Raw genomic sequence first — 57,671 nt, forward strand, 5'->3', positions numbered from 1 at the left:
CGCTTGCTGTACTAGCTTTTTTCAGTCCTCTTTTAGAAGATTGAAAGCATGATCTAGCCGTTTGCAACCGAGGCAGTTCTTACAACTGGTGCAACATGTAAGATCAAATAAGCAGAAAGGGTAGATTTACAATAATGACGCTTTGTACCATTTTGCACTTTCATTGTGGTGTAATTTTAGTTTGCCCAATTTTGACTAAATAGATAACTCTAGGATCTACCAAAAAATTTAATTAGGTAGTACTACAATCACCATAGAGTTCTAAGAACTCAGTAATGAGTCTGGAGTTTTGAATATCAATAAGGTTTTCAGGGACGACATGAAGCCGTGCTGGGCAGATTTTATAAGCTCCAAACCCTCATATCTTGTAAATAATGCTCTAGCTTATTAGGATTTATGACTGTTGTTTTAACGTAAATTCGACGGCTCATATAGCAATACGGTTCAGTTAGCGCCAAAAACCTTTCAGGACTTACGCAAAAACTCTCTGAAACTCTTATTCCTTTGTGTCCTTTGCGCCCTTTGTGGTTCGTTTTTTCTTAATTTTGGATAAGTCTTGTCCTTAACCCAAGCGTATTGGCTCATATAGTGTCAGCCTAATTAGCCTTGCTCAAAAGACCTCCAAGTTTTACTACCCAAACCCAAAACCGTCCCTCTCTCACTGGGATAGGGACGACTTAAAGTAAAATTCAAGGCAGGAAGAGGTTCGTCACACTCAGGTTATTTTAGTGAGCAGTAGTCTACAAAAACTAAAGTTTTGCTTAATTTAGTACTTTCATCCTACCTCCAGCAAGGCTATACTCTGCGTTTATTTTGTAAGTAGGGATAATTAAACATACTTATTACCTTAGTAGGTTTTTGACCTTCAGGCTGATTTTGACTACATAAGGATGGATTATTTATTGAGAAAAATATGATAATACTAATTGCTAGTTTTTCGTTCTCTCTGTATGTTATAAGAAATGTCAAAAACTGATTTATTACCCATTACATAGTATTGAATTCGACGTTCGATAATATTGTTCAATCGGGAAATGAAATCATAAAAGAAGTACGGATTTTTACCCATTTCTGTCAATGCTTTTAACCATTTACCTTCCTTGAGAGGCTCTACAACTTGAAGGTAAGCTAAATTTTTTTTATAGACTGAATTATTATAAGACATAGCACGCATTAAAGCTGGATTTTTTTTCACAACTTCTTGTTGCATGAAAGAATTACTAGCATTCAAATATTGATTTAGACGTGACAATTGGCTTTTATGTACAAGAGAGCCGGGGCGTGAGCGGTAGTAATAATAGGGTTTTGGCTCCAGAAAAAAGCGAGCTCCTTTGATTAAGCATTTCATATCAATCCAAAAATCTTGACCCATCCTGATAGCATCATCGTACTCGATGCCGTGCTTAACCATAAATTCTCGTTTGAATAAAGGCTTGCTTATCCCTAGATGCAATCCTGGTTGTCCATAGACATCAGTTTCTACAAAATAAACGATATCAATTTGGAAAATTTTATCTATACGTTCTTCACTTTCTTGAATCAATGTACTCCAAGGAGATGTTTCGCCATCGTTGATTAAATAAAGATCGTCAGCAATCATGTCTGCATTTTTTTCGTTTGCCAGTGACACAAGCTTTTCCAATCTTTCAGGAGCATACCAATCATCTGAATCAAGCACAGCAATCCATTCTCCTTGGGCTGCTCTTAGGGCACGATTACGTGCAGCAGCAGCCCCAAGGTTTTGTTGATTAACTATTACTTTGAGACGTGGGTCAGTAAAACTTTTAGCGACTTCTACAGTTTTATCATTTGAAGCATCATCGACTATGATAACTTCAATATCTGTGAGCGTTTGCTCTAAGACTGACTCTATTGCCTTCGCAAGATAAGCTTCAGTATTGTAAGCAGGGATAATTACAGAGACTTTAGGATTCATGAAACTGGACTCCAGACTACACGGTTCGGTAAAAATATTAAAAGTCTAAAGATAATTTGATAATTCTTATTTAGTATACAACTCAGTAGGTCAGTGAGAATAAATGATGACTCCTTAGGGTCAGGCATGAGATATTAGGTTTTGAAGAAGCAGAAGCATTACATTAGCATTGTTTAAGCGGTAGGCTTCCAGCCTAGACGGACAACAAACAGCGCTACCTTTAGGTTAACTGACGCTCTAGGCTAGCTTCCATCGTGTTAGCTAAAAAATGACCAGCCAAAATACCACTACTGAGGTAATATTTATCTTCGGAAATTCGGTGCAGGGTTTCAAAGCCACTACGACGCTGACGATCGCCTATTACCCAATAACGCTGCACAATGGTATCTAAACCAATCCAGCCTTCACCTTCAATCTGCCCTAAAATATTATGCTGGAGTAAAAAAGTATACTGACGCTCTCCCTCATGCAGGCGCCCCTTGTATTGCAGAGAGATTTCTGAGCGATCGCTACCAGGAAATATCAGTTTTGTAGCCATAGTGAACCAGTTATCTCGATTCCAAGCTACCAAGGTCATACCCTTGACACTGATTGGCATACCATTACGTTCCAGCCAATTTCCTTGCATTGTCCAGCGTCCTGGTTCCAATAAAAAAGTATGAGCCACCTTCTATATTCCCTGTCTTGATCGAGTGCCGCCAAGACTACAGTTATAGCAGTGCTAAGTTGTGTTAGCGATAGCGAGGCGTTTAGCCTATGCTCAATAAAGAAATTTTTTATTGTTCGTCTCTCAGCACTGAGTACTGACTTTGGTGAATTTCTCCCAAAAGCACTTCTTGAGGTGCCCCAGTCGCAGTAGGCAGGTTGCCAGGAATACCCAAATGTCGCCAGTAGGCTAAAACTGCAAAGGCGATCGCTTCTTTAAAATCTGCACTTAAACCAACTTCATCCGTAGTCAAGACTGGTATTGATGGCAACAACAACTCTAATCGACGTTTCAAATAGAGATTGCGACTACCACCGCCACATAATAGTACCCTTTGTGGCATTTCTGGCAAAAAAGTGCGGTAACTATGAACAATTGAAGTAGCTGTAAGTTCCGTAAGAGTTGCCAGTAAATCAGCAGCATTGAGTTGATATGCTTGGGCATCTTCCAAACACTGATGCAGGTAAGCTACACCAAATAACTCTCGACCAGTGGATTTAGGCGGCGGTAGATGAAAGTAGTCTTGGTTGAGCCATTGTTTTACCAATGGATCGCAAGGAGTACCACTCGCTGCCCAATTGCCATCTTCATCGTAAGTTTTAGCACCAGCGCTTAAATGCTCCACCGCCAGATCCAACAGACTATTTCCTGGGCCAGTATCCCAAGCGCGAATTTTTGAGAGCCAGTGGCCATGCTGAGGCGGAATATAAGCTACATTACCAATACCACCAATGTTTTGAATACAACGCCCTTCTTCAGGATGACTGAGTAAATAGGCATCTACTCTAGGCACGAGAGGCGCACCATGACCACCAATAGCGATATCAGCAACGCGAAAGTTGCTCACAGTGGTAATTCCCGTAAGATGGGCAATTAATGCACCGCGCCCTAGTTGGAGGCTGTAACCTAGTGGGGAGTGGGGAGTGGTTTTGTTTCCGATTCTCCTATCCGCAGGTGGTCGGTGATAAACTGTTTGACCGTGGGAGCCAATGAGAGTGGCTGGCTGATGACCAATTTGAATATTTTGGGCAGCTTGGGCAAAGACTTGAGCGATCGCATCATCTATTTCTGCCAATTCTGCCATTGAGATGGCAACGCCTGCACCAACTGCCAAGATTCTTTGTCTGAGTTCGGCTGGATAAGGATATGTTGCCCCGGCTAGCAACTCAATTTTGAGATCCAATTCTGTACCGAAAATCTCTACCAACGCAGCGTCTATGCCATCTACGGATGTGCCACTAATTAAACCGATAACGCGAGTAGGGACAACAGCTTCTTCGGTTGGATACATTGATCAAGACTCTTTTGTTGCAAGAGGTAGTTTAAATCATGTTACTACCGATGTCAAAAAAACTCAGGTAGCATAGTTGACTGGAGAAAGACAAATTATCAGGGAAAGGGTGAGAGGCAGCCGATACCTACCTGTCAAAGAAAGTGGTATTCCTTTGAAGCATAAAGAAGAATTAAATTTGAAATTACAGCAATTCCAGAGTCATAAAAGGTATTAGAACTATCCTGGATGTCATTGTGATTGATGCAATCGTTTTTTAGAAAGAGATTGTGCCGTTAATGAATCTCGAATTATGCAGATTATGTAATTACTTTAAATAAAAACCAAGATAATCTCGATAGTGAGGTTGAAAAACTATTCAGCCAAGGGATAAGCACTGGTTTTCAATAAATTGGCATAGCATAATGCCTCATGCCTTCTTGACCTAGAACCCTAAAATATGAACTGCCTGCGAATCACAAAATGACACTTTTTATAAATAAAGCTTGTTTACAATTTAACACTGATAACTTTGCGCTTTCTACATAAAGCAATAAACATCACAGAAAATAACTTTAGTTATTATACTTAGAAATCAGTCGAATAACTTACATTTTGATCTAAGTATTCTCAAAGAGAAAAAGTAGTAATCCTTCTGATGTTGGAATTTAGAAGCACATCGGACAATGAGGCATGAACACGAAAGATTTTAAAAAAGAGAAGGATTTGTAAAATGAAAAGTCTTTTAATTAAGTCCGCGATCGCTTCTGGTGTAGTTTTGTCTTTGGCTACTTTTACCCGTCCTGTAATGGCTACGTCTTTTACAATATCAATAGAAGACCCAACCGTACAAAATGCACAGTCATCAAACCTTGCTAATGCTCATGTACAAAATTTTGATGGACAAACACAAGGTTATAATGCAACAGGCTTTACATGGACTGATGCAGGAACAACTATTGGTAGCTATAAGAATACTCTGATCGAGAATGCAGACCAATATGGTGGTGCTGGTGGAACAGGCAAATATTTTGATGTCAATACGAATAGAGGTAGTAAAGAAACGGTTTCCACCCTCAATTTGACAACCGCACAAAAGTACTTTGGACTTTGGTGGTCTGCGGGAGATGCTAATAATGTAATGACATTTCTTTCACAAGGTAAAGTTGTACAAACTATGACCACTGCTAATGTGGTTAGTTATATCGCAAACCTATCAAATAAAGCCAGCTACTATAGTAATCCTAATTCGCCATTCAAAGGCCAAAATTCTGGAGAACCCTATGCGTTCATCAACTTCTATGATGTTGACGGAACTTTTGATCAGGTTCAATTCACCAATGTCGGCGGAACTGGTTTTGAATCAGATAATCACACAGTCGCCACTGACTACAAGAATATCACCGGTAATGTAGTTATTAAAGCAGTTCCTGAGTCTTCTTCTGTATTAGGAGTTTTTGTAATTGGTTTTGTGGGTGCTACTTCAGTTCTGACTCGTCGAGCCAAGAAAAACTTAGTCTTGGAATTGTCATAAGTAGATGCCTAAGCCAGGAAGTCTCCCTTCTGACTCGGCTACAAAACCAGGCTTCACGTTCGCGTAGCGCTGTAGGCAGGATTTCAAAACTTCCGATAACTATTCAGTTAAATACAGGTTAGGGCGAGCTTACTTACGGTAGGTTCGCCCTAATCCTTTGTTTAAGTCCGGTTATATAAATGCATTGGTAGGGGTAGAACAATACTTATCGGTGTCAACTTGAGCAATAACAAATGGAATTTGCGGAATTTACGGACATACAAACAAAGGCCACTTCTGAAGAATCGATATGATAGAAAAGTAGATAAAACTTAAAAAATATTTATCGAATGGTGCTTCAATCATCTGGCTTGTCCAAGGTCAAAGACTCATTAACACAAAAAATCTTCTTGGGTAATGAACCTAATGCAGAGTTAATTGCAATTCTCACCGTTTATTTTGTCCAAGGAATTTTAGGATTATCGCGTCTAGCCGTTAGCTTTTTCCTCAAAGATGAACTGCTGCTGAGTCCCGTTCAGGTGTCGGCACTGTTGGGAATCGTCTTCCTACCTTGGATGATCAAGCCGGTGTTTGGTTTCATCTCTGATGGCTTGCCTATATTTGGCTATCGTCGGCGTCCTTATTTGATTTTATCGGGGATACTGGGAACTGCTTCTTGGGCGAGTCTGGCCACAATAGTTCATACTAGCTGGGCAGCTACATTAGCGATCGCTCTTGGTTCTCTTAGTGTCGCCATGAGTGATGTCATAGTTGACTCGCTGGTTGTGGAACGAGCTAGAGGCGAATCCCAAGCAAAAGCCGGTTCATTACAATCTTTGTGCTGGGGTGCTTCTGCGATCGGAGGTTTAATAACAGCATACTTTAGCGGTCTGCTGCTGCAATACTTTACTACCCGTACTGTCTTTGGAATTACCGCCTTATTCCCTCTTATCGTCTCAGGGGTAGCTTGGTTAATTGCTGAGTCCCCCGTTAGCAAAGATGCTCAAGATAGTAATCACACCAACCCTTTACCAATCAAACATCAACTGAGGCAGCTACGCCAAGCCATTAGCCAAAAAACAATTTGGCTACCAACGGCGTTTATCTTCATCTGGCAAGCTACCCCAAATGCTGACTCAGCCTTTTTCTATTTCTCTACCAACGAACTCCACTTTGAACCAGAATTTCTGGGGCGGGTGCATTTGGTAACAAGTTTCGCTTCTCTAGCAGGTGTTTGGATTTTTCAACGTTTCCTCAAAAACATCCCTTTTCGCGTAATTTTTGCTTGGAGTACTGTTCTTTCCTCAATTTTGGGGATGACGATGCTGTTGTTAGTGACTCACACAAATAGGCGGTTAGGTATAGATGACCACTGGTTTAGTTTGGGTGATAGCCTGATTCTCACTGTGATGGGGAAAATTGTCTTTATGCAAGTGATGGTGCTAGCAGCAAGGCTTTGTCCCTCTGGTGTGGAAGCGACATTATTTGCCTTGTTAATGTCCATCTTTAATTCAGCAGGAACGATTTCCCATGCATTTGGGGCACTAATCACCTATTGGTTGGGCATCACTGCAACGAACTTTGAATCACTTTGGCTATTGGTGCTAATTACTAACCTCAGCACGCTGTTACCCCTACCATTTATCAACTGGCTACCGGCTGCTGAGGAAGAAACTGAGACAGCTAAAAATGGGGAACAAGCGTTTTTGCCAGATTTGATGTCTGAGTTGGTACTGAGAGAACCAGAGTCGAAAATAGTCGAATAATGTAATAAATTTCACGCCAATTCGAGCTAGTGCGTGGGCTGTGTTCGCGTTGTAGTAACTAGCGTAGTAAAGCTGCAAAGAAATTATTTTGAGCGGCTACCAATTTTTGTGAAAAATAATCAGAAAAAACAAAGTATATGCATTTGAAAAGTCAAGAAAGCCTAGTTACAGAAAAATCCTACACCCGTGCAGACTGGCAAGGAGGATATCAATCTCTCACCGAAGAGTTTGATTATTGGATTGATGATATAGAAGGGAAAATTCCCAAAGAATTACAAGGTACGCTGTTTAGAAATGGCCCTGGTTTGCTCGATGTGAATGGGCAACCTCTTCATCACCCGTTTGATGGGGATGGCATGATTAGCAAAATTACCATTACCAATGGTCGCGCCCATTTTCGCAATCGCTTTGTCCGCACAACTGGCTATTTGGCAGAACAAAAGGCGGGAAAAATTCTCTATCGCGGTACTTTTGGCACTCAAAAACCTGGCGGTTGGCTAGCTAATATTTTTAACTTTAAACTCAAAAATATCGCCAATACAAATGTTATCTATTGGGGTGGTAAACTGCTAGCCCTCTGGGAAGCGGCGGAACCATATCGCCTCGATCCTTATACTCTTGAAACGCTGGAAAATGAATATTTTAATGGTGCTTTATCAGCAGGTGAAGCTTTCGCTGCACATCCCCGCGTGGAAAAAAATTGTTACCAAGATGGGGGCGCACCTTGCCTGGTCAACTTCTCAATTAAGCCGGGATTATCTACCACAATTACTATTTTTGAGCTAAACCCAACAGGTGAAATTATCAGACAGCACGCTCATAGTGTTCCAGGTTTCTGTTTCATTCACAATTTTCTTATTACTCCCAATTACTGCATCTTTTTTCAAAATCCTGTCACCTTTAATCCCATACCTTTCGCTTTGGGAATACGTGCGGCAGGAGAATGTATCAAATTTCAGCCAAATCAGCCAACTCAAATTCTAATTATTCCTCGCTTCCCCAAAGAAGGGCAAGAAGAGATAAAATTTCTGGAAACTCAGTCTGGTTTTGTGTTCCACCATGTTAATGCTTTTGAGGTAGGAGACGAACTTTTGATTGACTCTATTTGTTACCAAAATTTGCCAGAAGTGGAACCCAAAAGCGATTTTCGACAAGTTGATTTTGAGGCGCTTTCACCTGGGCAACTTTGGCGATTTTGTCTGAATCTAAAGGATGGGACAGTCGGGCAGGAATTGATTGAGAGCCGATGTTGTGAATTTCCCAGTATACACCCGGCGAATGTGGGACGCCCTTATCGATATCTATATATAGGTGCGGCTGATGCAGAAACTGGTAATGCTCCCTTACAAGCATTGTTGAAAATTGATTTAGAGTCTGGAGAAAGACAAATTTGGAGTGCTGCACCCCGTGGTTTTGTCGGTGAACCAATTTTTGTCCCGCGCCCAGATTCCGAAAAAGAAGATGATGGTTGGGTATTAGCTTTGGTTTATGATGCTGCCCATCACCGCTCAGATTTGGTAATTTTAGATGCTAGTGATTTCTCTAAAGCGATCGCTCGCCTACATCTCAAGCATCATATCCCCTATGGTTTGCATGGAAGCTTTACTTCTGAGGTTTTTGGGGAAATTTGATCGCCTATTTGGGTGAAATCATTTTTTCGCTAGCAATGATATGCAAATCTATATTTTTGAGCAAGCGGACTAATTTTTGCGTCAAAGATCCTTTCAGGAGCATTTGCCAGCGCGATCGCTGACTCTCTCCGATTACAATTTGGGTGATCCGATATTTCTCGGCGACTTCAGCGATCGCATTCGCTACGTTACTGTTAGTAACATGAAGAAAAGTACCTTCAAACTCTTTACAGAGTTTCTCACAAGTATAAATGTGTAAGCTTTCCTCCTTGGTGAGGAAGCGTTCTGGATCGGCGACAAATAAGCTATAAAGTGGCGCGTTCATGTAGTTAGCTATTCTTGCACCCCGGCGTAACAACTGCACTGAGTTGGGATAAGTGGATATACATACCAAAACCCGCTCGTGAATATTACAGGATTGCCCATTGGGGATAGTAGCGATCGCATTTCCTTCCACATTGTCTGCCACTTCCCGCAAAGCCAATTCCCGCAAAGCAATCAGGTTACGGCGTTGGAAAAAATTATCAAGGGATTGTTGGATTTTTTCTGGTGCGTAAATCTTGCCTTCTAATAACCTTTCTTGCAATGTTTCCGGTGTAACATCTATTACCACTATTTCATCTGCTTCATCCAGAATTTTGTCAGGAACACGCTCACGGACTACCACGCCTGTAATTCTGGCTACTAAGTCATTAAGACTTTCCAAATGTTGCACATTCATTGTGGAGTAGACATCAATACCTGCGGCCAAAACGACTTCTACATCTTCGTAGCGTTTTTCGCGTGGGGAACCAGGAACATTGGTATGGGCAAGTTCATCGATTAGGGCTAATTGGGGCGATCGCTTTAAAATTGCATCTGTATCCATATCCGTTAGCATCAACTCACCGCGAGGATATTCCTTACGGGGTAAAATTTCCAGCCCCTCTCCCTTCTCAGATGTATCCTTGCGTCCGTGGGTTTCCAAAAGCCCAACAACGACATCAAGCCCTTCATGTTTAAGTGCGTGTCCCTCTTCCAGCATCCTGTAGGTTTTGCCTACTCCTGGAGCCATGCCAATAAATATTTTATGCTTGCCCCGCCGCTGTTTTGGATAAAGCGAATAACTTGCAGAATTTAAAGGTACAGTGCCAGCTGAACCAGTATTACTTTTATCTGACATTTGAAAATAGGGAGTGGGGAGTGGGGAGTAGGGAATAGGGATTGGGGTAAATGAAGGGACAAAGAGAATAATCCATGCCCAATGACAAATGACAAATGACAAATGCCCATTTACTGATTTTGCTGACGATTAAAATCTTGCAAGTCAAGAGCATAATTCAATCGGAGAACATTGACTCCTGGCTCGCCAAAAATCCATAAAAACCTGCCATCAGTATACCTATTAATTAAACGTAGGATTTCCTCTTCTTTTACTCCCCGCGCACTGGCAATCCGCGTCAATTGTTGCCGTGCTGCTTTGAAGGAAATATGGGGATCTAAACCAGAGCCAGAGGTATAAATCATATCAGCGATCGGTTGAAGATTTTCGTCTCGCAACTGATTTGCCTGTTCTAGAATCCGCTTGAGTAGTTCTGGATTGCTAGCAGCGAGATTGCTGGCTCCAGAGATGCCAGTTGGCTTGGCTTTTTTGCCTTGGCTATATCTAACAGTACTGGGACGGGGATGGAAATATCGCTCAGATGTGAACAACTGACCAATCAAAGCCGAACCAATTGGTTCCTTATTTAGATTCAGCATAATGCTGCCATTAGCTTGGTAGGGCAAAAAAACTTGACCGACTACAAGGATTATCAGAGGATAGATGATTGCAGTCAACAACCAAAGCATTAGAGTTATAAAAATTGCTCTAATAGTTTCTCGAATAATAGCCATAAAAGTTTTCCAATTGCTGCTAATATTTTATTTTTTACTGTCTTTAAGCCAAGCCCACAATTGTAATCAGTAAATCTATCAACTTAATGGCGATAAACGGCGCAATCACCCCACCTAAGCCATAAATTAAGATATTGCGTTGCAGTAGCTGATTAGCTCTCAGCGGCCTAAACCGCACACCCTTCAATGCCAATGGAATCAAAGCGGGAATAATCAAAGCATTATAAATCAGTGCTGATAGAACAGCAGAATTAGGGCTAGTCAAATTCATAATATTTAAGCTTTGCAAATTAGCAGCGACAAATATCACTGGGATAATCGCAAAGTATTTAGCAATATCATTAGCGATAGAAAATGTGGTCAATGCCCCGCGAGTAATCAACAATTGTTTGCCAATGCTAATTATATCGATCAGTTTTGTGGGATCGGAGTCCAAATCTACCATGTTGGCGGCTTCTTTTGCAGCTTGCGTCCCTGTATTCATGGCAACGCCAACATTAGCTTGGGCTAATGCTGGGGCATCATTAGTCCCATCTCCTGTCATGGCAACAAATTTACCTGTTGCTTGTTCCTTCTTAATGAAGCTGATTTTGTCTTCTGGTGTGGCTTCGGCGATAAAGTCATCAACTCCAGCTTCTTTGGCAATGACAGAAGCTGTAATCTGGTTGTCTCCAGTTACCATGATGGTATCTACTCCCATCCGTCGCAGTTGCTCAAAGCGATCGCGGATACCAGGTTTAACTATATCTTTAAGATAAATAACCCCATAGATTTCGTTATCTAGGCTGACTGCTAGGGGTGTACCTCCCAAGCGAGAAACTCGTTCGTAGGTAGCATCCAATTCTGGTGTATCGCGTCCGTTGCGGGAACGGACAAATCCTTTGATGGCTTCTACTGCTCCCTTTCTCGCCTCATATCCACCAGGCAAGTTTGTACCACTCATCCGTGTTTTAGCAGAAAAATCAACTGCTTCTGCCTGGTTGAAGTCGAAATCAAACCTTGCGCCTAACTTTTCTGCCAGTCGCGCAATAGATTTACCTTCTGGTGTATTGTCAAAGACACTAGCCGCCCAGGCAACATTAGCAATTTCTGACATTGAATGACCGTTGATGGGAATAAATTCTTCCGCCAAACGGTTGCCAAGGGTAATTGTACCTGTTTTATCGAGAACTAAAGTGTTGACATCTCCACAAGCTTCGACTGCTCGTCCTGAGGTGGCAATGACGTTAAATTGGGCAACTCGATCCATCCCAGCAATACCGATGGTACTTAGCAAGCCGCCAATGGTTGTAGGAATTAATGCTATTAATAGGGCAATTAAAACTGGCACGCTAACTGGACTGTTGACATAGTAAGCAAGTGCGGGCAGAGTTACCACGACTAACAAAAATACTAAGCTGAGAACTGCCAGCAATACTGTCAGAGCAATTTCATTAGGTGTTTTGCTGCGTTCTGCCCCTTCTACTAAGGCAATCATCCGGTCAATAAAGCCTTTACCTGGGTCATTAGTGATGCGAATAATTAGCTCATCTGAGATAATCCGCGTTCCACCAGTGACGGAACTGGCAACGTCGGAACCTGATTCTTTTAATACTGGTGCGGATTCCCCAGTAATTGCCGATTCATCCACTGAGGCGACACCCATGATTACTTCACCATCGGCGGGAATGATATCGCCAGCAATGACGTAGATGTTATCGCCTTGTTTAAGGCTGGTGGATGAAACTTCACTAATTATGCCGTCGGCAGCAATTTTTTTAGCGATTGTCTCTGATCTTGTTAATCGCAAGGCATCGGCTTGGGCTTTACCCCGCCCTTCTGCAATTGCTTCGGCAAAATTGGCAAACCAAACTGTAAAGAATAAAATCCCCGATAACAAGCCATTGAAAACTTGCGGGTTCTTTTGGAGGGCTGGGCCAAATAGGTTGGGATCAATTGTTAGCAATAGGATGATGATTGTCCCCACCCAAACTACAAACATCACTGGATTTTTGATTGCATACTTAGGGTTGAGCTTGACAAAAGCATCTTTTATTGCCCTTAAGTACAGCCACTTATTACTTGTTTTGGCCTTTTTACGTGTTTGGCGGCGATCGCCAGAACGAGGATTTGGCCGTCTAGCTTTGAAGTTAGTTGCCACTTGATTTATGAATAAAGTTAGAGAAGTAGAGACGCGATTAATCGCGTCTGTACAAGAGTTAGGAGTATTGCTGTCAAGCTAAATCTTGTATTCATTACGAGCCTTTGAACTCGGAAATTGAGCCTTTGAACTCGGAAATTGAGCCTCTGAACTCGGAAATTGAGCCTCTGAACTCGGAAATTGAGCCTCTGAACTCGGCACTTGAGCCTCTGAACTCGGAAATTGAGCCTCTGAACTCGGCACTTGAGCCTCTGAACTCGGCACTTGAGCCTCTGAACTCGGCACTTGAGCCTCTGAACTCGGAAGTTGAGCCTTTGAACTCGGAAATTGAGCCTCTGAACTCGGCACTTGAGCCTCTGAACTCTGAAGTCGAGCCTTTGAACTCGGCACTTGAGCCTCTGAACTCGGAATTTTCAAAATTCTAAAAGAACAAGCGAAGATTTTGTTTGAGAGAATATGAAATTTAAGCTACATATCACCTTGACAGGGCTAGAGTTAGGAATTATTACAATACTGCTCGGTTAAGTTTAAAAAAGCACTACTTGGTAGGTTGGGTTGAGGAACGTAGCAAGATCCCACAGGGTAAACCAACATTTTTAGGGCTTTATTGGGTTTCTTTCAACCCAAACTAAAAATCTTCTTAACCGAGAAGTATTGGGAGTTATTAAGAACTTCCAATAAAAAACAGATCCAATCTGTAGAGTGCGTTACGCGATCGCTAACACACCATATGAAACCTACGAAACCAGATAATTTATTTTTTAGTATTCTCTTAATATTCCAAACTTATAACTCATAACTCCTGTACAGACGCGATTAATCGCGTCTCTTTTGTCATAAATTTTCTAACTGCCAGATGCTAGTTTCATACCCTCGGCTATGGGGCCTAAAGCCAGAACGGGAAAGAAAGTCAATACTCCCAAAACCAATGTCACTCCAGCAGTGATACCAGTAAATACTAGAGAATCCGTTCTTAGAGTACCAGGGGTTTCAGGAACTGGTTGTTTGCGAGACATGCCGTCAGCTAACAGGAGGATGGCAATTATCGGAATGTAACGTCCTCCGATTAAGCTAACTATTGTACTCAAGTTCCACCATAGGGTGTTATCCTTCAACCCTTCTAAGCCGGAGCCATTATGTGCTGCTGCTGAGGCGTATTCATAAACTACTTGAGAAATACCGTGATAGCCAGTGTTACTAATTCCAGATAGGGAGATGGGATAGGCCAAGGCGATCGCACTGGGAATTAAAATTAGAATTGGGTGAATCAACAGCACAACGCTGACGAGGACGATTTCCCGCTTTTCAATTTTGCGTCCCAAAAACTCTGGGGTGCGCCCTGCCATTAGTCCGGTTAGGAATACTGTGAGAATTAAATAAATAAATAAGTAAGCTGTTCCAGTTCCTTGGCCACCCCAGATAACCTGAATAAACAAGTTGAAGAGTGTTGCAAATATTCCTTGCGGCATTAAAGAATCGTGCATTCCATTCACTGCACCAGACATAGTAGCGGTAGTCATAACTGCCCAAAATGCCGTTTGTGCCCAGCCAAATCGAACTTCTTTACCCTCTAAATTGGGCTGATCTAATCCAAAGGCATTATTAACAAGGGGATTACCTTGCAGTTCTCCTATGGCTGCCACTCCCACCAGAACTACAAAAATCACAAACACCATCCAGAAAAGTAGCCAAGCTTGTCTGATGTTGTTAGCAAATATACCGTAACTGTAAATCAAGGCTGCTGGTATAGAAATCATGGCGATCATTTCTATCAAGTTAGAAGCACCATTGGGATTTTCAAAAGGATGCGCTGAGTTTACGCCAAAAAAGCCTCCGCCGTTCTCGCCCAAAAGTTTGATCATTTCAAAGGATGCCACTGGGCCTCTGGCAATATATTGCGTTCCACCTTCTAAGGTTCTTAGATCCAGAGTCTCTTTTAATGTCTGTGGTACACCTGTTACAAGTAAAGCGATCGCTCCAATAATCGAAATTGGCAGCAAAATTCGCGTAATTCCACGGACAAGATCGACGTAAAAGTTTCCCAACTTTCTACCCGTCAACCCGCGAATAAAAGCAATTCCCACGGCTAAACCGGTGGCTGCGGAGGTGAACATCAAAAAGCCTAAAGCCGCTACTTGGCTAAAATAGCTTAAAGTTGTCTCACCAGCATAGTGTTGCTGGTCGGTATTCGTCACAAAGGAAATGGTTGTGTGCAGTAATACATCCCATTTGATAGCACCAAAGCCGTTAGGATTCCAGGGCAAGAGTCTCTGAAAATATATCAGTAAATAGACTGAAATACCCATTATTAAGTTAGTAAAAATTACAGATCGAATATACTGCAAACCCGTCATATCATCTTTCCTGCGGACACCCGCTAGTACGAACATACTTCGCTCTATCGGGTTCATTAAAAAATCAAGCAGTGTTCTTTCTCCCAAAAAGACACGCGCTATGTATTTACCCAGAAACGGAGTGATTGCTATGACAATACACAGCGTTAAGCCAATTTGCAAAAAACCTTGTCCCATATATTTCGCGCTCAATTAAATTTAAGTGCTAGCAAGCGAATTCTTAGAAATAACAGATTAACTGTTGAGGTATTTGATTTCGAGGAATTTGGTGATATCTCATGTCACCGTCATTTTTAAATCTAGATTTAGTCTTTTCAGTTATTACTATCCAGATACTTATTAAATTTATTGTTAAGAATATTTAATTTTTTGTTCTTAATTCATCTATAGTTATCCGATTTGATTTTTGAACAAAATTAGGTATTTGTAGAGTGCATAGCTGCGGAAGTACGGCACCAAACCCTTAAGAATGGTGCTGTACTCTCACAGCTATAGACCCTACTAGTTAGGATTATTTGTTTATACAATAGATTATCGAAGTTTGCTACTTTCAAAGAATATAAATATCCCAGATAATTTTATTAAAGGGATTACGGATTGGGACGGTTGTGGTAAATACTCCACCCATTCTGGGTAACTACTTAGTACCGCAGAGCAGAAGTCAAAAGGAGCTAGTCGCCATTTTTGCATCTGGACAATATAGAATTTTCGGATTAATGCCCAAGTTAACATTTGCAGATATAGATTGCAGATAAATCATAATCGCTGAATTAATTAATTGTAAAGATTGTAGGATAACGATTTTTTAGTAAATGAGAAATGAAGATATTAAATCGATTAGTGGCTATGAAAGAAGCTATAAACGAGCGTGGGGAGACTTATGGGCTAATAGCGATCGCCTTTGCGATCGTGATAGTCTTGGAATATTTAACACCACCTGAGTACGTATTTGGCTACCTCTATACAGGGACGATTTTGTTAGCAGATTCACGATTGAATCGTGGTGCTGTATTGGGGATCACTCTTGCAGCTACAGGATTAACATTATTGAATTTGTTTATTCCTGGAAGAGAAATAGTTCATCTCCCAACGTTGGCAAATAGGCTGATTGCAGTTTTGGCTTTGGTGGTAACGGGTTGGTTAAGCGATCGCAACCACCGCAATGAAGAAGCGATCGCTTATACGCAAGCACAATTACTCTCCCAAGAACAACTAGCTACCATGCGGGAAGATTTTGTTTCTACCCTAACGCATGATTTGAAAACACCCCTATTAGGAGCAATTGAAACGCTGAAATATTTGCAAAATGAGCAATTTGGTGAAATCACGCCAATGCAAGCAAAAGTCTTACAAACAATGGCTCGTAGTCATCGGAGTACACTGCAATTAGTCCAAACGCTTTTAGATGTATACCGCAATGACACCGAAGGGCTGAAACTACAGTTATCACCTGTTAATTTGGCAACTGTGGCGGAGGAGGTAATCGCTACCTTGACTGAATTAGCGAAAACACGCCAGGTTTATATTTCTCTCCACTATGGCGAATCAGATTTTCGCAGCTTTCTTTGGGTCAACGGCGATCCTTTGCAACTGGGGCGAGTTTTCACTAATCTCCTGAGTAATGGTATAAACCATACCCCTCGTGGCGGTAAAGTAGAAATAGTACTTGAAAGTTATTCTAGCGATCAAGTAGTAAAAGTACTCGATACTGGTTCCGGCATTACCGAAGAAGAGTTACCCCACTTGTTTGAAAGGTTTTATCAAGGACATAGCGATCGTCACGTTTCAGGATCTGGACTAGGGCTTTATTTGACCAGGCAAATTATTACCGCTCATGGGGGTACAATTTGGGCAGAGAATCGCTCACCACGAGGCGCGCTGTTTGGTTTCCGCCTCCCAGCTTGTCCAACACCGGGGAGATGAGGGGCAGGGGGCAGGGGGCAGGGGGCAGGGGAGAATAAGAACTCCAAACTCCAAACTCCAAACTCCTAACTCCAAACTCCTAACTAATGACTAATGACCAATGACTAATAATAAATGACGAAAATCTTACTCGTTGAAGATGATGAATTATTTCGGCTTGGTCTGCGGATGCGGTTGCAACAAGAAACCACTTTGGAGATTGTCGCAGAGGCAGAAGATGGAGAACAAGCTGTAGAATTAGCAAATCGCTATCCCCTGGATTTGGTCTTGCTGGATATAGGTTTACCGGGGATTGGCGGGATTGAGGCTTGTCGCCAAATCAAGCAGAAGCACCCAACTTTACCAATTCTTGTTTTAACCTCTCGTTCTGAAAAACCCCTGATTTCGCGGCTAATTGCCGCCGGGGCCCAAGGTTACTGCCTCAAAGGTATTCCGGCTGAGTCTCTGATATTAGCAGTGCGATCGGTTGCAGCAGGGGCTTCTTGGTGGGATCAAACCGCAACAACAGAAATTAGAGCAGCTTTTGAGGGCAATTCTACTGTGGTGCTGCCTGCAAAAACTGAGGAATCCTTAGAAAATCCCCTAACCAAGCGGGAGCAAGAAATTTTGGCACTCGTGGCAACTGGCAAAAGTAATCAAGAAATTGCTGAAATTCTCTACATTGCCCCTGGTACAGTGCGGGTTCATGTCCATACTATTTTGCAGAAATTAGAAGTACGCGATCGCACTCAAGCCGCAGTTTTAGCTATCCAAAAAGGATTGGTAGCACCAGAACTGTTAATTAAATAGATTAAAATTCAATCTTAAATACGTTTGTAGTGTTCGCGTAGCGTCTCGTAGAGAGGACTTTAGTCCTCAAATATTCAAGCACACTTTGTGCTTACTACAAACCTATCAATGCCCTATTTTAGGTAAACCAGATTTCTCAATCTTTTAGCTTAAGAAAATCACATAATATTTAATGGGTCTACATCAATTGTCAAGCTAACAGACGAAGGACAAAGTGATCGCACTTCTTCCCAATCTGGCAATTGTGGTAATGCATCGGGAGCAAATTTAATCAATATCTGCCAGCGATAACGATTAGCTACCCGCAAAATACTTGCTGGTGCTGGGCCTAATATCTCGAATTCTTCCTCTGTACTCAAGGTTGTGGCAATTATTTGCGCGGTATTTTGTACCTGAATAGGATCGAGACTACTTAAGCGCAATAAAATCAACCGCCCGTAAGGAGGATAATTGAGGGCTTGGCGTTGTTCTAATTCAGCTTGACAGAAAGAGTGATAATCGTGCGATCGCACTGCTGCAATTACCTGATGCTCTGTAGTATAAGTTTGTACGATCACCCTCCCCGGATCATCGCCTCTACCAGCACGTCCAGCGACTTGAGTCAAGGTTTGAAATGCCCGTTCACTGGCGCGATAATCTGATAAATTTAGCAATCCATCGGCAGCAACAACGCCCACAAGTGTCACTTGGGGTAAATCCAATCCTTTGGTGAGCATTTGCGTACCTACTAATAAATCTGCTTCGCCGTTGGCAAATTGGGTGAGTAGGGTACGGTGTGAGCCTTTATTGCGGGTGGTATCGCTATCAAAACGAATCAAGCGTAACTCTGGGAATTGTCGCGCTAGTTCCTGCGTTACTCGCTGAGTACCGCTACCGAAAAATTTCAGGTAAGGGGAACTACAATCGGGGCAAAATTTGGGGTGCGATCGCGCATAATTACAATAATGGCAGCGCAATAATTCCGGTGCTTTTTCTTCGGTGTGGTGATACGCTAACGACACGTCACAGTAGGGACATTCCAATACATATCCACAACTGCGGCAAGATACAAAGGTACTGTGTCCCCGCCGATGAATAAATAAAATTCCCTGTTGTTTTCTCTCTTGCAACTCTTGCAAAGCTTCTTGCAGCGATCTACTAAATATAGAACGATTTCCCTGCTGCAACTCTTGCCGCATATCGACTATTTCCACCGGCGGTAGAGGCCGAGAGTTAATCCGTTCGGGCAAACTTAAGTAATAACTCCTGCCTTCTAACTTTTGATTTAGGAGTGATGAATTAAGATTTATTTCTTGTCCCCCCTCTCCGCAAGCAGAGAGGGGGCTAGGCGGTGAGGTTCCCACGCTTACCCAACTTTCCAACGAAGGGGTAGCGGAACCCAACACCAAGGGGCAATTTTCTAATTCGGCTCGCCACTGGGCGACAGTACGCGCATGGTAGGTGGGTATGGGAGAATCTTGCTTAAAGCTGCTGTCGTGTTCTTCATCTAAAATAATTAAACCCAGATTGGGCAAAGGGGCGAAAACGGCACTGCGCGTACCAATAACAACTTGGGGTTCTCCTGTAAGCATTTGCCGCCAAGTGTCGTAACGTTCACCATCGGAGAGGGCGCTGTGATAGACGCTGACTTTATTACCAAAACGGGCGCGAAAACGATCGGTTAGCTGGGGTGTTAGTCCAATTTCTGGGACTAAAACAAGGGCAGATTTGCCTTGGTTGAGTAAAGGGGCGATCGCTTGCAAATATACTTCTGTTTTTCCTGAACCTGTCACCCCATGCAATAAAACTTCAGCAAACCCATCTAGTGTCTGAATTGTTTCTAAGGCGCTAGCTTGAGCAACAGTTAAAGATTTAGCCCCATCGCTTACTAATGCTGGCCCCTGTTCGGTTCGCAATACTTCCCGTTCTTCGATGACGATGTAACCCTTTTGTGTCAACGTCTTGAGGATAGAAGAACTAGCATTACAAATTTGTAGTAATTCATTTTGCCACAACTCACCACCATGCCGCCGCAGCACTTCCAAAATCTCTCTTTGGCGAGTAGTTAAGTCGTGGTCAATTGTACCTGTAAGTGTGACTGCTTTTTGCAGCTTTGGTCGAGTTAGTCGTGGCGGTTCTAAATAGCTTTCTACTAAACCAAATCGCAGTAACTCCCGAATTCCCCGATAGGCAGATTTAACTTTTTGTTGGATGTAGACAAAACTGTAGTCTCCCGCCGGTTGCGTTTGTAAAAGTTCCCAAACTTGCCGCGCAGTTGGAGTCAAAAAAGCTAAAGGATCGGGAGATGCCAGTAAATAACGACTCCCCCCTGCCCCCTGCCCCCTGCCCCCTTCCTCCTTCCCCCTGCCTCCAACAAGACGGATACGACGCTGCGATCGCCCCAGTAACCCTGGTGGCAGAGCAACCCGGATTACTTGAATTAGGGGCGTATAGTAATATGCAGCGACTCGATTGAGTAATTCCCAATAAGCACTTGGGAAAAATCCCACGCTGACAATATCTTCTACTTCCCGGATTTTTTCTGGTGGTAAATCGACATTTGGTTGTGCCAGTAACCGAATTGCGATCGCTCCTAATTGTTGTGCCCCAAATGGCACGCTCAAAATATCCCCTGGTTTTATTTCTAACTGGGCTGGCAATCGATAAGTAAATAGTCCTGTACTTCCGGGACAGTCTACCAGTACTTCAACCCACCTATTAACAGTTATACCTGACTGGTATGATTGACTAGGTTCAGATACTAATAAAGGAGATAATTTTACGTCATTAATATACATATTTTCTGACTTTATAGTTAGATATTTACCTCACATAGCTGGTCAAAAATAACCTAGCTTAATTAAGTCTAATTTTTTATTTTGTTAGACTTAAATGGTATTTGCCAATACTGTTATCCTTCATAATACTTGATAAGTTTCCTCTTATGTAATCTACTAGACAAATTCGTATCAACTATACATGCAATAAATATTTGGTACCCACTATACAAATAAAAGCATGTCAGCCCTTCCTGCAACAGTTGCTCCATCTACTAAATAGGGAGTAGCCTTTTTCCGCCTATCGATAGATATTCAACCCTTTCTGTATATGAGATGCTTTTATACAAATAAGAATATCTTGAAATTAAACTACCATTATTATAATTTCTCTCATCTGGGTAAATTGAAATTAGGAATGCATAACTCCAACACCAAGGTTTTAATTTATCCAGTGATTTCCAACGAATAAACATTAAAAATATTTATAAAGATATATGAAAGTTTAAGATATTTGGAAGGTTAGCTGAGATTTCTATGTTTGTTAAGGTTGAGAAAGTTTGAGGGGGTTTGACATATTTGGTAATTAAGAAAAAAATGAAGAATATAATCAGTTGAGAGCCTGAGAAGAAAGTTTTGTTGGGTGCGAAGGCCAGTTTAGTTATAGGTTGTATCTAACTGTAACGTATATGTGTTAGGTAGATGCCGATTTTCATTCCTGAAGAAAAATTAGCATAAGCCTGAATTTAGCTATATAAACGGGTGCATTCGTCCCTTAGGGAAAACTACCAAGCCTCAAAGGAGTAGCTGTAACTAAATTATGTACCAAACAAAGCAACAATCCCTAAAGGAAACTATGAATATTGTTGAATTAGGAGAAATGGAAATACTGGAGAATACTGCTGATATTGAAGAACCATTACTCGATATTTTAGAAGCAGTGGCGGATGAAGAGCCTCCAATTGTAGTAGAAAATCTGGAATCAGACGAACGCGACGGGGATGATATGGCTGCGGCCCGTCCTTCGGGATACAATAAAACCGAGCATGATGATGCCGTCGGCGCGTTTTTTAAAGAGATGGCGCGTTATCCACTTCTAAAAGCTGATGAAGAGGTAGAGTTAGCGCGGCGAGTTAGGTTTCTAGAAGAAGTTAGGGAATTACAAGCAGCCTTAGAATTAAAACTCGGACAGGAACCTACTAAGGTAGAGGTGGCTTCCGAGCTAGAAATGACGGAAAAGCAATTAGAAAATCGCTTGTATCAAGGTAGAGTAGCGAAACGCAAAATGATTCGCTCGAATCTGAGATTGGTAGTTTCTATTGCTAAACGATACCTGAATCGGGGAGTGCCTTTCCTGGATTTAATTCAAGAAGGAGCAATGGGTTTAAATCGCGCTACAGAAAAGTTCGATCCAGATAAAGGATATAAGTTTTCTACTTACGCCTATTGGTGGATTAGACAAGCGATTACTAGAGCTATAGCTAACGATGCACGGACAATCCGGCTACCTATTCATATTGTTGAAAAGCTTAACAAGCTGAAAAAAGCACAACGAGAACTCAAGCAAAAACTTTGCCGCAATCCTACCGAAGGAGAAATGGCAGAAGCTTTAGAAATTACTGTGCAACAACTACGTCAGCTACAACAGCTACGCCGTCAAGCACTTTCTCTCAACCACCGTGTCGGTAAAGAAGAAGACACAGAATTGATGGATTTGCTAGAAGATGAAGATAACTTGTCTCCAGAAGCAAAAATGAATGAAAACATGATGCGTCAGGAGATTTGGGAAGTCTTGGGTGACGTGTTAACTCCACGGGAGAAAGATGTGATTTCTCTACGCTATGGTTTGACAACCAGCGAACCCTGTACGTTAGAAGAAGTTGGTAACATGTTCAATCTTTCTCGTGAGCGAGTGCGACAAATTCAAAGCAAAGCCATGCGAAAATTGCGCCGTCCCCACATAGCCAAACGTTTAAAAGGTTGGTTGATTTAATTGCATATACGAAGCTAGATTAGCTTCCTTAACGAACATGGATCAAATAAAGTGCAAAACTTTAAGTCTAGTAGGGTGCGTTGCGCTACGCGATTACGCACCATCCTAGATTTTAGGTGCGTTAGGACAAATGCCCGTAACACACCTTAAAAAACTTGCTCTTTATTAAATCCAGATGCGTAACGAATTAGTGTGAGCTTGTATCTCGCAAATTTCAAAAACAGGGCGTTTTGTACCTTTTTTCGGTTTTTATTTAATCATTAGTCAAAAAAACTTGCACAGTTGCCTATAAACTATGGACTATGAACTTATAGACCATAGACTAATGACTTTGCATAGCAATTTAATTGTGCGTTTTGCTGAACCAACTGATTACAGCGTACTGTTTAAATTAATTCAGGGGCTTGCTGAGTATGAAAAATTATCTCACGCTGTCACTGGCAATGCTCTAGAACTTAAAGAGCATTTATTTGGATCGCACAAATATATAGAAGCGATTTTAGCAGAATCTGCCGATCAAGCTGTTGGTTTTGCCTTATTTTTTCATAATTATTCAACATTTCTGACCAAGCCAGGAATTTATCTGGAAGACTTATTTGTTTTACCAGAATATCGCAGGCAAGGTATTGGTAAGGCTCTCCTGACTAAATTAGCTCAGATAGCTGTAGAACGTGATTGTGGGCGCTTAGAGTGGAGTGTGCTGGATTGGAACGAATCAGCCCAAGAATTCTATCGTAGTATGGGAGCATCTATATTAGATGATTGGCGAATTTGTCGTGTTACAGGGGATGCGCTTACTCAGTTAGGATCTGTCAACTAAAGAACAAAGCATGAAATATAAAGGATGAAGCTAGACAATTTTCATCTTGAATATTTCATTCTTAAACGCGTATCATGTATTAGTTATTAAAGATTAAAATTTATATAAATTTGCATTTTAATTATTAGTATAAATGCAAACCAGTTTGTTGCCAGGCATCTTTTTGTACTAACAACCCTAAATCTAAAACCCCGAATATTCAAAATTAAAAAACTTGATAGCGAAGTTTGACAGCTTGTCATTTGACTATAGCAGCACCTCAACTGACAATTATGGAGGATGTCACAGCGAATAAGCTGTTATTGGAGAGAGAGAACACGAAATGAAAAAAATTATTACAGTGATGCTGTTAGGCATAGCAATCTTCACTTTTGCCTTCAGCAGTCCAGCTTTGGCAGCAGATGCTGTTAGTGGAGCTAAAGTATTTAGTGCTAATTGTGCCTCTTGTCATGCGGGAGGTAAAAATTTGGTTCAAGCTCCGAAGAATCTGAAGAAAGAAGCTTTAGAAAAGTATGGTATGTACTCAGCAGAGGCGATTATTGCCCAAGTTACAAAAGGTAAAAATGCCATGCCTGCTTTCGGTAGCCGTTTAAAAGCTAACCAGATTGAAGATGTAACAGCTTATGTGCTTTCACAAGCAGATAAGGACTGGAAGTAGACTAAAATCTAACTTCAATAATTAAGAATTTGCGGGGCTTTTTGTCCCGCTAATTTTAAGGTTGCCGAAGTTATTAAATAGGATGCATATACCAATTTTGGATTTTAGATTTTGAATTTTGGATTAAGGTTTTTACAAAAAGACTGTTCCAAGAATATCGAACAATACTCCCTATCCTCATTTGGTATTATGAGTTATTTGTGGCGATTATTTCTCAGTGTAGTTATTGCTTTACCGCTTACTTTTCTGACTTTACCTGCACATTCAGCACCCATATCTATCACGCAAATTACAGGGGCTGATTTCTTGGAATTGGGTATAGATAAGATGCGGCAGGGTAATTACCAGGAAGCTATAGAGAATTTTAACCAGGCAATTGACGTTGAGAAAGATTTTGCTGTAGCTTATAGCGATCGCTGTCTGGCTTATCTCCAATTACAAGATTACCATCAAGCTGTTACAGATTGTACTCAAGCAATAAATTTTGCACCGGATAACTCTGAGGCTTATCTAAACCGGGGAGTAGCACACTACAGACAAAGAGATTATCAAGCTGCCATTGTCGATCTTAATCGAGCCGTTGCACTTAAACCATCAGATTTTCGAGCTTACTACAACCGAGGGTTAGCCCGTGCTGGGGATGGGAAAGACTCAGAGGCAATTCTTGACTTTAATTTAGCTTTAACTCAAATCCCCCGAATCAGCAGCTTAATGCTTGCAGATATCTATAATGACAGAGGTTTAACGCATTTTGTCTTGCAAGATACCCAAGCAGCTATGCTCGACTTTAATCTAGCAATTCGTCTCAATGCTAATGATTATAGAGCGTACTTTAACCGGGCTTGTGCTTGCACAAGAAATGGAGATAACTTTGGTGCAGTGCGTGATTTTTCTCAAGTCATCAGACTTAACCCCAGTAATGCCCAAGCTTATGTTAATCGGGGAATAGCTGAATATCGCTTAGGATATCATTTAGGAGCGATGTTTGATTTACAAAAAGCATCTGAGTACTATGAACAGCAAGGAAAAAAAGTTGCTTACGAAAAAACTCTAGATTTACTGAAGAGTTTGCGACAAAAAATTTCGTCTGTAACGGAAATTGCTCTTTTCTAAAACTGTCAGGATTATACAGGGTATCCACCAGCTTGAAAAATATGTTCGGGGGTTAAATTTAATTCGGGGAACAGAGGTGAGATAATGCGTTCCCCGGAGGGGTTGCCGCAGGCATCGCTACCTCGAAACTGGCTAACTTGGTATTCTCCATCACTTAAGGTGTAAAGCGAGACAGTTGCTTGTTTAGGGTTGCCAATAAATCGCCTACCGCCTAAAGCCGCATAGTCTACAATCCAGTATTCTGGAATACCTACAGCTTCATAGTCAGCAGCTTTTTTTAAATAATCATCACGCCAATTACTACTCACCCTTACGGGTTCGTCAGTTGCTTCAACGCGGGGAACCCGCGCAACGCACTGACTCACTACCTCAACTACTAAGGGTATTGATTCCGCTTGGCTTACAGTAGATTCTTTTTTCCACAGAGGTTCGTTTACTAAATTGGGGCGATTTAATATCAGCACATCTGGTGAGTAAGCCGATTCACTTTCAAGCAGTTTTACTAGTACTGTTTTCGGTATGCCATAGCGTAGGCTTATGCGACTATATTCTAGAATAAATTTCTGAACTAAAAATACGATAATCTCTTCATGATCGCCTGTTGGTTATGACTTTTCAACTATTACTCCATCATGCAATTCATAACGTTTTCCAGTGTTGTCAGGGTATTTAGCAACGAATTCATCGAATGTAACTAATTTGCGTAAGGTTTGAATCATAATTTATTGTCTTCTATTGTGTTTGCAAAGCTTCCAGTTTTCCCAATGATAACGTAATTCGTAATTGCTACTAAGAGACTTTGAGGCTTATTCCTTTTAGCTTTTTGAGGCTAGCTTGCTTATGAAGCGCAATATCTCTAGCCTTTGGAGACGAGATCGCACGTTTGGGAATTTGAGCGCTTGAGACAGAATAAAAGATATCTCAAGGCAGATTGAGATCATATTACCAGTAGAACCGAGATCACACTTAAATTAGTTCATCTCGGCTAAAGTCAATATTTATACTTCAATATAACAAATGCTCAGGAACTTAAACTATGACAATGAAGAGAGGAAGTCGCAGAGATTCTAATTATGACAATGTTGTTAATAATCCTCGCTCACGGCAGAAAAGACCAGCTTCTTATCATGAGCTTAAACTTTCATTGATAACTGTTCGCACCAATTTTGAGGAAGCTGCATCTCAACGCGATGAAGCAGAACAACTTGCAAAAGAAACTGCATCACAACTGGTTCATATTCAGCAAAAGATTCAAACTTACCAAATCGAGGCTAATGAGCTAAAAGAGCGTATCGCTCAAAATTATCGCTTTTATGCAGTAAATAGTCTTTACGTTGTAGCAGAGCGTATGGATCGGATTCAATCTCTAGTTGATTCGGTAGAAGAAGAAACAACTAACAATCCTATGGGTTTGGTACAAAAGTTTAAACGCATCTGGCTGGCTATTAAAGATATACTTTCTGAATAAATAAGCATACCATGAGCAAAAAATCACTCCCAGCGACGCAAAAACAAAATAAAGCGAGGTTGGGAGATCAAATTCGCAGTATTGCTGATCGTCTTAAACAAGAGACTGATGTACAGATAAAAGCAACTTCTAAGATTTTAGGGGCTGTTGATATTCTAAAGCAACAGTTTAAAACGTTACGGGATGCAAAGGCTCACTTTAACCTAAAAGTTAGTAGTTGAGAATCACTAGTTAATAAATTAAATGCTGCATCTTATGAAACAACTATAAAACAACATAAACCTCAATCAAATCAAGTTTATATAGATAATTATGTAAAAAAGGTTAAAAATGATTTCAATAATATTGAAAAGTTAATAGTTTTTTTAGAACCTGATGTTGCAGAAATGTTTCCCAATTCGGAAGCTGTAAATGAAGCTCTGTGTTTTCTCATTAGAGTTGCGAGTAAAAATTGTTTTTAAAACTGTAAATTTGTATACAGAAAAATTGTACATAATTCACGTAATTAAAAACTGCTATAGCCTACTTAATCATTTTTGAACAACAAAATTACCCGAACTCTCAGAGGTTTTTTGAAAAGTAGTATGTTGTGATTTTAATCGAATTATTACCTCCCTTAATCCCCTCTTATAAAGAGGGGAAACAATAAAATCCAGTTCCCTCCCCAATATATCGGGGAGGGTTAGGGTGGGGTAAAAAAATTTTATATATCAATCATGACTTTTCAAACATCCTCTCAGAGAAATCGAGAATCTAAGCCGTGGAAATATGACAGCGTGTCTTTTGACATGATTTTACTATTACAGCAACAATACTACGTGGTGACCGTTTTTAGTTGGTGTGAAAGAGAACGTGAAAAAGGATTTTTTGTTGCTAACAGTTGCTTTACCGAGTTTACTGATAGCGTCTCCTAGCTTTGCTGCTGAAAGTGAAATTGAGCAGAGAAATACTGATAAATCAACCGAAATCATTTTAGATATTCCGAGTTTGAGTGAAATCGAGCTACCCGTAACTAATGCCGAATTATTAACTCAACAATCTGCACCGAGTAAAGTTAATCCAGATCAGCCAGAAACAGAGCAAACTCCGAGCGATGATGCAGACATTTCTATAGAAGTAATTGCAGAACCAGACAACCTACCTCAATCTACTCCAACTTACGTAATTGATAAAGAAGAAATTCAAAAGCAGGGCGCTACAAGTTTGGCCGATATTTTGAAAAGAATGCCTGGGTTTGCGATCAATGATGTAGGTCATGGTGCAGATACTCACACAGGTACATACTATCGGGGAGCCTCAATTAATCAGTCTGTATTTCTAATTAATGGCAGACCAATTAATAATAATATCAACACTTATCATGGTGGAACTGACTTAAATAGCATTCCTGTAGAGGCTATTGAACGAGTGGAATTATATAGCGGCACAGCTTCCGCTTTGTATGGTTCCTCAGCCTTTGGGGGAGTGGTGAATATCATCACTAAGGAAGGTTATGGCAAACCTAAATTGAGCGCTAGTGCAGAATTTGGCTCATTAAGTTTAAATAATCAACAAGTAACTTATGGTGGTTCATCTAATAATGTCAAATATAACTTCAGCTTTGAAAGATTCTTTACAGATAACCGTTACCGCGTTCCTGTAGGTGCTGCAAATCGCGATCAACAAGGATTTTTATCAAATGCGGATACAGCGACAAGTACTTACTTTGGTAGCATCGGACTAGATTTAGATAAAAAAAATTCTTTGAATTTAGATGTTACTTCACTCAGCAGTCGTCGCGGCTTAATTTATTTTGGGTTCCCTCTCCAAAGAGATAGATTAGACCACGATGGTTTAAATGTTGGCTTATCTTGGAAAACTCGATTAGGTAATGGGGAAAGCTCTAATCTTACAACCTCAATTGGTTATAACCAGGATTATTTCAGTACCTATGGCCCTACAGGAGCATTTTACCGTACAGGAGCTTTAGATACACAACAACTTACAGCCAGGGTAGATCATGAGTGGAAAATTACTTCTAATAATAAATTGCGCTGGGGATTAGATTTGAAAAACACCGATTTAAACGGTGATGTTTTTAGTACAAATCCTAGTAGTATTGCTAAAAACGAAACGGAAGATAGGAGTTTGTTCAATACAGCTTTATTTGCTGTCGATACTTGGAATATTAGCGATAACTTTCTGATAGATTTAGGGCTAAGGCAAACCTTTGATAGCCAGTTTGGAAATTATCTCAACCCTAGTGTTGGGTTACGTTATACCGTCACACCAATAGTAGCAGTGCGTGGAAGTTGGGCAGGGGCACAACGCAATCCTGGGTTAGATCAGTTGTATGTTTATGATACAGTTCATGGTTGGGAACCTAACCCTGATTTAAGACCGGAAACTGGCTCTACTTGGAGTGCGGGAGTAGATGTAAATTTTTCTCAAAATCTGATTGGACAGTTTACTTACTTTGGTAGTAGTATAGGCGATCGCTTGGGAGTCATCGCCGGAAGATGGGCAAATATTGGATTAGTAGATACTAATGGTTTAGAGGCAGCTTTGCAATTTAAAATTGCGGCTAGCTGGTCAACTTTCCTCAACTATACTTATACAGATGCTCAAATAAAAACAGGTACAGACAGAGGTTTACAGTTAGGTTTAATTCCGTACTCTGTACTTCAAACTGGTGTAGGTTATGACAATGCAGGATGGCAGGCTAATTTGTATGTTACCTACAATAGTGGCGCTCGTAGATCCATCTTTGCTAACTCTACTGACAAGCCTACAGATTTTGCACCATCTTTCGTGAATTTAGATTTGAGCGGCCGTGTACCTTTAACTAACAATATAGGATTGACAGTTTATTTAGAAAATCTACTAGGTGAGCAATATGAGCGAGTTAATCGCATCTATAGCCCTGGATTCACTTTTCGTCTGGGTTTAAGCGCTAATTTTTAGGTATTAATTAAATGTAGAGATTTTGCAATGATAAAATCTCCACATTATTATGCAATACAATTCAGTTAGCGTCAAAAACCATAAACTGCGTAGATTGGGTTGAGGAACGAAACCCAACATTTTCGGTGATTTGTTGGGTTTCACTTCGTTCAACCCAACCTACGATTCTACGATTCTACGATTCTAAAATATAAAATTTACATGCGAGCCAGAATTGACAATCAAATACTTTTTATCCACCACGAAGATTTACCAGAGTTTAAGAAAGGTGGTTCGGTGGTGAGAAACTCTTATTTCTGGGCGTTACGTTCAATTGCTGGGAAAGCTTCGCGTTATCGGGATTGGGAATACGAACCGGAGGTTTGGCTAGCGCTTTCACGAATGCTTTTGTCGTTCGCTGAATCTGGATATTTGGGTCTTAGAGAAACATTGCTGGAGTTTCCTTTATCTCAAGGGGAAATTCCTAGTTTGCTGCGAGATGTCTCTACTTTTGAGTAGGGTTGCATAGCTTTTGCTTGCGGAAAACACCAAAATCAGTAAGTCAAATCAGGTTTTGAGTAAATCAAATGACCTTTTGCTTGCGGAAAAAACTGAAATGAGTAAGTCAAATCACCTTTTGTGAAAGCATTTAAGTATTTTGAGAAAATAATCAGGTCTTTTGAGAAAGCAATTAGGCATTTTGATAAAGTAATCAGCAAATATACCTGATAATTACAAATTACGCTTGCATAATGCTGTAATTAATATTACATTAGCAAAATAATGCTTGAACTCATCGGGCACTCAAATGAGGTTCAATCCGTCACAATTAGCCATCATGGCCAAACTTTGGTTAACAGTAGTGCTAAAGGTAGTTGTGAGAAGACAATTAAAATGCAGCAGTTAGTGGAAGAGAATAACGTGAAAATAACGTTTATTGCTAAAATATTAATTACATCCATCGGTTTGTTAGCTTTATTTACTCCAAGTCAAGCATCGGCTCAACTTATACCACAACCTTGGGTTTCAGTTGGTGGAAAAGATGGTGATGTAACTTATGCCGTAGGAGCTAGGGCTTTAAATTTTGGCGTTGAGCTAGGAACTGGCCCTGATGGTGCTACAGGAGTAGATGTTTTAAAATTTATCAGCTTGCCTGTAATTTCACCTTATGTAGGAGTTGGACTTTATTCAGAAGATAAAGGTGTTGCAGTTTCAGGTGGCGTTCAGGTAAGTGCTACTAATAACGTTTTTGTTGGTGCTGGTTACAATTCTATTCGTGGGTTTAACGGGCAACTGGGAATAAGATTTTAACAGTTACTAATTAATAATTTTAGAAGCAAGCGTTTATCTTATACCAATTCTCTCAAATCAGGCTACAGATGCAAGCCTCGAAACTCAGATTGAATCTGATTTTTTGAATTACGAATTACAAATTGCTATTAAGTAAGTTGGCGAGAAAAATTCTATCTATATGAAAAAATATAAAGTTGATGTAGGGTCTGTTATGCGGTAATAACGTACTTTGAATTGTCGATGGTGCGTTCCGATAAAAGAATAATACACCCTATAATTACTACAAATACAACTAATTTTCTTAACATCGTTGGAAATATTCTTGCCCACCTACTTAGTGGTATTCGATTTTAGCCTTTATACAAAGCACTCTGTTGCTTTTTGCACTTGGTGGCTGAAACACCAATGAAAGCAATGAAGGTCATTAGACCTAAGACAGAGGTTGGTTCAGGAACGGATTGGATTCCAAAACTATCATCAGAGTATGTGCGGAATGTGTAATCATAATATGGGAATGATTGAAATCCTCTGTTTGCATAGACTTGACCATTTGGATAAGGATTGTTAGTATCACCAGCGATCGCTAGATTACTGGGCGACTCAAATACGAGGAATAAAGTCTTATTGGGTGTAACAGCTACGGGGTTCCAGAATACTTCTGTCCACGCATCGGGAAACTGTCCAAGTGCTATACCAGTTCCTAAAACGTCTCCTCTAGCATTCCACAAGGATATTTTAACGTCACCAACTGTTCCAATATCCTTTGTAAGTTTGATGGCAGCACCTGCAACATTATTAGCTGTTGGTTTGAATGATTGTGCTAAGTCTGGCTGCGAAAAATATGCCATGTTTACATTATTGCTGGACTGTTCTTGATCTATAAACAGTGCAGCATTTGCCGACTTAGCTTCTAACCCAATAAAAGCAGCTGCCAATGCTGAACCAATAGCAGCAACTGACAATTTTTTTACACTTTTGAAAGTCAATACCATTGTTTTTACTTTGAAAGACAATTTTTTTGTCTTTTCGGTTATGTTACAGTATGCATATTAATATATTCATGTAATCTTTAAAAAACTATTGCGTTGATTTTACATAAACTTTATGAAAAAAGCTACTAGTATATAAAAGTTTGAGGATTCACATTTATATGTGATAAAAGTTACAAAAATATCTATAACGTCTATCAAAACTATTGTTATGTTTAAAGGAATGATGAAGTATATTATGATTTGGTTAAGAAATTAATTAAACATAGAGACAACAAAGAATACATCAGTATTTACGCAGGGGGAATAACTGAAGTTGACATCAGTTCTCTAACATGATCTGCGGAATCTTGTTGCAATGCTGATGCCACGATCGCTTCACTTTCAACTATACTAAACCGAGCGATCGCCTGTTTCACTCCAGGTATACTTTGAGGATTCACGCTCAACTCATCCAGCCCTAAACCTAATAAAATTGGTGTTGCTAAAGTATCTGCTGCCAATTCTCCACATAATCCTACCGAAATTCCTGCCGCATGAGCAGCTTGGATCGTTTGCTGCACCATTCGTAACACGGCTGGATTTAGCGCATCAACTAAATTTGCCACGCGGGGATTAGTGCGATCGCTAGCCATGACGTATTGACTTAGATCGTTAGTCCCTATACTAAAGAAGTCTACTTCAGCAGCTAATTGATCTGCGATCGCAACTGCTGCCGGAACCTCCACCATAATTCCTACTTTCATCGCTGCATCAAAGAAAATCCCAGCTTGATTTAGTTCAGTCTGCACTTCACCCAAAATTACTTTAGCTGCACGTACTTCAGTTACACTGGCAATCATTGGCAACATGATCTTAATTTGGTGTCCTACACTAGCTCTCAAAATTGCCCGTAACTGAGTTTTGAACAAATCCACACGATCTAAACAGAAACGAATTCCCCGCCAACCTAAGAAAGGGTTAGCTTCGGGAAAACCAACTCTCAGATAAGGAAGTGGCTTATCACCACCTACATCTAAGGTACGAATAATTAGCGGACGATTATCTAAAACTTGGGCGATCGCCTGATACACTTCTAATTGTTCTTCTTCAGTGGGGGCGCTTGTCCTATCTAAATAAAGAAACTCAGTGCGGAGTAATCCCACACCTTCTGCACCGTTAGCCACCGCAACTTGCACATCACTTATACTACCAATGTTGGCAAAGACGCTAACTTGCCGACCATCACGAGTAATTGCTGGCTGATGTGCTGTAGCTCGTGCTTCTTGTTGGGCAGTTTGCCAAGCTGACTGCTTTGCTGCCAGTAAATCTAGGATATGTGATTCTGGTTCTACCCAAGCTTTGCCACTTTCACCATCAAGTGCCATAAGTGTACCATCTGCCAAGTGCAACACCTGGGCATCCACTCCCAAAACTGCGGGAATACCCAATGTCCGGGCGATAATTGCGCTGTGAGAAATGGCACTACCTGAAGTTGTACAAATACCTAACACCTTTGTCGGGTCTAGTCTAGCGGTATCTGAAGGGGTTAAATCAGTCGCCACCAAAATTGCTGGTTGCTCAAGATGCAGGTTAACAGGGGCATTCCCAGATAATAATCGCAGCACTCTTTGCCCGACATCCACAACATCGTCAACTCGCTCTTGCAAGTAAGAATCTTCAAGTGTGCGGTAAGAAGTCGCTACTTCATCGACTACGGCTTGCCAAGCAGCTTCAGCATTTATATGGTGTTCAAAAATGCGCTCTTTAGCCGCTTCCAACAGTACTGGATCTTCTAAAAATAGTAATTGGGCATCGAAGATGGCAGCTTCAGCGTCACCAATTTGCAGAGATGCTTGGGAAAAAACTGCTTGGATTTCTTGTCTGGCAGTGTGGATTGCTGCTTGTACTCGTTGCCACTCTATATCAGGATCGTCTACGTGGTATTCCGTAATCGAAATGTGGGTGGGTTGATAATGAACAACAGGTGCGATCGCTACTCCAGCAGAAGCAGCAATTCCCGAAAGTTCGCCGTGAGTTGCTGGTGTAACTTCATGGTGCAATGCTGGTGGAGAATTTAAAGCAATATTATCTTCACCCTCCGGGTTCGGCAGTCCCTCTTTGTTGGAACAACAAGACAGGGCTGCCTCACCAAAATTATTTGCGAATAATCCTTGTAATGCCGTCAGTGCTTCATCTGCATCAGAACCGGTGGCAGTAATCAGCAATTCGTGTCCTTGACGCACCCCTAAAGTTGTAACTTGGTTAATACTGTCACCCCTGACTAGTTCAGTATTTTTCGTTAAATTCTGCACCAAAATTTGCGATTGAAACCGGGCTGCGGTTGTCACAAACTGCGCTGCGGGACGGGCGTGTAATCCTAAGCGATTGCTCACTATTACCCTGATTTCTCGCGTTGATGATTCTACATTAGTTGTTGGGGTGACAAGTGACAACGGCCTACTAACTACACCCAATTGAGTTGCTTTTGCTAAGAGTGCGCCGCGTGCTTCCGCCATGACTTGGTGAATATCTCTACCAGCCGCCGCAGCCACTACAGCAGCGATCGCACCTTCTACTAGAGGTGCTTCACACAAATGCACTTTTTGCTGCTGTGCTTCTGGCAAAAACTCTATTGCCATTTCTGCACTCAGCAAAGCACTACCCAAATCCATTAATACCAGGACACCATCATCAGAGAAAACAGAAGCGATCGCTTCATAAACCTGGATGGGATCTGTACCCAATGGGTTGTCCGGATCTTCAATACCTGCTGCAACAGCTATAGAGACTTGGCCCTGAACCATTTGTGCGGCGAGTTCCCGCACACCCAGAGCTAGTTGTTTACTGTGAGAAACGATAACAATTCCGATCACTGCCACACCGCCAAACTTGTTGAGAGGTTTGCGTTTAGCTAGTTATCCATTTCATTTTCCCATTCCGCACCGCTAAAAACAGTGTTTATTTTGATTACAGTTGCAACTGCCCAAAAATATTTCGGTCTTTCCAGCTAGAAATCCGAATAAAATAGCCTTCTTTTACAGAAATACGTGGTGTCCACTCATAAACTCCATCGCTAGCGGTACGGGAAGAAATGTTTTGGATAAGTTTGTTTCCATCGTACAACTTAATCGAGACATCGCCGTTAAGATTATCCCGCCACAATATTAAATAAGGCTGATCCTTTTTTGCAAGTACTTTATTCACTGGCTGACTGATCAATATTTTTGGTGCAACCTGATTTTTGGTTTTCTTCCGAAATCCTAAATAATGAGGTAAGTATCGGAAGGCAGGATTTTCTTGTAAATTAGACAGTTGTGGAATGATAATATTTCCACTCTGGGAATTGAATAAATAAGTTGATCTGCCCCCATCAACGGTAATAATATCCCCTTTAACTCCTAATTTCCGTAATAAATCGGCTGCCTCATCCAGAGTTGCTTGGTTCACCGTCATAATCAACAAAAGCTCGTCACCCTTAACACCATCTTTGTTCAGAGTACCCATGACTTGATACTTATTCGCTTGGTTTTGGGCTAATACTTTCGCTGGATGATCGCTGTATCGGTAAGTGACGATCGCATTCTTCACTACCTTTTGGTTGAGAGGCGAACCGCTAACCTGGTCGTAATCGGTAATGTATGCCTGCTTACTGTTCCAGACTAGAGCTTTCAAGTGAATATTACTATAGTATTTATCTTTTGGTTGCTTGATTGGGCCATAAGGGCTAGTGCCACCACTGATAACTACACCATTGAGTTTAATTGGAAAGGATAATTGAGTACTAGATTGGTATTGCTCAAAAAAAGAACAATTAATCATCGAAAAAACGTTGTCTGCGTAAAGTTTATTATATTCGTCTGTTACTTCCGAGAACAACTTAGTTTTGAAAAAAGGGCTGTAATGTCCACCTTCGCCTTTATAATATTTACCCTCATTTAGACCCATATTATCTACCTCTCCGGTAATTTGGTCTATTTGCATTTTGCGAAGATCAATAACTTGTAAATATGCTTTGTTCCCATTTGTTAATTCTTTTTTATATAAAGCTGCCCCGTCTATAGTTTGGAGAGGCTGATAAGAAGATAAAGGGTTGGAAATTTGAGCAATCAAAAGGCTACTCAGAATCGGCAGCAGAAAAAGCAATAAATTGATTACAACATTCATAGTCTCTTGACCACAATTGCACAAAAAGTTTTCGTTACCACTTTAAGGCTAATGAGTTGCGATCGCATTTACAAAACTTTAGTTAATTTCACTTAGAAAACTTTTTAGTTTGAGCTAGTAAACAGACTTATATAGGACTATGATTTGATTTCTGAAAAAATCTAAGTAGTAAGTAGGGTGTGTTAGGCTACGCCATAACACACCTAACCTTTGGGCGGTGCGTTAGCCTTTGGCGTAACGCACCCTACGTATATTTCAATAATCAAATATGAGTCCTATAAGTTCATTGCAATGATTGCTGCAAATGTTAAAGCGTTTCTTATACATAAAGCAACATTAGCTACTAACGTTAAAGGGTTTGCAACAACAGATTATACATTTCTTGCAAATACTTAATTTTTTCTTATATATGAAAGAGCAATTGTTGCAAATGTTTAAGCATTTGCTACAACTAATTATAGTTGACCTGCAAATACTTAAGCCTTTCTTATATATCAAGCAACATTAGCTGCTAACGTTTAAATTTTGACAACTAATGTTCAAATAATAGCGATGTGTACGACGGGATACGTCTACGCTGTTGGGTTAGTGGTTGTTAAGGAGGTAGAAGAAATCCCTACAAATAAATTGGAGCAGGCAACGCTTGCTGTAGCATAATTGTGGTTTTGTACTAATGGTATAAGAGATGACGCCTAAATTTGAATACAGCACTCTTGCCCATCCCCAGGATATCCAGCAGCTTGCGAGTATCTTTGAGCAGTGTTTCATCAGTGGACTTGGTGGCGAGGAAGCTTACATTAATCTGCTTGGCGTAGAAAACTTCCGCATTATTCGTGAGTCAGAACAATTAATTGGTGGATTGGCAACTCTGGATATGGGCCAATGGTGGGGTGGTGTGCGTGTACCAATGACAGGAATTGCGGTAGTGGGCATTGCTCCAGAGTATCGCGGTTCGGGAGCTGCGATCGCTCTTATGCAGCACACCCTCAAAGAACTTTATGCTAGAGGTATACCGCTCTCTACTCTTTATCCAGCAGCTCAAAGCTTATATCGAAAAGTCGGGTATGAGCAGGCGGGTAGCTGGTGTAATTGGGAAGTTCCGACTAAAAGTATCCAATTGCGGGAGCAACCCCTACCTTTGCAACCAATAGTGAGTATCAATCATCAAGTCTTTCACGAACTATATCAGCAGCAGGCAAGATTAACGCATGGATATTTAGATCGACATCCCGCAATCTGGGAGCGTTTAATTCAACCAGATGAGAAGGAAACATTTTACGCATATTTTATTGGTACAAAAGAGAAACCCGAAGGCTACATTCTTTTTAGCCAACATTCAACAGAGGATGGCGCAATCCTGCGGATAAAGGATTGGGTAATTCTCACAGTTGCGGCTGCACAAACGTTCTGGTCTTTTCTTGCCAGTCATCGCTCCCAAATTGAGCAGGTGCGATGGAGGAGTTCTGCAATTGATTCCTTGACATTGCTGCTACCAGAACAAACTGCCAAACTTAAGAATACAATGCGTTGGATGCTGCGGGTAGTAGATGTAGTCAAAGCGCTGGAGATGCGGGGTTATCCATCGGGAGTTGAAACTGAACTGCACTTAGAAATTCAAGATAATTTGTTAGATGCAAACAATGGTAAATTCATTCTTTCTGTCGCCAATGGACGCGGTGAAGTTACCAGAGGTGGAAAAGGTGAGTTGCAGCTAGATGTTCGAGAACTAGCACCAATATATACAAGCTTGTTCACTCCCTACCATTTGCAAATAGCCGGAAAACTATATGGGACAGAAACAGCTATTTCAGCAGCTACGCAAATATTTGCGGGTAGTTCTCCTTGGGTGGCTGATTTTTTTTAACATGAGTGGGGAATAAGGAGTGGTAGCGACTGTGCGTAACCTCGGCAGTCCAGTCTTCTCTACGAACCCGAACAGCGTGTCGCAGACAGACGCTACGCGAAGGGGATTTCCCCGCCATTAATAACAAACAACAAGTGGGAAAAATTTTAGTCTTTTGTATGAACCCTTGATTATCCTGTTGTAAGTTGATATATTCAATACACAGTTAATAGCTAAGTACACCAATTTTGGACAAATTTCAGTTTTGTGCTAGGTTATGACTTTTTGTTTTTATCCTTCACAAAAATAATTTTAAATCCTGAGTACTACATTTAAAAACAGCAGTGAGTATGAACAAAAAACAAGAAATTTTAGAAACCAGCCTTACTGACAATTTTCACTATCCAGAATTTTGTTTAAAAGCTAGTTTAGATTCTTCAATATTCAAAGATTTTCGGACTAATGCAATATACAATGCCGCATTAGAACATGACTCTTTCGAGCAAGGTCAGGAATATTTAGAAGCGATTAAAAGCTCTCACTCTAATGTGTTGACTAAGATTGACGAATTTCTGAAGAATGATAAGATTGGCAACCCTAGAGTTTTTGATTACGAGGGTATTGGTACAATAGCACCGCCTACTTTGCGTTACATAAAAATCCTCTCCGATTTGGAATCTGAGTTTGGCAGTCTAGATAACTTTAATATATGTGAAATTGGCGTTGGTTATGGAGGGCTATGTAGAATTATCAATAGTTATTTTAAAGTGAAAAGCTATCGTTTAATTGATCTAAAGCCAGTACTATTACTAGCTCAAAAATACTTAGAAAATTACATATTTAACACAACAATCAGCTATAAGACGATGCATGAATTGCCAAAAGAAAATTATGATCTTGTAATTAGTAATTATGCTTTTACAGAGATGAGGCGAGAAATCCAAGATGTTTACTTAGACAAGGTAGTTCTTTCTGCTAAAAAAGGCTATATTACATACAACGAAATCAATCCAGAAGATTTTAATTCTTATACAAAAGAAGAATTAATTAAAAGAATTCCTAACGTAAAAGTAATGCAAGAAGTTGGCATACTACACCATAAAGATTGTATTCTTGTTTGGTAATATCAATTATATGTGAAGCCGCACATAAACGTTCTCAGCCTGGAGAGTATTGAAGCAATAATTATGACAGCTATCACAACAACTTTGGTTCTTGCAATGTCGGCTGATGGAAAAATTAGTTCTATAGATTCTAAAGCACCTAGTGATTCTGACCCTATTGATTTTGCCCACTATGAATATCAAACTTCTCTAGCAGATTTAATCTTGGTGGGAGCTAGAACGATTCGGATTCATGGAGAGGCTTTTATAATTAATAATCCTGAATTGTTGGCAGCGCGGAAATTTCGAGGTCAGTCTCCCCAACCTATTACCTGTGTTGTTTCGCGTTCATTAGACCTATCACCAACTCTACCTTTTTTTACTCAAGAAATTGAGCGATGGATATTTACGATACAGAATAGTTTGGAGCAGAATTCTGATGCAACAAGCTTAAGTACAAAAGCTGAATTAATTGCCTTGGGAGATACAGATTTGGATTGGAATAAAGGCTATAGCTTGATAGCAGAGCGGGGTATCCGCAAGGTTGTTGCTTTGGGCGGTGGCTCTTTGACAGCTTCTTTAATAAAAGCAGGACGAATTGATGATTGGTGGTTGACTATTTGGCCTTTCATTTTTGGAGGTAAGGATTCACCTACTCCAGTAGAAGGAGAAGGTTTTCTTCCTTACGATGCTCCTCGCATGGAATTGATAGAAACGCGCCAGGTTGGAAATGACCTATTTTTGCATTATCGCACGCTTAAATAATTTTTATTTGGCGTTGCACAGTAGAAATATGAATTTGGATCACGCAGAGGAGCCAGTGCGTTGCGCTGGTTAAGAGTATTTTAGTAAACCCTTGCCCCACAGACGCTTTACCACACCCCCAATCCCCTTCCCGATGCTTTGGGGAGGGGAGGTTTTGCGTTAGCAAAGCCGGGGTGGGGTGACTCAGGATTGATTGGTAATTGAGTAATTTTGATATAACGTCATTACAAGGGTTTCACGTTAAGTTGACACCAATGTGGATTAGGGTTTTAGTGAATGGGTTTTACTTTCTCTCTCTACAAAACATAAGCTGGAAACATAATTAATCCTTCGCTCGTCCTTCGGCTAGATTAACAATTTCTGTTGTTGTCAACTCACACCACAAATAAAACTGTCAGCGATTTACTTTTGATAAGTAATGATGATTTATCGTGCTTATATAATCCCAACTATCATCTCAAAAAATAACTCAACGGTATTTATGACTTTTCCTCCGGAAGTTAAGCACAGTCATCAGAAAACAATCTAAGTAAACCTGATTAGTTTCTCCTTACTTGCACACCCACATTCACAACATGAAATCACATCTACTAGCGATTGGTTTAAGCAGTTTGGTTTTAGTTGCAGGACAAGCTAAAGCGTCACAATTACAGTCTTGGTACTATGATTCTAGCCAAAACCAATTAGACTTAACTACCACTTCGGGAATAGAACCAAAAGCCTTTTTATTAGATAATCCTAGCCGATTAGTAATTGACTTACCTGGAACTAATTTTAATTCTGATAGTGTCAAACAAAGTTTTGGCAAAGCGGTGAAAGAAATTCGCCTCGGCAAACCAGACCCTCAAACCACTCGTTTTGTCGTCGAGTTAGCTCCTGGTTATGATGTTACCTCCCAAAATATATCAATTAAAGGAGATTCTCCTTCTCATTGGATTTTCAAATTCAATTCATTTGACCACCAAAACAATCCCATTGTTGGGGAAAATCGAGAAGATATCGCCATCAAATCTACAGATGCATCTACATTTGCTGGAGTTGTAAATCTTGGTCAAGAGATGGTTGGTATCACTTCTCAAATTCGCACTTTGTTAGCAAGTTATAAAACATTAAATCCCGGAATCTTTTTCTTAGATTTAGCTACAGGAAACTATATAGATATTAATGGCGAAAAAAGATTTGCTGCTGCTAGTACAATCAAATTTCCCTTATTAGTGGCTCTTTTCCAAGAAATAGACGCAGGTAGAATTAAACTCACCGATAAATTAGTGATGCGGCGCGATTTAAAGGTTGGTGAATCTGGAACTATGCAATACAAACCCATCGGAACTAAATTTAGTGTCCTAGAAACTGCTACCTTGATGATGACAATCAGCGATAATACTGCCACAAATCTGATTCTAGATCGCTTGGGTGGTGCAGCAAAAGTTAGCCAACGTTTTCGTAGCTGGGGATTGCAAAATACAGCACTTCGGAATCTACTTCCAGACATCGCTGGCACAAATACAACCAGTTCTAAAGATTTGGTCAGATTGGCGGCGTTAGTTTATAACAATCGTTTGCTATCTCCAAACAGCCGCAATCAAGTTTTAGGTATTATGCACCGTGTCAAAACCAATAGTTTACTACCAGCTGGTATTGGTCCAGGAGCGACGATCGCACACAAAACTGGTACATTGAGATTTATCATTGGTGATGCGGGTATAATTCAAATGCCCAACGGCAAAAGTTATTTAGCAGGTGTTTTGGTGCAAAGACCAAACTACGATCCCAAAGCTGGAGATTTTGTTCGTGAACTTTCGAGAAGAGTCTATAATTACCTAGACAATACCAAAGTTAGCAATATACAACCGATACTTGGCGATGCCTCCGACGGGCTACGCCTACGCACTCCTTAATAAATGTAGGGGCGTACATTTGTGCGCCCCTACATATCTTATGTATCAGGTTTTTCGTGAAACGGTATTACTTCAAGAAATTTCGTATAGCATTACCACCATTCCTACCAACAGCAGGAATTTCCAGGAAGCTATCTGTAGCTTTGCCCGTACCATCGTCGGTAACGAATGTCTGGTTTCCCGGATGTCCATTGGGAACGAAAAGTTGCGGATGATCAAAAGGCGCTTTCTCGTACCTAACTCGGTCATCAGTCAGTCCCTTTAAAAAGGCGACCAATTGCTGTTTTTCTTCTGGTGACAGATTCAGGGGGGGAAGAACTCCAAAGTCACCACCTCGATTGTAAAAATCAACCACTTGCTCTAAAGTTGCTTGACCTCCATTGTGGAAGTAGGGGGCAGTGAGTTCTACATTGCGAAGTCCAGGTGCTTTGAAAGCTCCGTTTGCCGTCACTGTTTCACTAGAATTTAACGGTGGATTGAGGACGGGGGGATTTTCGCCGAGGAGAAGCTGAAATTTCCCTAACTGAGCCAATCGTGCTTCTGAAAGCGGATTATTCTGCACAGGGTCATTACCACCCAAACCAGGGTCGTCCGTAACAGGTCTAACGCCGATATTGAAGAAACCATTGTCTTCAGGGGATCTTGCACCGAATGGCGCACGTTTGATTCGTCCGTCTTTAGCCACACTGCTCACTGAAGCAGCTGTTAATTCTGAACCAACGTGACAACCAATACACAGAGCCTTACCCTGAAACAGTTGTTTACCTTGTTGTTGCTGAGGGGTTAGGGCTGTGGTGTTTCCTGCCAAGAAGCGATCAAAGGGCGTATCGTTGGCAATGAGTGTAGACTCGTACAACTGAATTGCAAGCCCAAAGAACAGCGAGAAGTTATACTCCAACAGCGTGTACTCATCGGTTTGAGAAGAGTTATCAGCGTTGTTGACAAAAGTCCGTTTACCTTCAGCATCAACTTGAATGAGTCGATTAGACTTCCACCACTCTGGCTTAAAGGCATCTTTAATCAGCTCATCGTAACTTTTCTCCTTCAGTCCGGGCTGAGGATATCTACTGTCTGCACCTAAAACGCTGTCTTGTGGATGCACAACCTGTTTGCCTAGCGGTCTGAGGGTAGATAACTTTTGCCCCAAGACTCTGGGGAGTTTTGTACCCCTAAGTGACAGAACATTTTGCAGCAGTGTGCTGAGAGATGTACTGCTGTTAATTTGCGCCAAATTACCAGTAAGTTCTTGAACGGAATTGAGTATCGGTCCAACCAGAGTATCAGCAAGATTATCTAGATTATCTAGATTATCTAGCGGCAGCTTGCTGAGAGATTTTTTGTTGTCAATTCGGCCGAACTTATCACCAATTTCTAGAAAAGTGCGACCATCAGCTGACAACTCGAAGGAACTAAGTGGCGGGCCAAGCGCCTGAGAAGCCAAAGACGAATTATTCAGGCTGACTTTGACAAATTTGAGTTGATTTGGGTTTTCTGCTTTTACCACAGAGGCGTTAGGATCTCTTAAACCGAAGGGATTCACTCCATTAAAGATGTTCTGTGCCCTTCCATCCCAAAAGTTGCGGAAGTTGAATACTGAATTAATCACGGTTGGGGTGTTACGCGCCTGGACGCGGCGCACATTTGTACCTCCCACATTAAACACCGGATCTGGCTCCGTTTTTACTTTGTCTGCCGCGCTACCAGGTATGACATCAACAAACTTAGCATTGAAGGCTCCCTGAGAGGAAGTGACATCATTTCGATCAGATATAACGGTTTTAGGATCATTCGGATTTGACAGCTTGTGGAAGGGAAAATCTCCCGGTTTAAGCTGGTAGTTTGGCGCACCACCTATATCAAAAACTGTATCCGGATTCACTGTACCATTAGCATTAATCCGCAAAAGCCCAGGAGAAATCTGATTTTTGGATCTATTGTCGGCTCCAGCATGAAAGTGACAACTAGCACAGGAGGTCTGTCCGTCGCTTCCAACCTGCATATCCCAAAAGAAAGTTTTTCCTAACTTGATTGCAGCTACTTTATCTTTTACAAAGTCTCCTAGATTGTTAGGCTCTGGAACCGATACGCTTTTGAGCGAAGTTAGAGGTGGCGGCGTAACCTGGGCTGATACAGTATTTCCAGCTATTACTGCTGCCAGAATAATGGCAGCAATTGTTATAGTCTTTGAAAATCTTGATCTCAGGTAGTTAATCTTGTTATTCCTGAATTTCCACCCTTGATGCTTTATTTTTGTCACCAAAGATTTGAGTAAAAACCGACCTCTTGAGGCCAGTAGCAAGTAAATTGATAAGCCAGTAATAAAGATTACTAAGCTTATTATGGGTATGATCCCCATAGATTTTTTGTAGTAAATTAACACCGAAAAAATTATACATCTGTAATCAAATTTCAAATGTAATATTCATGTAAAGCAATTACACAATTTACAAATTTTATGTGAGCAAAAAACGCTATAAGACTACAAATAAATTCAGTTGGGTAGGTAAACTATTCTACATTTAACTTGCATAAATCATGCTATTAACATGCTTTATCGGCAAGAGCTTGATAAAATGTAGGTATACAAATTAGATATGTTTTAATTTATCATCAGCCTCCTCTGGGTAAAATATTTGAATGTCACTACATCAAAGTTCTGGTCGCTGGCGCTTAGGGCTAGCGTTATCGCTATTGACGGTCTTATTGTGGGGAATTTTACCTATTGCTCTAGCGATCGCTCTGCAAGTGCTTGATGTCTATACCGTCATTTGGTTTCGCTTTTTGGTATCCTTTTTACTGCTTGGTGTGTATTTAGGAATACGCGGTAAATTACCAAAGTTAGAACAACTGCGTTCTGCTTCTTGGAAATTATTAGCGATCGCTACCCTATTTTTAGGGATTAATTACTTTCTATTTATGCAAGGTTTAGCACTAACATCGCCTGCCAACGCTGAAGTTCTCATTCAATTATCTACCCTTTTATTTGGTTTCGGAGGGTTAGTGGTTTTTAAAGAACGTTATCGGCTGTATCAATGGATTGGTGTCAGTGTAATGATTTGCGGTTATCTTTTATTTTTTCGAGAACAACTAGCAAATTTAATTATAGCGCATGACACATATATACTAGGTAGTGTCTTGATTGCGCTAGGAGCAACGTCATGGGCTATTTATGCTTTGGCACAAAAGCAGCTATTACAATCTTTATCTTCCCCTAGTATTATGCTGATTATTTATGGGGGCTGTGCTTTATTATTCACTCCCCTAGCCAAAATACAATCACTTTTTATACTTGATAGCTTCCATTTATTAATGCTGGTTTTTTGTGCTTTGAATACTTTAATTGCTTACGGTGCTTTTGCTGAATCATTAGAGCATTGGGAAGCATCACGAGTAAGTGCAGTAATAGCTATAGCTCCCATTGTGACATTAATATCAGTTGCAGTTGTATCAGTTATTGCACCTAATTTGATACCATCAGAAAACTTCACTTTTATAACCCTATTCGGAGCAGGTTTGGTAGTCACAGGTTCAGTAGCGATCGCCTTGGGAAAAGCTAGTTAACAAGAAGAATTTTCAGGATTAGTACTAGGTTTTTCATCTAGTAAAATCGTGCCATCTTCAAAGCTACAACATAAATACTGAGGCAGAGCATTTTTTATTTGTTATGATTTACTAGTGAAGGCAAACTACGGGGTCAGCTTCTTTTAAGATGGATACTTTAACCATCTGTGTGACTCTGTAGGATCTGATTATTAATTTGATAGCCAAGAGAAAATTCTTGAAGAAGAATTCAGAAATCAGAATTCAGGAGTCAGAATTAATTACTAGAAGATTCTAACTACTGACTCCTAAATTCTGTTTTGATAAAATTCAGGCTAATAACTTTAAGTAAACCAAGCAGGGCGCCAGAATAACTACCAAAGCCAACACCTGATAAAACCAGACTACCGAAACAGTTGAGCGATGAATAGTTTGTTTGGTAATTGGGCCAGCACCCTGAGAAAAAATTCTCTATTGCTGGTTCTTTCAATGGTGCTGCCAACGTTTGGAATTAGCAATTCTGTCTTGGCAGCAGAGCGGATTTATGCATCTTATTCAGCTTTAGAGCTTTCCATTTCAGTTACTACTTTAGAAAACTATGCCAAAACAGGTGTAATTAACGAAGACTTGGCAGCCTATCAGCAATATCTGCCTCTACAACAGCTTCAAGAATTGCGGCAGATTTTACTTAATCGTGTGAAAGTTAGTCCGGTAGTAGTTTCGCAACTTCTCTATACACCCCAAGGAGAGTTGTTATTGCATCGGTTGGCGCAAATTATTAAAACCAGTCACCCAGAACCAGGATTTGGTGCTTTGCGTTCGGCGCTAATTTTAGCCTCTGCTGAATCGGAAGGCTTGACACTATTGAATGTGTTACGTAAATATCCCACCAGCAGTATTCGCCTTGACGTAGCGCAGACTTTAGAAATAGCTACGGAATTAGAGAAACTTGTTAACCAAACCCATCGAGCGATCGCAGCAGTTTCGCAAGAGTCTAAAATAGAAGCTGCTACCATCAAACAAGCAAATTTATCGCAATTACCCGATTTAAAGGTTCCGGGAAAGTTTAAGTCGCAAAAATACACACAGAAGTTTTTCGACTCAACACGCAATCGGCTTTTATTAACTGATGTTTATATTCCCAATGTCCAGAATGCTGCACCCGTAATTGTGATTTCTCACGGGTTGGGTTTAGATAGCAGCAACTTTCAATATTTAGCCACGCACCTAGCTTCTTACGGATTTGCCGTCGTCGTTCCCAATCATCCTGGTAGTGATGCTAAACAATTACATTCTCTGTTGAATGGACACGCCAATGAAATAGCAGAACCAAGTGAATTTCAAGACCGACCAATGGACATAACATATATCCTGAATCAATTGGAAAAAGGTAATCAATCTGATTCACGGTTTAAAGGTCGGTTAAATCTGCAACAAGTCGGAGTATTTGGTCAATCTTTGGGAGGCTACACAGCCTTAGCCTTGGCAGGTGCTAAAATTAACTTTGAGCAGCTAAAACGAGACTGTCAACCAGCAGCACTGCAAAATACCTGGAATATGTCTTTAATGCTCCAGTGTCGCGCTTTAGAATTGAGCATCAGCAAGTCTGGCAAATATTATAACCTGCGGGATGAGAGAGTGAAAGCTGCGATCGCAGTTAATCCCATTACTAGTTCTATTTTCGGCAAAGCTGGCTTAAGTCAAATCAAAACTCCAGTCATGATTGTCAGCAGTAGTGATGATACAGTTGCACCAGCTTTATCCGAGCAAATTTTACCTTTCTCCTGGTTGGCGAATTCACAAAAGTATCTCGTCATGCTTGTAGGTGGCACTCACTTTTCCACCATTGGCAATGCCAACCCCGCAAATCAACAAGTAGCATTACCTGCGGATATGATTGGCGATGCTTCCCAAGCGCGTTGTTACATGAATGTTTTAAGTTTACCTTTCTTCCAAACATACATTGTAGGAAAACCGCAATACACCCCCTACCTTAACGCCGCCTACACTCAAAGCATTTCTAGTAAATCTCTTGGTTTGAGTCTCGTCAAGTCATTGAATACAACCGAATTAGCACAATTGCTGGATATTAAAGAAGCCAAACCTGCAAAAGAAAAAGTTCCCAACACCATAGTCAGCTTCGGATTTTGGATGTTGGATATTGGTGTTGCATTGCTGCATGTGATGATTTTTATTTGACTTTCTTATCGGCATATACTTTAAATAAATGTGACATTTAATTGCGCTATTGTAAAAATCAGCTTTACATAAGTTGATTTATGAGCCAGCCTAAAAATACTACTACCCAAGCTACTGCTCTGACTAACCACGATCGCAAACCTATTCACACTCCTGGCTCTATTCAACCTCATGGTGTTCTACTGGCACTCAGTACTCAGCTAGAGATACTGCAAGTTAGCAACAATACCCAAGAACACTTGGGCAAAGAGCCAAAAGATTTGTTTGGTAAACCATTGAGCTATTTGCTAGAAGCCCAACAAATAGAAACTGTAAAGCAGTGCTTGGTAAAAAAAATTGGCAGTCCTAATGCTTTTAAAGTATCAATAAGTACTTTGCATCGGCAACAAAATTTTGACGCTATTGCTCATCGCACAGAAGAGGCTGTGATTCTGGAGTTAGAACCGACAGACTCAAAATCTGAGGTGAGTTTCTTAGACTTTCATGCTTTGGCGAATGAAGCGATCGCCAAAATGCAAAGAACATCAAACCTGATAGAATTTTTGCATGTAGTGGCACAAGAAGTCCAAAAAATCATCGGTTTTGATCGGGTAATGGTCTATAAATTTGACCAGTCAGGAGCGGGTTCTGTTATTTCAGAAGTCAAACGAGAGGATTTATCACCTTATTTAGGACTCCACTATCCGGCTACAGATATTCCAGCGCAGGCTAGGGAGTTATACACGCGCTGCTTTCTCCGATTTCTCCCCGATTTAACTACCGAACCTGTTGAGCTAGTTCCAAGGGAAAATCCGACAACACATCAGCCTCTTGACTTAAGTTACTCTCTGCTACGAAGTTTTGATTGGTGTTGTGCTGAATATCATCAAAATATGGGAGTGAAGGCTCTTTTGGTGATTTCGCTTATTCAAGAACAGAAGCTTTGGGGATTAATATCTTGCCATCACTTAACACCAAAGTATATTTCTTACGAAGTGCTAAAGATGTGCGAATTTTTGGGACAGATTGTCTCTTCTGAATTAGCGCACAAAATTAGTTATTCAGAATGGAACTATAAGGTAAAGCTCAAATCGCTACAGGCTGATTTTTTAGAGTCTATTTCCCAAGCAGATAATTTTATCGATGCTCTAATTAAACCTGAAATCCGTTTACTCGATCTTGTCAGTGCTTCAGGAGCGGCGGTTTGTCTGGATAATGAAATTACCCTCGTGGGGGCAACACCGAATATTCATGAAGTTCGGGCGTTAATTGAATGGGCGGATATTCAAGTTAATGACAACCTGTTTTCCACCGATTCTCTGCCGAAGCTTTACCGAGAGGCGCTTATATTTAAAGATACTGCTAGTGGATTGCTGCTACTGCGGATTTCTAAAGTCCGGCGTTATTATATTCTTTGGTTTCGCCCCGAAGTTATCCAAACGGTAAACTGGGCAGGTAATCCCAACGAATCCATTCAAACTCAGGCAGATGGTAGCCTTAGCCTATCTCCCCGAAAATCCTTTGAACAATGGCAAGAAACGGTTAGATTAACTTCTCTACCTTGGGAAACTTGTGAATTTGAGAGTGCGATCGCTCTGAGTAATGCGATCGTTGGTATTGTACTATCTAAGGCGGATGAGTTAGCTAAAATTAACCTAGAGTTAGAGCGCAGCAACCGCGAATTAGCCTCTTTTGCCTACGCTGCTTCCCATGACCTGAAAGAGCCTTTGCGGGGAATCTATAACTTCTCAACGGTGTTGCTAGAAGACTATGCCCAAGTATTAGATGATGACGGAATTGAGTGCTTGCAAACAGTAGTTTCCTTATCTGTACGCATGGAAACTCTTATTAATGCTCTACTGCGACTCTCGCAGTTAGGACAAGCACAACTGCGAGAGCAAGCAACTGACCTCAACGAATTAGTTACCCAAGTGATTGAAGTCTTTCGTGCTAGTCGTCAAGACTCTGGGCTTGTAGATATTCGCATTCCTCGACCTTTACCAACAGTTCAGTGTGACCGAGTTCTCGTTAATGAAGTCTTCAGTAATCTGCTGGGCAATGCGTTCAAATACAACGATAAGCCAGAGCAATGGGTTGAGATTGGCTACTTTTCTCAAGAAGAGGAGCAGGGAGCAGGGAGCAAGGGAGAATTTTCCCCTCTGCCCCCCGCACCCCGCCCCTGTGCCTCTTTTCCATGCCCAATCCCCAATCCCCAATCCCCAATCTTCTATATCCGAGATAACGGTATTGGAATTCCACAGCATCATCTAGAAAGTATCTTTCGACTATTTAAGCGACTCCACTCTCAAGAGAAGTACGGTGGAGGAGCAGGTGCTGGACTAGCTATTGTTAAGAAGATTGTTGAACTTCATAACGGCCAAATTTGGATTGAATCTACCGTAGGCGTTGGCTCAATTTTCTATTTCACGCTGGAATAGTTTAAGATAATAACCAAATATATATTTTTGTTAAGCTCTTTTAAGACCACGAATGACAAAAAAACTTCATGAACCTCTGCTCGTTGTTGAGGACAGCAATGAAGATTTTCGGATGCTACAACGTCTGATGCGGCGCATGTCCGTCCAGAACCCCATACATCGTTGTACTAATGGGGATGAGGTTTTAGACTTCCTCTATCAACTAGGAAGCGAAGCCTTACGCAACTCTAAAGTAGCACTAAGACCTTCTGTTATCTTGCTCGATCTGAATTTGCCAGGTATTGATGGCCGTGACATTTTAGATAGGCTCAAGCAAGACAAGAGTTTCAAGGAAATCCCCATCGTTGTTTTTACCACATCATCTAACCCCAAGGATATTGAACTGTGCTACCAAAAGGGCGCAAATGGATATCTGGTAAAGCCGATGGATGCTCAGGAATTAAAAAAGACCATTCAAGCATTCGTGGACTATTGGCTTGAAGCCAATATGCCGCCAGCCTTGGATTAATTTGTTTATTCTCTGTTGATGAAGCAATAATAAGGAAAGGGTGACATGACTCCGACCTGAAGGTACGGAGCAACTAAAAAGTTACTTCTTAGATTTTCTGGTTTTGCCCAAAAGGGTTTTCGACTTTGACCTAGACTGAGATATCCCAGCCCCCGGCAAACCGTCTGCACAGACATTTTGGATTCCCGACTGTCCATCGGTACTAATTAATTTCAAGCCTCTATTTCTGATTACTAGTCCTGATGCCACGTCCCTATCGCACACAAAACCGCATTCTTGACAGTTATGCACTCTGATACTCAAGTCTTTTCCACTTAATGACCCACATTCAGGGCACTCCTGAGAAGTCCCCCTAGCGCTAACTTCTCCAAAATATTTACCCCGCTTCCAGCATACGTATTTGGTGATAGTTCGGAATTGTCCAAACCCAGAATCAAGCATGTGCTTACCAAGCATCCCCTTAGCCAAAACTCGGTAATCTAAATCCTCCATGAAGACCATATCACCAGCATCACAAAGAGCGTGAGCTTGTTTGAAGTGGAAATCTTTACGGGTATTTTCAATCGTGTGGTAAAGTTTAGCAACCTTAATGCGCTGTTTCTCGTAATTCTTAGAGCGCTTCTTTTTTCGAGAGAGTCTGCGTTGCAGCAATTTCAGCTTGCTTTGCATCACTTTCAAAAATTTGGGCGACTTGACAAGAACCCCCTCACTGGTTGCCAAAAACTTTTCAAGTCCCACGTCTACCCCAATCGGGTGTCCGTGTGGCATGGGATTGGGAACGCTGACATCACACTGGATATTGATGGAGGCGTACCAAATATCCGCTTTGTTGATTATCCGAACTTGCTTAACCACAAATCCGTTTGGAATTGGGCGATGCAAGTTGATGGGAATTATCCCCAGTTTAGGTAATGCAATGTGTGCCCCAGATACTGGATTCTGTTTAAACTGCGGAAACAGCAAAGACTTGAATTGCCCAAACTTTTTAAACCTGGGGAACCCATGCCCCACTTTTTGAAATCCATCCCACGCTCGGTGCAATTGCTTTACCGCTTGCTGCAACACTTGACTTGGTACTTCATGTAATCGGGGAAATACCTTTTTAGCGTTAGGCAGGGCATTAAGCTGATTCACTTCGCTAGGAAATGGATATTCAGCAGGCATGATGTACTCATGGCTAATCGAGCATCTATCAACCATGCATTTACGGCTATTGCACCAATCCTTGATTTCTCGCAGCCCGTAGTTGTAGGCGACACGACAAATGTCCATCCACTCAAAAAGCGACTGTTTTTGAGTAATATTCGGATAGATTCGATAGCAGTAATTCATGGTTAGCATCCCACTATCCTAACATATTTAGTGGGAATCGCGCCTCTAGTAAATATCAAGCCGTCCTACAAGGACGGGGTTTTAGACCCAATTTTCTGATAACAAAGGACACAGCTCAGAGGACACAGAGAGATTTTTCTTTTTTGAGTCACTGTGTCTGCTTGTCTCTCTTTGATGCACTTTCCCCATTTTGTTATTTATCTTACTGCTTAAATTACTTTAGAATTTCTAAAGAATTTAGATTTTATTTACACTTATTTTATATTATTTTTAGAATTATGCAATAAAAACATAATCTGGATAAAAGGGATCTACATGGCTCCCCAATCCTCATACTTAATATGTTGGACACATGGACACTACTCATCATCGATGATTGTGCAGCAGATCGAAAAATCTATCGTCGATATCTGTTGAAAGATCCGCATCAGTCATACCAGATTTTGGAGGCAGACTGTGCAGAAGAAGCAATTGCTTTGTGCCAAAAAATGCGTTTTGATGTCATTCTGCTGGATTTTTGCCTACCTGACATGAGTGGGTTAGAACTCTTTGATCGGATGCAGCAGAAGATATTTGAGACTTCCGTCCCTGTGATTATGCTGACAGGACGCGGCGATGAAGAGATAGCTGTGCAAGCAATGAAACGGGGTGCGTTGGATTATTTGGTCAAGCAACATCTGACACAGGATGTACTGCAACTAACAGTCCGTAACGCCATTAAGCAATCGTGCTTGCAAGCCCAACTCCACAAAACTCAGGAGAGACAGCGCTTAATTGCCACGACTGCTTTAAGAATTCGTCAGTCTCTTAACCTAGAGCAAATTTTGAATACGGCTGTAGCCGAGGTACAGCAACTTCTGAAGTGCGATCGCGTGATAGTGTATCAGTTCGCCCCAGATGCAGACGGTAAAATAGTTGCCTCCTCAGTTGAGCCATGCCGCACTGTAGCATTGTGCGATCGCGTTGGGACACGGGAAGAAGCAGGGGAGCAGAGGAAGGAAAGAGGTAAATTAATTACTCATTCTCCCCCTTGCACCTTGCACCCTGCTCCTCTGCCTCTTGTGCCCAATACCCAATCCCCCATCCCTTATATCTATGAGCTTGGCTTGTGTAATTGTGTCAGCCTGAAAGAGCAATTTAATCCTAAGGCAAATCTAATAGTTCCCATTAATCTGAGCAACAATGGGAACCCAACCCCCAAGCTTTGGGGTTTGTTGATTGCTCACCATAATTCCGGGGAACGACAGTGGCAAACTGATGATGCCCAAATGCTCAATGAAGTTTCGGTGCAACTAGCGATCGCCATTCAACAAGCTGAATTGCTAGCGCAAACTCAAGCAGCACTTGCCAAAGAAAAGCAACTCAATGCATTTAAATCGCAAATTATTGCCACAGTCTCCCATGAGTATCGAACGCCCCTAACTTCAATTCTGGCTGCTGCATCAACTTTAGTAAAACATAGCCAGCAACTAGATGAGTCTAAACAAGAGAGGTTCTTAGGAATTATTGAACAGAAAGCCAGGTATATGTCCAAACTTGTGGATGACATGCTTCTGGTTAACCAATTTGAACTGGAAAAACCCAAATTTCAGCCAATCCGGCTCGATTTACTGCAATTTTTTGCTGACTTAATCGAACAAGAGCGAGAAACAGTAGGCGATCGCCACGAATTGATTTTTCAAATTACTGGTAATAACCAAGATTTTTGGGGCGATCGCGGACTTTTACAGCAAATTTTTACTAATTTAATATCCAATGCAATTAAGTACTCTCCAGATGGAGGTAGTGTAGAATTCCACCTCATTGGTAAAGAATCACAAGTAATCTTTTATATCAAAGATCAGGGAATTGGTATCCCGATGGCAGATCAAAAAAATTTGTTTCAATCCTTCAGTCGTGGAAGTAACGTTGACACAATCCCCGGTACAGGATTAGGGCTTGCGATCGCCAAAGCTTGTGTAGAGTTACATGGTGGCGATATTACCTTGTCTAGTCAAGTAGGGCAAGGAACTAAAGTTACAGTCAGCTTACCGAAAATATGCCCAATTGCTCAACTATCTCCATCATAAACTTAACTTAATCTCAAATTTATATTTTGGTAATTAGCCATTCTTTGATTGTTTTTCGCAAGGCTCAGAACTTTGACAATCATTGAAATTTTATAGCTATTAAAAAAAGTCTAGGATTTTTTTGTTTGTAACTTAATTTATGAAAAAAATCTCCAAAATGACTATTTTTGATGTTAATATAAAGCTCCTATTACTCCTATTTGATTTTTAAAATAGCCAACTACTCCTCTACCTACCTTCTTTCTAAAATTCTCGGCGTTATCTGCACTTTTTGTGTATTATTCGGTAAGGCACTGAGAGCATATCTTGACCCTGATTAATACGTATAAATTAATGCTTTATAACGTATTAACTGCTGAATATTGATACTTTGAGTATTATATTAATAAGTATTTTATAGAATTTAGAAGCTGTAACTATTGATTTTGTGTTATCTCAAGGTTTTCTCAACTTAAACAAACCATTTGACTGGACTTCCCACGACTGCGTGGCGCGAGTACGAAAATTGTTGCGCCTCAAACGTGTAGGACATGCGGGAACCTTAGATCCAGCTGCTACAGGGGTTTTACCAATCGCCCTTGGTAAAGCCACAAGATTATTGCAATATCTGCCAGAAAACAAAGCGTACATTGCCACTATTCGCTTGGGTGTGCGTACTACAACGGATGATTTACAAGGTGAAATCATCACTTCTCAACCTTGTGCTGGATTGAGTTTGGCAGAGGTGAAAAGCGTATTACCACAATTTGAAGGCAAGATTGAGCAAATACCACCGAGTTATAGTGCAATTCAAGTGGATGGTAAACGTCTCTACGACTTAGCACGCCAAGGTAAAACCGTGGAAGTTCCAGTGCGGACAGTGGAGGTTTTTCAGATAGATATTTTGGACTGGAGAGAAGGGGATTTTCCCGAATTGGATGTGGCGATCGCCTGTGGTTCTGGTACATATATTAGAGCGATCGCTCGTGATTTAGGTGCAATATTAGAAACTGGTGGCACTCTTGCCGCTTTGATTCGCACTCAAAGCAGTGGTTTCGATTTAACAGATAGTCTCACTTTGAGCGACTTAGAAACAAAACTACAAGCCGGAATATTTCAACCGATTTGTCCAGATGTAGCTTTACAACATTTGTCATCTGTTAGTTTACCAGCAACATCTGCTCAAAAATGGTGTCAAGGTCAGCGAGTTTCTCTAACTTTTGATGTTCCTGAAATAGTGCGAGTTTATGATGAGGATACTCGCTTTTTAGGTATTGGGCAATTACAAGATGAAGTGTTAATTCCCCAAATGGTTTTTGAACCGATTTCTTAAAACTGTGATAATTTGAAGGTTTTAATTTGAACACATTTGGCTATCAAGTATGGCGGGAGTCTCTTGGGGGTGCTAGATGAGCGATCGCCATCCTACCACTGCACGTCTCAATGTCTATATCCAAGGTCAAGGATTCCCCATTTTGGGCTTACATGGTCATCCTGGTACTGGTCGTAGTCTATCTGTCTTTACCAATCATTTATCAAAACGTTATAAAACTTTTGCCCCTGATTTACGTGGATATGGCAAAAGTCGCTGGAATGGTAATTTTAAGATGAATGACCATTTAACTGATTTAGAAGCGCTGCTAGACCGCTTTGAGATTGAAAAGTGCCTAGTATTGGGATGGTCACTTGGGGGCATTCTGGCAATGGAACTGGCATTACGTTTGCCAGAGCGCATTACAGGGTTGATTTTGGTGGCGACAGCCGCAAAACCCCGTGGGAGTCATCCTCCTATCACTTGGCAGGATAATTTATATACTGGTGTTGCTGCCCTAATAAACTATATAAAACCGAGTTGGCAATGGAATATTGATACTTTTGGCAAGCGATCGCTTTTTCGCTACTTAATCCAACAACATACAACTACCACTTACAAGTACATTGCCACAGAAGCAGTACCAGCTTATTTACAAACCTCTCGTGCTGCTACTCACGCCCTTTATAGTGAAATTCAATCGGGATACAACCGACTTCTAGATTTGCAACAAATACAATGTCCTAGTTTAGTACTTGCTGGTGAACAAGACCGCCACATTACATCTAATTCCAGCTTAGAAACTGCTCAACACCTCAACAATTCTCAATGGCACTGCTATCCCAACACCGCTCATCTTTTTCCGTGGGAAGTGCCCCAGCAACTCCTGAATGACATTGACCATTGGCTCGAAGTTCATCCGCAGGTAATTGGTAGTCAATAGTCCACGGGCTTTTGCTTTTGACTCTTAAACAAATAATTCGTAATTAGAACTCGCAATTACAAATTACGAATTACGAATTACGAATTACGAATTATATTGACTCTGGCCTAACTTAACTTAAATCTGACCGCCAAAGGCAGGCTGTACTTTGCGGTCAAATCTTTCCCCCAAGTCTTCAGCTATTGTTAAGGTATTAGGTTTGCAGCGCTTGACATTCACAGAAATTCCCGTAGCTCCTTCGATCTCCAAATCTTCTATATATCCAATGCTTGACAATTTTGCATCAGAAGAAGTCAGAAATGGCCCGAAGTAGTACGTGCAACGGGGATTTTGTGTCACAATCTCTACCCACCAAGCCAAGCCGATGGAGTCGAATGTGTTAATTAACACTTCCTTAAGGTTATGCCAAATGGTTTTCATGGTTTTCGCCAATTTATAAACGTCTACAGGGTGTTAAACGATATCTTGCTTTATTATCTTTTACATTTCTTTATACTCTGTTACGGTTATTTTTTCAAAGAGGTTTTTTCTAATTTATCTAGGTGCAGGGTATTTAGCGATCGCTGGCGATAAATTTCATAAAGCGTCATACCTGCTGCTACAGAAGCATTGAGGCTAGGAGTCTTACCTTGTAGAGGAATCGATACTAAGAAATCACACGAGCGTTGAGTCAACATACTCAGACCTTCGCCTTCTGAGCCGATTACCAAAACGATTGGGCCAGTAAAATTGACTGTATGCACAGGTTCGCTTCCACTTGCAGCAGTGCCATAAATCCAATAGCCAGCTTCTTTCAATTCTTCTAAGGCGCGGCTGAGGTTGACAACTCTAGCTACAGCAAAATTTTCTAAAGCGCCTGCTGCTACTTTCATCACAGTAGAAGTGATCCCAGATGCCCTTCTTTGGGGAATCACCAAACCTTGAGCGCCTATTGCTTCGGCGGTACGAATAATTGCTCCCAAGTTGTGGGGATCAGTAATTCCATCAGCCACGACGATTACGGCATCGGTTACAGCTTTTGCCTGTTCAATTAAATCGGGCAATTCGATGTAAGCGTAGGGAGCAACTTGTGCCGCCACACCTTGATGATTGGCTCCATTGGTGAGATAGTCTAAACGCTTGGGTTCAACCTCATCAATAACTGTGCCATTTTCTTTCGCTTGTAAGAGAAAATGGTGAAAGCTGGGGTCGTAGCGCAAACGAGTAGTAATCCAGAGACGGTTGAGATTGCGCTGATTTTGTAACGCACTCAATACTGGATGACGACCGTAGATGAGATCGCTATCTTCTTCTGTCGGTGTAGATACAGGCGGCTGGGAGAAGTTGCTATTTCGTTGGCGGGAGTTGTCAATGGGGTTACTATCTATTTTCCTGGGATTGCGAGTCGGATTAGCAACATCTATTTTCCTAGGATTACGAGTCGGATTTGCACCAGATATGGGGTTGCTATCTATTTTTCTGGGATTACGAGTCGGATTAGTACCAGAGACAGGGTTGCTATCTATTTTTCTGGGATTGCGAGTCGGATTAGTAACAACACGCTTACCCTGAATTTTTACAGGTTGCCCACGATTAGGTTCGTTAGAAGTTCTGACTTTTCTAGGTTTATTCTGCATTTGAGTTATAGATATAGCGTATGGTTGGTCATCACAATTACCTCAATTTATTGAACCAAATCTACTGATGTGGCTACTGTAAAATT

Annotated in this window: 41 protein-coding genes and 1 pseudogene; 25 read left to right on the forward strand and 17 right to left on the reverse strand. The window is 41.0% G+C overall.

Annotated elements, in window-relative coordinates:
* Nucleotides 1-922 precede the first annotated feature (922 nt).
* From V7K25_RS09030 to V7K25_RS09040, 3 genes are all read right to left on the reverse strand, one after another.
* On the reverse strand, nucleotides 923-1,936 hold the full coding sequence (locus tag V7K25_RS09030) for a glycosyltransferase family 2 protein (protein ID WP_335157067.1): 1,014 nt from the start codon (nucleotides 1,934-1,936) through the stop codon (nucleotides 923-925).
* 220 nt (nucleotides 1,937-2,156) lie between these two features.
* Nucleotides 2,157-2,603, reverse strand: coding sequence for a hypothetical protein (locus V7K25_RS09035; protein WP_335157069.1), 447 nt, complete (start codon nucleotides 2,601-2,603; stop codon nucleotides 2,157-2,159).
* 109 nt (nucleotides 2,604-2,712) lie between these two features.
* Nucleotides 2,713-3,933 (reverse strand): anhydro-N-acetylmuramic acid kinase, encoded by a 1,221-nt coding sequence (locus tag V7K25_RS09040; protein ID WP_335157071.1) that lies wholly within the window; start codon nucleotides 3,931-3,933, stop codon nucleotides 2,713-2,715.
* Between the two features lie 712 nt (nucleotides 3,934-4,645).
* On the opposite strand from V7K25_RS09040, the gene V7K25_RS09045 reads away from it, so the two are divergent.
* The 3 genes from V7K25_RS09045 to V7K25_RS09055 all read left to right on the forward strand — a co-directional run bounded on the left by V7K25_RS09045 (nucleotide 4,646) and on the right by V7K25_RS09055 (nucleotide 8,822).
* A complete protein-coding gene (locus V7K25_RS09045; protein ID WP_335157073.1) occupies nucleotides 4,646-5,446 on the forward strand; it encodes an Npun_F0296 family exosortase-dependent surface protein in 801 nt (266 codons plus the stop codon).
* A 329-nt stretch (nucleotides 5,447-5,775) separates the two neighbouring features.
* On the forward strand, nucleotides 5,776-7,191 hold the full coding sequence (locus V7K25_RS09050) for a folate/biopterin family MFS transporter (protein WP_335157075.1): 1,416 nt from the start codon (nucleotides 5,776-5,778) through the stop codon (nucleotides 7,189-7,191).
* A gap of 137 nt (nucleotides 7,192-7,328) precedes the next feature.
* Complete coding sequence (locus tag V7K25_RS09055) at nucleotides 7,329-8,822, forward strand: carotenoid oxygenase family protein (protein ID WP_335157077.1); 1,494 nt, start codon at nucleotides 7,329-7,331, stop codon at nucleotides 8,820-8,822.
* Nucleotides 8,823-8,826: 4 nt separating this feature from the next.
* Here the strand turns inward: V7K25_RS09055 and V7K25_RS09060 are convergent, their stop codons facing one another.
* The 5 genes from V7K25_RS09060 to kdpA form a co-directional block, all read right to left on the reverse strand.
* The gene (locus tag V7K25_RS09060; protein WP_335157079.1) at nucleotides 8,827-9,984 is read right to left on the reverse strand and encodes a universal stress protein; all 1,158 of its coding nucleotides are present in this window, start codon (nucleotides 9,982-9,984) and stop codon (nucleotides 8,827-8,829) included.
* Between the two features lie 110 nt (nucleotides 9,985-10,094).
* Complete coding sequence (kdpC, locus tag V7K25_RS09065; protein WP_335157081.1) at nucleotides 10,095-10,697, reverse strand: K(+)-transporting ATPase subunit C; 603 nt, start codon at nucleotides 10,695-10,697, stop codon at nucleotides 10,095-10,097.
* Nucleotides 10,698-10,740: 43 nt separating this feature from the next.
* Nucleotides 10,741-12,846: a potassium-transporting ATPase subunit KdpB gene (kdpB, locus tag V7K25_RS09070; protein WP_335157201.1), complete on the reverse strand. Its 2,106-nt coding sequence runs from the start codon at nucleotides 12,844-12,846 to the stop codon at nucleotides 10,741-10,743.
* A gap of 69 nt (nucleotides 12,847-12,915) precedes the next feature.
* A complete protein-coding gene (locus V7K25_RS09075) occupies nucleotides 12,916-13,254 on the reverse strand; it encodes a hypothetical protein (RefSeq protein ID WP_335157083.1) in 339 nt (112 codons plus the stop codon).
* 428 nt (nucleotides 13,255-13,682) lie between these two features.
* Entirely contained in the window at nucleotides 13,683-15,368 is a 1,686-nt protein-coding gene (gene kdpA / locus V7K25_RS09080; RefSeq protein ID WP_335157085.1) for a potassium-transporting ATPase subunit KdpA, read from the reverse strand.
* 642 nt (nucleotides 15,369-16,010) lie between these two features.
* On the opposite strand from kdpA, the gene V7K25_RS09085 reads away from it, so the two are divergent.
* Together V7K25_RS09085 and V7K25_RS09090 are read left to right on the forward strand one after the other, a co-directional pair.
* A complete protein-coding gene (locus V7K25_RS09085) occupies nucleotides 16,011-17,114 on the forward strand; it encodes a sensor histidine kinase (protein ID WP_335157087.1) in 1,104 nt (367 codons plus the stop codon).
* Nucleotides 17,115-17,228: 114 nt separating this feature from the next.
* Complete coding sequence (locus tag V7K25_RS09090; RefSeq protein WP_335157089.1) at nucleotides 17,229-17,903, forward strand: response regulator transcription factor; 675 nt, start codon at nucleotides 17,229-17,231, stop codon at nucleotides 17,901-17,903.
* Nucleotides 17,904-18,061: 158 nt separating this feature from the next.
* Here the strand turns inward: V7K25_RS09090 and priA are convergent, their stop codons facing one another.
* Complete coding sequence (gene priA / locus V7K25_RS09095) at nucleotides 18,062-20,680, reverse strand: primosomal protein N' (protein ID WP_335157091.1); 2,619 nt, start codon at nucleotides 20,678-20,680, stop codon at nucleotides 18,062-18,064.
* Between the two features lie 799 nt (nucleotides 20,681-21,479).
* Here priA and V7K25_RS09100 point away from each other — a divergent pair.
* The 4 genes from V7K25_RS09100 to V7K25_RS09115 all read left to right on the forward strand — a co-directional run bounded on the left by V7K25_RS09100 (nucleotide 21,480) and on the right by V7K25_RS09115 (nucleotide 25,243).
* The gene (locus V7K25_RS09100) at nucleotides 21,480-22,652 is read left to right on the forward strand and encodes an RpoD/SigA family RNA polymerase sigma factor (protein ID WP_335157093.1); all 1,173 of its coding nucleotides are present in this window, start codon (nucleotides 21,480-21,482) and stop codon (nucleotides 22,650-22,652) included.
* Nucleotides 22,653-22,977: 325 nt separating this feature from the next.
* Nucleotides 22,978-23,472 carry a GNAT family N-acetyltransferase gene (locus tag V7K25_RS09105; RefSeq protein WP_335157095.1) on the forward strand — a complete coding sequence of 165 codons (495 nt, stop codon included), beginning with the start codon at nucleotides 22,978-22,980 and terminating at the stop codon, nucleotides 23,470-23,472.
* 322 nt (nucleotides 23,473-23,794) lie between these two features.
* Nucleotides 23,795-24,130, forward strand: coding sequence for a cytochrome c6 PetJ (petJ, locus tag V7K25_RS09110; RefSeq protein WP_109008433.1), 336 nt, complete (start codon nucleotides 23,795-23,797; stop codon nucleotides 24,128-24,130).
* Between the two features lie 189 nt (nucleotides 24,131-24,319).
* The gene (locus V7K25_RS09115) at nucleotides 24,320-25,243 is read left to right on the forward strand and encodes a tetratricopeptide repeat protein (protein WP_335157097.1); all 924 of its coding nucleotides are present in this window, start codon (nucleotides 24,320-24,322) and stop codon (nucleotides 25,241-25,243) included.
* Between the two features lie 11 nt (nucleotides 25,244-25,254).
* Here V7K25_RS09115 and V7K25_RS09120 read toward each other — a convergent pair.
* A pseudogene (locus V7K25_RS09120) lies at nucleotides 25,255-25,962 on the reverse strand (Uma2 family endonuclease).
* A 317-nt stretch (nucleotides 25,963-26,279) separates the two neighbouring features.
* On the opposite strand from V7K25_RS09120, the gene V7K25_RS09125 reads away from it, so the two are divergent.
* The 5 genes from V7K25_RS09125 to V7K25_RS09145 all read left to right on the forward strand — a co-directional run bounded on the left by V7K25_RS09125 (nucleotide 26,280) and on the right by V7K25_RS09145 (nucleotide 30,944).
* Nucleotides 26,280-26,711, forward strand: a complete 432-nt coding sequence (locus V7K25_RS09125) for a hypothetical protein (RefSeq protein ID WP_335157099.1) — start codon at nucleotides 26,280-26,282, stop codon at nucleotides 26,709-26,711.
* Between the two features lie 11 nt (nucleotides 26,712-26,722).
* Complete coding sequence (locus V7K25_RS09130; RefSeq protein ID WP_335157101.1) at nucleotides 26,723-26,932, forward strand: hypothetical protein; 210 nt, start codon at nucleotides 26,723-26,725, stop codon at nucleotides 26,930-26,932.
* Nucleotides 26,933-27,563: 631 nt separating this feature from the next.
* Nucleotides 27,564-29,654 carry a TonB-dependent receptor plug domain-containing protein gene (locus V7K25_RS09135; RefSeq protein WP_335157103.1) on the forward strand — a complete coding sequence of 697 codons (2,091 nt, stop codon included), beginning with the start codon at nucleotides 27,564-27,566 and terminating at the stop codon, nucleotides 29,652-29,654.
* 201 nt (nucleotides 29,655-29,855) lie between these two features.
* The gene (locus V7K25_RS09140; RefSeq protein ID WP_335157105.1) at nucleotides 29,856-30,152 is read left to right on the forward strand and encodes a hypothetical protein; all 297 of its coding nucleotides are present in this window, start codon (nucleotides 29,856-29,858) and stop codon (nucleotides 30,150-30,152) included.
* A gap of 375 nt (nucleotides 30,153-30,527) precedes the next feature.
* Complete coding sequence (locus V7K25_RS09145) at nucleotides 30,528-30,944, forward strand: hypothetical protein (protein ID WP_335157203.1); 417 nt, start codon at nucleotides 30,528-30,530, stop codon at nucleotides 30,942-30,944.
* A gap of 332 nt (nucleotides 30,945-31,276) precedes the next feature.
* Here V7K25_RS09145 and V7K25_RS09150 read toward each other — a convergent pair whose 3' ends face one another.
* The 3 genes from V7K25_RS09150 to V7K25_RS09160 all read right to left on the reverse strand — a co-directional run bounded on the left by V7K25_RS09150 (nucleotide 31,277) and on the right by V7K25_RS09160 (nucleotide 36,061).
* Nucleotides 31,277-31,918: a PEP-CTERM sorting domain-containing protein gene (locus V7K25_RS09150; protein ID WP_335157107.1), complete on the reverse strand. Its 642-nt coding sequence runs from the start codon at nucleotides 31,916-31,918 to the stop codon at nucleotides 31,277-31,279.
* 290 nt (nucleotides 31,919-32,208) lie between these two features.
* Nucleotides 32,209-34,770, reverse strand: coding sequence for a phosphoenolpyruvate--protein phosphotransferase (gene ptsP, locus V7K25_RS09155; RefSeq protein WP_335157205.1), 2,562 nt, complete (start codon nucleotides 34,768-34,770; stop codon nucleotides 32,209-32,211).
* A 94-nt stretch (nucleotides 34,771-34,864) separates the two neighbouring features.
* Nucleotides 34,865-36,061, reverse strand: coding sequence for a hypothetical protein (locus tag V7K25_RS09160; RefSeq protein WP_335157109.1), 1,197 nt, complete (start codon nucleotides 36,059-36,061; stop codon nucleotides 34,865-34,867).
* Nucleotides 36,062-36,746: 685 nt separating this feature from the next.
* Here V7K25_RS09160 and V7K25_RS09165 point away from each other — a divergent pair.
* The 4 genes from V7K25_RS09165 to V7K25_RS09180 all read left to right on the forward strand — a co-directional run bounded on the left by V7K25_RS09165 (nucleotide 36,747) and on the right by V7K25_RS09180 (nucleotide 41,670).
* Nucleotides 36,747-37,925, forward strand: coding sequence for a GNAT family N-acetyltransferase (locus V7K25_RS09165; RefSeq protein ID WP_335157111.1), 1,179 nt, complete (start codon nucleotides 36,747-36,749; stop codon nucleotides 37,923-37,925).
* Nucleotides 37,926-38,254: 329 nt separating this feature from the next.
* Nucleotides 38,255-39,028 (forward strand): putative sugar O-methyltransferase, encoded by a 774-nt coding sequence (locus V7K25_RS09170; RefSeq protein WP_335157113.1) that lies wholly within the window; start codon nucleotides 38,255-38,257, stop codon nucleotides 39,026-39,028.
* Between the two features lie 63 nt (nucleotides 39,029-39,091).
* On the forward strand, nucleotides 39,092-39,772 hold the full coding sequence (locus tag V7K25_RS09175; protein WP_335157115.1) for a RibD family protein: 681 nt from the start codon (nucleotides 39,092-39,094) through the stop codon (nucleotides 39,770-39,772).
* A gap of 575 nt (nucleotides 39,773-40,347) precedes the next feature.
* On the forward strand, nucleotides 40,348-41,670 hold the full coding sequence (locus tag V7K25_RS09180; RefSeq protein WP_335157117.1) for a serine hydrolase: 1,323 nt from the start codon (nucleotides 40,348-40,350) through the stop codon (nucleotides 41,668-41,670).
* 67 nt (nucleotides 41,671-41,737) lie between these two features.
* Here V7K25_RS09180 and V7K25_RS09185 read toward each other — a convergent pair whose 3' ends face one another.
* The gene (locus V7K25_RS09185) at nucleotides 41,738-44,026 is read right to left on the reverse strand and encodes a cytochrome-c peroxidase (RefSeq protein WP_442948076.1); all 2,289 of its coding nucleotides are present in this window, start codon (nucleotides 44,024-44,026) and stop codon (nucleotides 41,738-41,740) included.
* A 281-nt stretch (nucleotides 44,027-44,307) separates the two neighbouring features.
* Between V7K25_RS09185 and V7K25_RS09190 the strand changes: the two genes are divergently transcribed.
* The 4 genes from V7K25_RS09190 to V7K25_RS09205 all read left to right on the forward strand — a co-directional run bounded on the left by V7K25_RS09190 (nucleotide 44,308) and on the right by V7K25_RS09205 (nucleotide 50,334).
* Nucleotides 44,308-45,231, forward strand: coding sequence for a DMT family transporter (locus tag V7K25_RS09190; protein WP_335157121.1), 924 nt, complete (start codon nucleotides 44,308-44,310; stop codon nucleotides 45,229-45,231).
* A gap of 402 nt (nucleotides 45,232-45,633) precedes the next feature.
* The gene (locus tag V7K25_RS09195) at nucleotides 45,634-47,409 is read left to right on the forward strand and encodes an alpha/beta hydrolase (protein ID WP_335157123.1); all 1,776 of its coding nucleotides are present in this window, start codon (nucleotides 45,634-45,636) and stop codon (nucleotides 47,407-47,409) included.
* Between the two features lie 80 nt (nucleotides 47,410-47,489).
* Nucleotides 47,490-49,826 (forward strand): ATP-binding protein, encoded by a 2,337-nt coding sequence (locus tag V7K25_RS09200; protein WP_335157125.1) that lies wholly within the window; start codon nucleotides 47,490-47,492, stop codon nucleotides 49,824-49,826.
* A 52-nt stretch (nucleotides 49,827-49,878) separates the two neighbouring features.
* Entirely contained in the window at nucleotides 49,879-50,334 is a 456-nt protein-coding gene (locus tag V7K25_RS09205) for a response regulator (protein WP_100901603.1), read from the forward strand.
* A gap of 81 nt (nucleotides 50,335-50,415) precedes the next feature.
* Here V7K25_RS09205 and V7K25_RS09210 read toward each other — a convergent pair whose 3' ends face one another.
* Nucleotides 50,416-51,666, reverse strand: coding sequence for an RNA-guided endonuclease InsQ/TnpB family protein (locus tag V7K25_RS09210; protein ID WP_335157127.1), 1,251 nt, complete (start codon nucleotides 51,664-51,666; stop codon nucleotides 50,416-50,418).
* Between the two features lie 341 nt (nucleotides 51,667-52,007).
* Here V7K25_RS09210 and V7K25_RS09215 point away from each other — a divergent pair, with 341 nt between their 5' ends.
* From V7K25_RS09215 to V7K25_RS09225, 3 genes are all read left to right on the forward strand, one after another.
* Nucleotides 52,008-53,735, forward strand: a complete 1,728-nt coding sequence (locus V7K25_RS09215; protein WP_335157129.1) for an ATP-binding protein — start codon at nucleotides 52,008-52,010, stop codon at nucleotides 53,733-53,735.
* A gap of 427 nt (nucleotides 53,736-54,162) precedes the next feature.
* On the forward strand, nucleotides 54,163-55,047 hold the full coding sequence (truB, locus tag V7K25_RS09220; protein WP_335157131.1) for a tRNA pseudouridine(55) synthase TruB: 885 nt from the start codon (nucleotides 54,163-54,165) through the stop codon (nucleotides 55,045-55,047).
* Between the two features lie 76 nt (nucleotides 55,048-55,123).
* Nucleotides 55,124-55,969 (forward strand): alpha/beta fold hydrolase, encoded by an 846-nt coding sequence (locus V7K25_RS09225; protein ID WP_335157133.1) that lies wholly within the window; start codon nucleotides 55,124-55,126, stop codon nucleotides 55,967-55,969.
* 117 nt (nucleotides 55,970-56,086) lie between these two features.
* Here the strand turns inward: V7K25_RS09225 and V7K25_RS09230 are convergent, their stop codons facing one another.
* Entirely contained in the window at nucleotides 56,087-56,389 is a 303-nt protein-coding gene (locus tag V7K25_RS09230) for a DUF1816 domain-containing protein (protein WP_335157135.1), read from the reverse strand.
* An 86-nt stretch (nucleotides 56,390-56,475) separates the two neighbouring features.
* Entirely contained in the window at nucleotides 56,476-57,585 is a 1,110-nt protein-coding gene (gene rlmB / locus V7K25_RS09235; RefSeq protein ID WP_335157137.1) for a 23S rRNA (guanosine(2251)-2'-O)-methyltransferase RlmB, read from the reverse strand.
* Nucleotides 57,586-57,671 lie beyond the last annotated feature (86 nt).

The organism is Nostoc sp. (genome assembly GCF_036919495.1).
Taxonomy (GTDB): domain Bacteria; phylum Cyanobacteriota; class Cyanobacteriia; order Cyanobacteriales; family Nostocaceae; genus Nostoc.

Excerpts from the sequence above, each read along its gene's own strand:
- V7K25_RS09030 (WP_335157067.1), bottom strand. The coding sequence starts at position 1,936 with ATGAATCCTAAAGTCTCTGTAATTATCCCTGCTTACAATACTGAAGCT.
- V7K25_RS09040 (WP_335157071.1), bottom strand. The coding sequence starts at position 3,933 with ATGTATCCAACCGAAGAAGCTGTTGTCCCTACTCGCGTTATCGGTTTA.
- V7K25_RS09045 (WP_335157073.1), top strand. The coding sequence starts at position 4,646 with ATGAAAAGTCTTTTAATTAAGTCCGCGATCGCTTCTGGTGTAGTTTTG.
- V7K25_RS09050 (WP_335157075.1), top strand. The coding sequence starts at position 5,776 with ATGGTGCTTCAATCATCTGGCTTGTCCAAGGTCAAAGACTCATTAACA.
- V7K25_RS09055 (WP_335157077.1), top strand. The coding sequence starts at position 7,329 with ATGCATTTGAAAAGTCAAGAAAGCCTAGTTACAGAAAAATCCTACACC.
- V7K25_RS09060 (WP_335157079.1), bottom strand. The coding sequence starts at position 9,984 with ATGTCAGATAAAAGTAATACTGGTTCAGCTGGCACTGTACCTTTAAAT.
- kdpC (WP_335157081.1), bottom strand. The coding sequence starts at position 10,697 with ATGGCTATTATTCGAGAAACTATTAGAGCAATTTTTATAACTCTAATG.
- kdpA (WP_335157085.1), bottom strand. The coding sequence starts at position 15,368 with ATGGGACAAGGTTTTTTGCAAATTGGCTTAACGCTGTGTATTGTCATA.
- V7K25_RS09085 (WP_335157087.1), top strand. The coding sequence starts at position 16,011 with ATGAAGATATTAAATCGATTAGTGGCTATGAAAGAAGCTATAAACGAG.
- V7K25_RS09090 (WP_335157089.1), top strand. The coding sequence starts at position 17,229 with ATGACGAAAATCTTACTCGTTGAAGATGATGAATTATTTCGGCTTGGT.
- priA (WP_335157091.1), bottom strand. The coding sequence starts at position 20,680 with ATGTATATTAATGACGTAAAATTATCTCCTTTATTAGTATCTGAACCT.
- V7K25_RS09100 (WP_335157093.1), top strand. The coding sequence starts at position 21,480 with ATGTACCAAACAAAGCAACAATCCCTAAAGGAAACTATGAATATTGTT.
- V7K25_RS09105 (WP_335157095.1), top strand. The coding sequence starts at position 22,978 with ATGACTTTGCATAGCAATTTAATTGTGCGTTTTGCTGAACCAACTGAT.
- petJ (WP_109008433.1), top strand. The coding sequence starts at position 23,795 with ATGAAAAAAATTATTACAGTGATGCTGTTAGGCATAGCAATCTTCACT.
- V7K25_RS09115 (WP_335157097.1), top strand. The coding sequence starts at position 24,320 with ATGAGTTATTTGTGGCGATTATTTCTCAGTGTAGTTATTGCTTTACCG.
- V7K25_RS09125 (WP_335157099.1), top strand. The coding sequence starts at position 26,280 with ATGACAATGAAGAGAGGAAGTCGCAGAGATTCTAATTATGACAATGTT.
- V7K25_RS09130 (WP_335157101.1), top strand. The coding sequence starts at position 26,723 with ATGAGCAAAAAATCACTCCCAGCGACGCAAAAACAAAATAAAGCGAGG.
- V7K25_RS09140 (WP_335157105.1), top strand. The coding sequence starts at position 29,856 with ATGCGAGCCAGAATTGACAATCAAATACTTTTTATCCACCACGAAGAT.
- V7K25_RS09145 (WP_335157203.1), top strand. The coding sequence starts at position 30,528 with ATGCAGCAGTTAGTGGAAGAGAATAACGTGAAAATAACGTTTATTGCT.
- V7K25_RS09150 (WP_335157107.1), bottom strand. The coding sequence starts at position 31,918 with ATGGTATTGACTTTCAAAAGTGTAAAAAAATTGTCAGTTGCTGCTATT.
- V7K25_RS09160 (WP_335157109.1), bottom strand. The coding sequence starts at position 36,061 with ATGAATGTTGTAATCAATTTATTGCTTTTTCTGCTGCCGATTCTGAGT.
- V7K25_RS09165 (WP_335157111.1), top strand. The coding sequence starts at position 36,747 with ATGACGCCTAAATTTGAATACAGCACTCTTGCCCATCCCCAGGATATC.
- V7K25_RS09170 (WP_335157113.1), top strand. The coding sequence starts at position 38,255 with ATGAACAAAAAACAAGAAATTTTAGAAACCAGCCTTACTGACAATTTT.
- V7K25_RS09175 (WP_335157115.1), top strand. The coding sequence starts at position 39,092 with ATGACAGCTATCACAACAACTTTGGTTCTTGCAATGTCGGCTGATGGA.
- V7K25_RS09180 (WP_335157117.1), top strand. The coding sequence starts at position 40,348 with ATGAAATCACATCTACTAGCGATTGGTTTAAGCAGTTTGGTTTTAGTT.
- V7K25_RS09185 (WP_442948076.1), bottom strand. The coding sequence starts at position 44,026 with ATGGGGATCATACCCATAATAAGCTTAGTAATCTTTATTACTGGCTTA.
- V7K25_RS09190 (WP_335157121.1), top strand. The coding sequence starts at position 44,308 with ATGTCACTACATCAAAGTTCTGGTCGCTGGCGCTTAGGGCTAGCGTTA.
- V7K25_RS09195 (WP_335157123.1), top strand. The coding sequence starts at position 45,634 with ATGAATAGTTTGTTTGGTAATTGGGCCAGCACCCTGAGAAAAAATTCT.
- V7K25_RS09200 (WP_335157125.1), top strand. The coding sequence starts at position 47,490 with ATGAGCCAGCCTAAAAATACTACTACCCAAGCTACTGCTCTGACTAAC.
- V7K25_RS09205 (WP_100901603.1), top strand. The coding sequence starts at position 49,879 with ATGACAAAAAAACTTCATGAACCTCTGCTCGTTGTTGAGGACAGCAAT.
- V7K25_RS09210 (WP_335157127.1), bottom strand. The coding sequence starts at position 51,666 with ATGAATTACTGCTATCGAATCTATCCGAATATTACTCAAAAACAGTCG.
- V7K25_RS09215 (WP_335157129.1), top strand. The coding sequence starts at position 52,008 with ATGTTGGACACATGGACACTACTCATCATCGATGATTGTGCAGCAGAT.
- V7K25_RS09225 (WP_335157133.1), top strand. The coding sequence starts at position 55,124 with ATGAGCGATCGCCATCCTACCACTGCACGTCTCAATGTCTATATCCAA.
- V7K25_RS09230 (WP_335157135.1), bottom strand. The coding sequence starts at position 56,389 with ATGAAAACCATTTGGCATAACCTTAAGGAAGTGTTAATTAACACATTC.
- rlmB (WP_335157137.1), bottom strand. The coding sequence starts at position 57,585 with ATGCAGAATAAACCTAGAAAAGTCAGAACTTCTAACGAACCTAATCGT.